This window comes from Streptomyces zagrosensis, assembly GCF_014203645.1.
GTDB lineage: Bacteria > Actinomycetota > Actinomycetes > Streptomycetales > Streptomycetaceae > Streptomyces > Streptomyces zagrosensis.
The window spans coordinates 115,343-173,013 of sequence record NZ_JACHJL010000016.1 but is presented as its reverse complement, the minus strand read 5'-3'; the positions used below and the strand labels follow the sequence as shown (position 1 = coordinate 173,013).

Genomic DNA, 57,671 nt, shown 5'->3' with positions numbered 1-57,671 from the left:
CGGATTCAGGGCTGGGTCGTAGCGACCTTCACACCGAACCCGATCAGCACGAGCCCGGTGACCCGGTCCATCGCCCGGCGTACGGCGGGCCTTGCGAAGAACGCGCCGGCCTTGGCCAACAACAGCACGTAACTACCGAGCCAGCCGACGGTGAGCCCCGCGTGCAGCAGGACCAGCAGCGCCATTCCCCCATGCGGGGACAGGCCGGTTGGCGCGAGCGTCGGCAGGAGACCGGTGTAGAAGACGGCGATCTTCGGGTTGAAGACATTGCTGACCAAGCCGGTCCGCCACGCGTTCCCGGCCGGGGACGGCGCGGCCGATGCCGGGTCCGCAGGCCCGTCGCGCCGACTGTGGATGAGCGCCTGGACACCGAGGAAACCCAAGTAGGCGGCTCCGGCCAGCTTGACCACGGTGTAGGCCGTGGCGGACGCGGCCAGCACGGCTGCCAGCCCCACCACAGCAAGGACACCCCATATCAGCAGCCCTGCCGTAATCCCACCGACGGTCCGCAGACCATCGCGCCAGCCGGACTTCACGGCCCGTTTCGTCACTACGGCCATGTCAGGCCCGGGAACGATGGTCAGCACGGCGAGCACACCGGCCGCCGCGAGGAACTGTACGAACATGGGTTCAGTCTCGCATCCGTACCGAGCGGCTTTGCTCGTGGAGCCCGCAGGCCCAACACCTGTGCGGAGCCTGGAAGTAGAGCGCTGACAGGGAGGCCCGGCGGCGCGGGGGCCGATGAGCGTCAGTCCTGCTGCCGCAGGGCGCGTAGGCCCTGGATGAGCAGGTGCAAGCCGAATTCGAAGTGCGCCGCCAGGTTCGAATCGGTGAGCACGGGCAGCGTGGCCGTCAGGTGCGGATACGTTCCGCCAGCCACGGCTTCGCGTAGTCGCTCGGGGACTGCGGGAGCGTCACCGTCCGAGCCGAGGGCGGCTTGTTCCTCCAAGGTGTGGCCAACGGTGAAGTTGGCCACCGCCAACAGGGCCTGCGCGGCGTCCCTGTCGGCGAAACCGGCCTCGCGCAGTATCCCGATCGTGGTGTCGGCAAAGCCCAAGGTGTTCGCCCCGGTCGCGTGCGTACCGGCGAAGACCCGGGCACCGTCGCGCCGGGCGAGGAGCGCCGTGCGCATCCCTCGGGCGAGTGCGGCAAGTTGGCTGCTCCAGTCCGCGCCCGCTGAGGTCGCTCCCGTAACACCTTGGTCGAAGGCCGAGCCGTGCTCGGGTGCCACGTCGCCGGCAGCCGTCGAGCGTGCGGGTACGGGGAGCGTGGCGAGCATGCGCTCCGCCATGGCCGTCAGCAGGTCCTGTTTGGTGGCGAAGTACCGGTACAGGGCGCCGGCCCGAACGTCCATGGCATCGGCCAGGCGTCGCATGGTCAGGGCGTCAAGACCCACCTCATCGAGCAGGTCGAGAGCTGTTTCGACGGTGCGTACGGGGTCGAGTCGTGCGGGGCGGCCCCGGGCGGGGGTTGACGGGTTGTTCATGGGGCCGACTATAGTGAACAACGTTCACGTGAACATTGTTCACTAAATAGGAGGGTAACAATGGGCACAGACATCCTGGTCGTCGGCGCGGGCCCGACCGGGCTGATGCTCGCCTGCGAACTGGCACTGGCCGGCGTACACACTCGGATCGTGGAGCGCCGCACCGAGCGCCAGCGCGATTCCCGGGCGCTGACTTTGCATCCGCGCAGCATGGAGCTGATGGACATGCGCGGGCTCGCGCCGCGGTTTCGCTCCCTGGGCAGGCCAGTGCCCGGCTGGCACTTTGCGACGCTCCCCACCCGGCTGGACTTCGCGGCCCTTGACACCAGGCACGGCTACACCCTCTTCCTCGCCCAGGCACGCACCGAGGCCCTGTTGGAGCAGCGGGCACAGGAGTTGGGCGTGGAGATCAGCCGCGGATACGAGACCACCGGACTGCGCCAGGATGCCGAAGGCGTCGAGGTCAGCGTGCGCGGGCCGGCCGGCGCTGAAACCCTGCGCGCACGGTACGTGGTGGGCTGCGACGGCGGACGAAGCACGGTGCGACAGGCCGCCGGCATCGCCTTCCCGGGTACCGATGAGACGCTGACCGGCATCCTGGGCGACTTCGCCACCATCGATGCGCCACCCGCCGCGCTGGAGACCGCGCGAGCCCGGGGCGTGCTGGCCGTACCGCTGGAGGGTGGACTCACCCGGTTCGTCTGCATCGATCCTGACCGGATGCGGGTCCCAGCGAGCGAGCCGGTGACCTTGGAGGAGTTCCGGTCCTCGCTGAAGCGAATTTGCGGCTCGGACTGCGGAGTTGCTGACCCCCGCTGGCTCTCCCGCTTCGGCAACTCGACCCGCCTCGCCGATACGTACCGTACCGGCCGCGTCCTGCTCGCCGGTGATGCCGCCCACATCCACTTCCCCGCGGCCGGGCAGGGCTTGAACACCGGCCTTCAGGACGCGATGAACCTCGGCTGGAAGCTTGCCGGCGTCATCCATGGCTGGGCCCCGGCCGGCCTGCTGGACAGCTACGATGCCGAACGCCGACCCGTCGGACAGGCCGTCACCGAGAACACCGAGGTCCAGTCCCTGTTGGTCGAACTCGTCCTCGTGCCGCAGTATCAGCGGCCCGCCGCAGCCCTGCGCACCCTCCTGGACCAACTCCTGGCCCTGGAGAACGTCAACCGAATGCTCGCGGGCCGCATCTCCGCGCTGAGCACCGCCTACTCGTCCGCATCACCCGAAGCTGATCCGCTCGTGGGTCGGCGGATGCCCGACATCGGGCTAACCGCCATTGCATCGAACGCAGAGCGGGTCTACGACCTCCTCACCCAAGGCCGTTTCGTCCTCCTGGACCTCACCGGCAAGGCTCCTCGACGCCCTGCCCCGGGCCTCGACCAGAACGCGCGGTACACCGCCCACGCCCTCGTTCGGCACGACCCGCACGCGGAGTTGGACGGGGTGACCGAGCTTCTCGTCCGACCCGATGGCCACGTCGCCTGGGCCACCCGCGCCACCGACGCCGGCACCCGCGCAGCGCAGCGCGCCGCCGCACTGACCGCCTGGACCGGCGCGGCGTCGGCAGCCGACGTCTGACGCCATGGCGCCTGCCCGCCCAACACTGCGGACCAGCCACTCAACCCGGGCGCATATGGTGCCAAGTCACTGGTACTCAGCCGCCGGCATGCAAGCGCGTAAGCACCCGCTGGCAAGCACCAGTTATGGGGGAGCCGTGCCCAAGGGGCCGCGAGATGCGGGACGCTGCTGGTTCCTGTCACCATGTTCACTAGTACGAGCACGGGCACCAACAGACACAAGCACACATACGAGCACACCGACGAGAGGACAGGTCACGGGTTGCGCGCCGGGCCGGCACGCCACTGGGCATGTCACCGCGGGCCATCGGAGGACAGACAGAGATGACGGGCAACAACACCGAGCGCATCGACCTCGCCAGGGCGCACTCGGCCCGGGTGTACGACTTCATCTTGGGCGGCAAGGACAACTACACGGCCGACCGGGCGGCGGCGGAAGCGGCGCTGACGGCCTGGCCCGGGCTCAAGACCAGCATGCGCATCAACCGCGAGGTGATGCACCGCATGGCCCACTGGCTGGCGACCGAGGCCCAGGTGAAGCAGTTCCTGGACATCGGCACGGGCATCCCGACCGCGCCCAATCTCCACCAAGTGGTACAGGCCGTCACACCCAGCGCCAGCGTCGTCTACGTCGATAACGACCCGATCGTCCTCGCCCACGCACGCGCCCTGCTGACCGGCACGCCCGAAGGCCGTACGGCCTACATCGAGGCCGATATGCGCGAGCCCGACAAGATACTGACCGCGCCCGACCTGCACCAGACGCTCGATCTGAGCCAACCGGTCGGCCTCACCATCATCGCGGTACTGCAATTCGTCGAGGACGCCAGCGGGCTCATCGAAAGGCTGCTGGAGCCCCTCGCACCGGGCAGCTATCTCGCGCTGACCCTCGCGACCGCCGACCTCGCCCCCGAATCCATCGAACTGGCCGCGACCTACACCCGTCGTGGCATTCCGATGTACCTTCGCTCCCGTTCCGAGGTCGAGCAACTTTTCGCCGGATTGGACATGGTGGAGCCCGGCGTCGTGCCCATGCACCACTGGCGGCCCGACCCGCGCGAGGCCGTCAGCGAGGCCACGACGGTGAACATGTACGCGGGCGTCGGGCGCAAGGCGTAAGGCTTCCTTCCTCCTGTGGGCACGGAAGAGTTGGCCGGCGCGAGCTGAGGGGTGAAGTCGGGGCGCTGTTCCCAGCCACGTCGTCGAGGCCGGGACCGGGGCCGGGACAGGCGTGTCAGCGCCGGGGGATCATGGTGGTATGACGGCCAAGGGCGCGCTCTTCGACTTTTCCGGGACCCTCTTTCGCGTTGAACCGGCCGAGGATTGGTTGCGGGCAGCACTGAAGGCCGTGGGCATCGCGCTCGCGCCGGCGGACTTCACGCGTTATCTCAGGGAGTTGGTGGAGGTGGGCGCCCAACCGGGCGGCGCCGCACCTCGTGCCATCCTTCCGCACCTGGCGCAGGGTTGGCGCGAGCGCGATCGCACGGCCGAGCAGCATCACGCGGCCTATCTCGCACAGGCCCGCCAGGTCAGCCTGCCGCACGAGAAGCTGTACGAGGCGTTGTACGCACGACACAAGGAACCCGCCGCTTGGCGCGCCTACCCGGACGCCGCCGAGGTGCTCGCACAACTGCGGCAGGGCGGGGTGCGGATCGCGGTGGTGAGCAACATCGGTTGGGACCTGCGCCCGATCTTTCGCGAGCACGGCCTCGATCAGTTCGTGGACGCCTATCTGCTGTCCTTCGAGCACAGCATACAAAAGCCGGAACCCGCGCTGTTCCGGCTGGCCTGCGCGGCCCTTGGCACCGCCGCCCCCGACACGGTGATGGTCGGCGACAACCGACAGGCGGACGGAGGCGCGGCGGCGATCGGCTGCCGGGTGCATTTCGTGGATCACGTCCCGGTGACCCAGCGCCCCAACGGGCTGCGCCCGGTGCTCGGGCTGATCGGCTGAAGGGCCCCGCGACAGCCCCTGAGCGACCGAACGACCAGGGCATGAACTCATAGCTCATAACTCACAGCTCACAGCCATGCATCGACGCGCTACGCGAGGGTGTCGCTCCCCCGGGCTACGATCCGGCGCGGGCGCTCAGCCAGCGGCATCGTGCCGGGACTCGTGGGCGAGGATGCTGGCTCGCCAGCGGGCAATGACCTCTTCCCGGTCCCCGCCCGCGTCATCGGCCTCGGCGACCAGCGCCTCGGCGGCCATCGCCGCGAGGCGAACGACGACATGACGCAGGTCCCGGGCATCCAGCGGCTCCAGCAAGGCACCCGCGCCGTCGCTGTCGTTAGCGAGCGCGCAGGCGACCACGGCCATCGTCGTACGGTCCCACTCATATGCGTTCACCTGCACAGCCTGCCCGTACGAGGCCGGGCGAGAACTTCTACCGCCCAGTAGCTGTAGGGATCGAGGGGCGCCAGAGTGTCGCGTGACCGCAGGCACTCCCCCGCGCGACGGCGCTCCATGCACCTGCGAGACTCACGAGTAATGAGAGCCTTATCACTCCGGCCCGAGGCCGCATGCTCGCTCTTCCCTGCCCGGCTGTGGCCGCTGACCACGGGCTGCATGCCCCTTAGTCACGACTCGACCGCACCCCGTGGCAACCGCCGATTTCGGACGATCCCCCGCGTCGTCCGAAATCGGCAGTCCTACCGGCGTTCGCCCCGTTCAGAAAGGGCGGACAACCGGAGACCCACTGAGTATATTGGCTACGAGCCAGTCAACGCAGGAGTTACAGCATGTCCCCGCGCAGCGCATCGGTCAATGAGGAGTTGCGCCGACGCTCACGGCAGCGTCTGCTCCAGGCGACAGTCGATCTTGTCGATGAGCACGGTTACGAGGCCACCACGCTCGCGGACATCGCCGACCGCGCGGGCGCCGCACGCGGCCTGGTCTCGTACTACTTCCCTGGAAAGCGGCAGCTTCTCCAGTCCGCCGTCCACCGGCTCATGCACACCCAACTGTCGGCAGCCCTGGCGCGCGCACCCCACCCGACCGGCGAAGACGCGGGCCGCGAGCTGCTCGCCCGGGCCATCGACGCGATCCTCGGGCTCGCCAGGGACCGCCCCCGCCTGATGCGTACGCACATGGCCGGCATCCTCCAGGCCGAGGGCTTCATCCAGTGCCCCGAGCAACAGCAGCTCGCCACCGCGCTGCGGGACACGGTGATCGCCTACGGCTGTGACGATCCCGACACTGACTACCGGCTGCTGCGCGCGCTGCTCATGGGTGCCGTGGTCGCCGTCCTGCTGCCCGGCGCGCCGATGCCAACGACACGGCTGCGCGCGGAATTGTTCCAGCGCTACGGCCTCGACTGGGAGCTAGGCGATCCGCCGCCGCCCGAGGAGGACCGCCAAGAGGACCGCCAAGAGGGCCGCCAGGAGGAGCCCACGGAGAGCCGCGATGAGGGACCTCCGCAAGGTGAGCCGCACGATGCCCTTCGCGGGGACCCGCCAACCGCGCCGCGCCCCACGGACACATCGGCGAAGCCGTCCCACGCCGGCACGCATGAGGCGGCTCCCGCTGCCGACCCCGAGGGGCCGGCGGTGCGGTGTCCGTGAGGCCACGCCCGTAAGGCTTCCGTGGTGCTCTGCCGTCTCAAGCAGCCCAACTGGTGATGAGCGTTCCGTCCCGGAACCTCCCGCTGCGCTCCCGCGGGTGCCATGCTGGAACCCCAGCGGAAAGGAGTTCCGCCGTGCTCCGCATCGCAGTCGTCGGTTCGGGCCCCAGTGGTGTGTATACCGCGCAAGCCCTTCTCCAGCAGCGCCTCGTGCCCGATGTTGCGGTGCACGTCCTCGACCGGCTGCCCTGCCCGTTCGGGCTCGTACGGTACGGCGTCGCCCCCGATCACGAGAAGATCAAGTCGCTACAGGGCAATCTGCGGACCGTGCTCGAAGATCCTCGGGTCACCTTCCTGGGCAATGTGCGCGTCGGTGAATTCGGTCTCACACCCCGCCAGTTGAGCGAGCTGTACCACGCGGTGGTCTACTGCATCGGTGCCGCCGCCGATCGGCCGCTGGGGGTGCCTGGCGAGGAGCTTGCCGGGAGCTGTTCCGCCACCGAATTCGTCTCCTGGTACAGCGCTCACCCGGACGCCGCGGCGGACCCGTTCGCCCTCGCCACCCCGTCGGCCGTGGTGATCGGGGTCGGCAACGTCGCGGTGGATGTCGCCCGGGTGCTGGCCAGGGAAGCGGCCGAACTACGGAGTACCGATGTGCCGGATGCCGCACTCGCGGTACTCGGACGCAGCCGGGTGCGAGACATCCATATGGTGGGCCGACGCGGGCCATCGCAGGCCAAGTTCACCACCAAGGAGCTGCGGGAGTTGGGCGCGCTGCCCGGCGCCGAGGTGCGGGTGCAGCCCGATGAGCTGGCCATCGACCCGGCGTTCGCCGACCCATCGGCCCTGCCCGCCGTCAACCGGCGCAATGTGGAAGTGCTCCGCGGTTGGGCCACGCAGCCTACGCAGGGCCGGCAGCGCCGCATCCACCTGCGGTTCTTCCTACGTCCCGTAGCACTGCTCGGCCCTCCCAGCGGGCCAGGGGCACACGCGACCGCCGAGGACGGAGCAGACCCGGCAGACGCGGCGGGTAGCGCGACCGCAGCGGCAAAGGGCCACGATGGCGCGGGCGTGGCCGGCGTGCGAGCGGTGCGCTTCGAGCGCACGGCGCCCGATGGGCACGGCGGAGTGGTCGGCACAGGGCGCTACGAGGACATCGAGGCCCAGTTGGTGCTGCGCTCGGTCGGCTACCGCGGAGTGCCTCTAGCCGGGCTGCCCTTCGATCCGGACAGGGGCACGGTGCCGCATCTGGCGGGCCGCGTGCTGCGGGATGGGGCACCTTCGGCGGGTGAGTATGTCGCGGGATGGATCAAGCGCGGGCCGACCGGTGTGATTGGCACCAATCGGCCGTGCGCGAAGGAGACCGTTGCCTCACTGCTCGCCGACGCGCCGGACCTGGCCGCACGGGTCGTCGCCACCGATGCGCTGACGGCCTTGCGCGCGCTGGGGCAGGACCCCGTGGAGTGGCCGGGCTGGGTGCGTATCGAGCAGGCGGAGGCGGCGCTGGGCCGCGAGCTGGGCCGTACGAACGTCAAGATCGCGGACTGGGAGAGCCTATTGAGCGCCGCACGCACGGCGCGCTGAGCCGCTACCGTCGCGGCTCGTCACCTCGGCACACGCACAGCCCGCGGAGCCGGGCAGGCCCGAAAACCGACGCCTCGTCAAGTTCGCTTTTCCCAAGGTGAGTTCAGAGCGTCCCAAGTCGCCGCTCTTGGTGTTCCACCGCGGCTAGCACGCTGTCAAGGAGGCCAGGGAAGAGGCGTTCCAGTTCCTCTTTGCGTAGCACGCTCATCTTGGCGGTGCCCCGATACATCTGCTGAATGACACCGCTCTCCCGAAGCACACGGAAATGATGCGTACACGTGGACTTGCTGACCGGCAGCTGGAAGACGGAACACGCCATCTCGCCGCCGTCAGTGGCCAGCGTGCACACGATGCGCAGCCGCATGGGATCGGACAAGGCGTGCAGCACGCTTTCCAGGCGGATCGCATCGGTGTCCGGATGCTGGAGTGCCCGGCCCGCTGACGGGGTGGGGCCCTGCTGAGTGGGCACGGCTGCTCCTGACGCTGTTCCGAACGATCACGGTACGGGAATGTCGCATATCACCACGCCACATACTACGATAGTTATCGTACAACATCGTCGGTGAGCCGCGAGACGCCTTCCGGCACCCCGGGCACGCGCGCCGCGCCCCGCAACCGCGCCGCACCATTCAGGCGAGGAGTGCCCATCGATGAGCGATTCCCTTGGCCTGAAGATCAGCGAAGACGAGGTCACCCCCGATACCGCACTACGCCAGATCGCGAAGCGGACGAGGCGGACCGCGACCTGACGGAGGCCAACGCTCACAGGCTGCTCAGCAGGTCCTCAAGCGGGGCGGGCGTGTGGTCGAGGTCCAGGGCCTCCACGAGTACGCGGCCGTAGCGGATCTTGCGCCCCTTCTTCGTTCCGAGGAAGCGCCGCAACTGTTGCTGTGCGGTGCGGTCTTGTTGTGCGGGTTGGCGCAGGAAGGTCCGTAGGGCGCGTTGGTCGCCCTCTGCCCGGACGAGCTCTGCCACCCGTGTCACGCCCAGCGCACGGATGAGTTCGTCTTCCAGATCGGCCGCGCAGACGAAGAAGCCTTCTTGTGCTGCACCGGCCCGCTCCAAGCTGCGGACGTAATAACGGCGTTCCCCCTCGTCGCACAGGCCCGCCAGACGCAGGCCCAGGCCGGGCGGCCCGAGAAGGTGGACGAAGCGCCCGACGCTCATCGCACCGCCCATCGGCAGGACGCAGACTCCTTCGGCCGCCAGGTTCCGGCCGCGGCTCGCGGCCAGTGCGGTGACCGCTGCGGCGTCGCTCGGTCCTTCGAGCAGGATGGCTGCCTTGACGGGCAGCCGGGCGGCCAGTTCCCGTGCGGCGTCACCGGGGCCACCGGCCGCCCACGCGGTGACCGCGATCCGGAACGACTCCATGTCTGACATGGAAGGAGTCTGCGCCCTTTCCGGCCATTGCGGTAGGGAATTACCGCCAGCGCGTCACGAGGGGCGGATGCACTGAGGAAGCAAGCTCCTACAGCGCGACGATGGATACCGAAGAGCCGGACCGCATGACGTGGTCGATGTGTATCTGGCGCGCGATGAATCGCCCGTTCGAGACATTGGCCGCGATGGCCACCGGGGCAAGCGAGTTCCCGTCCGGGAGCCCCGCGTAGTACAGCCCGGGGATCGACCCGAGGATGCCCTTTTGTTGAATGGGCGCCCCGCGCTCATCGAGCACCCGCTGCGGCAGAATGCGGTAGTCCGGCCCAAATCCCGTGCACCATACGATCGTCGTGATGTTATGGCGTGCCAGGTCGAGACTCTTTCCGAAATCACATATGTGCTCCAGGTTGACGCCGGGTGTCGGCATTTGCTCTGGCACCACAAAACCCCGCTGCCGTATACCGGCATCGATTTTATCAATTATTTGCTGAAATGAACGGGAAGACGCCTCCGCGATGGCGCCGACGTTGTCTGCCAAGCGGAGGGTTCGGTGGTCCGCCGAGCGCGTAGAGCCGACGAGGACGACTCCCTTTTCGGTCAGCGTGCCGAGATTGAGATCGCCGCTTCCATCCTTCACGCCGACCACCGGCAAGCCGGGCAGAATGGGCACGTCCTCACCCCCAGCATTCTGCGTGACAAAATCCTCGTACAGCGAGAAGGCGAACATCCATTCCTGGATGCCACGGCCACGATAGTGGCGCGGCCACGCACGGTGTCGGCCGACCGACAAAAAGACGTCACGCCCAGCGTCCACGAGTTCGTCAGCGATTTGTTGGCCACTGATTCCCGCGCCTACCACCAGGACCGCCCCGTCCGGCAAGGACTCAGGGTTGCGGTAGTAGCGCGAATGTATTTGATGGACGGACGGGTCCACATCGGATGCCATCTCGGGTACTCGAGGGGCCGCGTAACCACCCAATGCTGCGACCAGGTTGCGGGACTCGATGACACCGCCGGTGGACAGCAGGGTCCTGAACCGCACTTCGTCGCGGTCAGCGGCATCCGCCAGGCACTCCACCTCCCGAACGGACGTGTGCTGCATGACCCGGAGATTGCGCTGTTCCACATAGCGGCGCAGCAGCCGGGCCAACTCGCGTCCCGGCATGAGACCTCCGGGATCGTCACCATCGTAATTCCAGCCAGGAAACCGAACTGACAGGTTTCCGCTTCCCACGAGCAGGCTGTCCCAACGCTCATGCGCCCAGGACTGACCAATCTCTCCCCGGTCAAGGACGATCGACTCGTGAGCAAGCTCTTGTAGGGCCGCGGCGACTCCGCACCCCTGCTGGCCAGCGCCAATGATGACGGTCTCCGAATATTCAACATCTGCCATGATCGAACCCTTCTACTGCGGGCATGCAAATGAATGCCTTGTCTCGGCTAGCTGAGCGGGCCGGCGGCGCCATCCATGGTGTGCATTCACCTGGGGAGCCCGGATTCGTGGCGGTGCGGCCGAGGGACAGAACCGCGATGGTGCGCCGTGGGCAGCGGACACCCCGACTAGGCCGCAAGGTTGCTGCGAGCACGGTCCCCGGCGTCGGAGCGCAGCCACAGCAGCTCCCGGCGCGCTTCGTCCCGTGCCGTGGCCAACTCGGCCACTCACCCGACTCCGTTCCCCACCCACCGATCGCGCTGTGCCTGGCAGGACAACGCGCCAACGACCGCAAGAACGACAGCCACTTAGGCTTGCCTTAGTTAAATCTTGCCTTGTGAAGCCAACTTGATGTCAACTGAACTCGTGATGCACCAAGCGGTCTCCATCGGCGAAGCAGCGGCGCTGTACGGCCTCGCGCCGTCCACGGTGCGGTGGTGGGAGGGCCAGGGCGTGCTCAACTCGCCCGCCCGCAACGGCGGCAAGCGGCTCTACCGCGATGCCGACCTCCGCCGGGTCGGTCTCGCCTACTTGTGTTGCGTGGTGGGGCAGCTGCCGCTGGCCCAGGCGGCCGTCGTCACCTCGGGAAACGCCACTCACAGCGCCTGGCAGCGCACCATCGACGAGCAGATCACGCTGCTGGGGCAGCGGATCGGGCAGTTGGAGGCCGCCCGGGACTACCTCGCCCATCTGCTGCGCTGCGAGGACGACGACATCGCGTGCTGCCCCATCCTGGAGGCCGAGCTGTCCGCGCACACCCCACGCGGACGCTTCTTCGGTACCGACCTCGTCGCCGCCGCTCGCGCGGCCCGCAGCGGCGGAAAGCAGCGCGAAAAGACGCCAACGCGTGACGAAAGCGTCGCGCATTCGCCTCTGTGTGACGAAAACGCGGTGCTCTGCCTCAGTTGCCGGGAGCCGGTGCCACGGGCCGCCCGCGGCCGGCCCCGGAAATACTGCTCACGCGCCTGCCAACAACGCGCTTACCGCGCACGTCGCGGCGAGCGGTCATGACCGCGTCTGCCATGGCGAGGGCGGGAGCCGGCTCAACGTGAAGCGGAGAGCGTGCGGTTGGTTCGCGCCGAGAGGGAAGCTCCGAGAGGGAAGCTTCAAGAGGGAAGCGAGGATGCCGCCGCGCCCGTACGACGTCTCTCGTCGGCACCAGCGGGCGTCTCGTCCACCCAGCCTCGGCGGAGCGATGCGGCGGTGCGGCGGTGCGGCGGTGCGGCCGATGCCAATACGCCGAACAGACGGGAACAGACGGGAACAGACGGGATCGAGGCCGGCGGCATACGCGTACGTGAGCCATGCTTACTTAGTTAGCGACGGGGCGAGTTCCCCCCGAGAGCCGGGACGTATTCAGACCCCGACCCCGGTATCGACAGCATTGCACCATTAGCTTAGGCTCACCTAAGTTAACTGGTCCGCTCCCCCAGCGCGCGCACCTTTCGTACCCTCTCCACGCCTGACAGGCGGCTTTCCCGCACGATGGGAGTGACATGGCACAGGTTCTTCCTGACGACGCACCACCGGTCCACGACCTCATTGGCTTCGGCTTCGGCTCCTGCAATGAGGCCCTGGCGATCTCGTTCAGCAAGCGCGCCACACGCGAGCGCAGGGTGCCCAACTGGCCGGGCATTTGCGGTGGATCAAAGGGATAACGTACGCGACATGTGCACGACTGTAGTGGAGCGCCCCGTGCCCCCGGGGATATCGAAGGCTCGTCGGCGGCGGGGGGTGGGGTTGGGCGCGCTGGTGGTGATCCTTGCGATCGCCGCGATGGTGTCGTTGGCCGTTGGTGCCCGCGCGTTGAGTCCCGCCGAGGTCTGGCACGGGCTGTTCGCGGCGCCCGACTCCGATCAGCGGCGCACCGAGATCAGGCTCATCATGGAGACCGTGCGGGTGCCCCGGACGGTGCTCGCGATCGTGGCGGGCATCGCGCTGGGGGTCGGCGGTGCGCTGATCCAGGGGTACACGCGCAACCCCATCGCCGACACGGGGCTGCTGGGCGTGAACTCCGGTGCTTCGTTCGCCGTGGTGACGGTGATCGCCGTGTTTGGGCTTACCGACCCGTTCCAGTACGTCTGGTTCGCGTTTGCGGGGGCCGCGGTCGCCGGCGTCATCGTCTTCGGCCTTGCGAGCATTGGCCGGGGGGCGGGCAACCCGTTGACGCTTGCCCTGGCCGGGCAAGGGATCACGGTGTTTCTCACGGCGATGACCACGGCGGTCGCACTGTCCGACCAGAAGTCGCTGAATGCGCTGCGATTTTGGAACTCGGGGTCCGTGGCCGGTGTCGGATTCGACGTCATCTGGCCGGTGACCGTGTTCATCGCGGTCGGATTGGCGCTGACAGTGATCACCCTGCCCGCCCTGAACCTGCTCAACCTGGGTGACGACGTGGCGCGGGGCCTTGGAGTGAACATCGCGCTGAGCCGGACCATCGGCATCATCGCCATCACCCTGCTGGCGGGCGCGGCCACGGCGGCGTGCGGCCCCATCGCGTTTTTGGGGCTCATGGTCGCTCACGTGGCCCGGTATCTCACCGGCCCTGACTACCGCTGGCTGGTGCCGTACGCGGGGCTGCTCGGCTCCGTCGTGCTGCTGGTCTGCGACATCGTGGGGCGCTTGGTGGTGCGGCCTGGCGAGTTGGACGCGGGGGTCGTGGTGGCCCTACTCGGCGCCCCGTTCTTCGCGATTTTGGTGTGGCGAGGAAAGTTCAAGAGCGCATGAACGGGACAGAAGTGAAGGCATCGGTGGCGCCGGGCGTGCGGCTCGGACCCATGTCGTTCGTTTGGCGGCCCTGGCTCGTCTTGGTCACGCTGCTGCTGACGGCGGCGACCTTTTTGCTGTTCTGCCTCTCCATCAGCATCGGGGACTTCCCCATCAGCCTGTCCCGGGTGATCGCCACGATTCTCGGCCGCGGTGAACAGGTCGATGAGTTCGTGGTCATGGATCTGCGGATGCCGCGCGCCCTGGCCGGTGTCGTGGTGGGGATCGCGTTGGGGGTGTCCGGGGCGATCTTGCAGTCCGTTGCGCGCAACCCTCTGGCCAGCCCGGACATTTTGGGCATCACGGGCGGAGCCAGTGCGGTCGCGGTGTTCTTGGTGACGGTGTCGGGCGGCACCACGGCGGCGGTCGTCAGCACGGTGGGCCTGTCCGCGGCGGCGCTCGCGGGCGGTCTCGGCACGGGGCTGCTGGTGTACTTCCTGGCGTGGCGGCGTGGTGTCGATGGCTTCCGGCTCATTCTCATCGGCATTTCGGTGAGCGCCGTGATGCAGGCGATCACCACCTGGTTGCTGGTCTCGGCCGACATCAAGGACGTGGCCAGGGCACAGGCGTGGTTGGTCGGCTCATTGGACGACCGATCGTGGGACGAGGTTCGGTTGGCGTCCTGGTGCACGCTCGTCCTGTGCGTCGTCGTCGCCGTTGTCGCCTTCCAGTTCAAGCCAATGCACCTCGGCGACGAGGTCGCCGCCGGTCTGGGCGTCCGGTACTCAAGGGTGCGGGCCGTCCTGCTGCTATGCGCGGTCCTGTTGGCCGCTGCTGCGGTGAGCGCGGCGGGCCCGGTGCCGTTTGTCGCCCTGGTCGCGCCGCAGGTGGCGATGCGTGTGGCGAGGTGCCCGACGCCGCCGATGGTGGTCTCCGGCCTGGTCGGAGCGCTACTGCTGATCGGCTCGGATCTGGTCGCGCGTACGGCGCTGCCGATCAGTCTTCCGGTCGGTGTGGTCACCGCAGCGATCGGCGGCCCGTTCCTCGTCTATCTGCTCGTGCGGGCGAACCTCAAATAGATGGTAAGAAAGCAAGGCGAACCTAAGCGAGGGGGGCTTGTGGACGCTCAGTTCATCACCGAGATCGAGTCCGAGGCCACGTCCGAGGCGCAGTCCGAGGCCGGGACCAAAACCGTGACGCAATCAGCGCTCAAGGGCGCCTCACGGCTGGCGGCTCGCGACATTACGGTCGGGTATGGCGGCCAGACGGTCATTGACGGCCTCGACGTGACGATCCCGCCAGGGGTGATCACCACGATCATCGGCCCCAATGGGTGCGGGAAGTCCACCCTGTTGCGCACCTTGACGCGGCTGCTCAAGCCAGCCAAGGGGACGGTCCTGCTGGACGGTGATGACATCGCCAGGCTCAAGACCAGGGACGTGGCCAAGAAGCTCGGCCTGTTGCCGCAGGCGCCGGTCGCGCCGGAGGGGTTGACGGTGGCCGACCTGGTGGCCAGAGGGCGCCATCCGCACCAAAGTTGGCTGCGGCAGTGGTCTTCCGACGACGCCGGCATCGTGGCGGACGCGTTGGCCATGACCGGGGTGTCCGAGTTGGCCCAGCGGCCGGTTGACTCGCTGTCCGGCGGTCAGCGCCAACGCGTCTGGATCTCGATGACCCTGGCCCAGGGCACCGATCTGCTGCTGCTTGACGAGCCGACCACCTATCTCGACCTGGCACACGCCATCGATGTGCTCGATTTGGTGGACGATCTTCACGAGGGGGGGTGCACCGTGGTCATGGTGCTGCACGACCTCAATTTGGCCACCCGCTACAGCGACAACCTCATCGTGATGCGGGCGGGATCTATCCTGGCGCAGGGGAGTCCGCGTGACGTGATCACCGCCGAGTTGTTGCATGAGGCGTTCGGGCTGCAGGCCAAGGTGATCGACGATCCGGTGGGCGATCGGCCACTCATCGTACCGATCGGCCGTACGCACGTACGGCTCGATCTGTAGGCCCATAGGGGGCGCTGGGGTGGGGCTTCCATGGGTGGTTGTCGGCGGTGGGGTAGGTGCGTTTCCCGGTGGCGATGAGGTAGCGGAACGGGTCCAGGGCCCTGGCCCCGGCGGCCTTCAGTCTTCGGTCGCATAGCGCGTCAGGCGGTGTTACGCATGCTCCTGCGGCCGATCACGCCATGGAACGTGCACCGCGGCCTCAGCCATGCAGTGGGCTATCAGGCCGGCGCCGAACAGGCGTAACTTTCCCAACTCCCGTACGCATTAAGGAAGTTCAGCAGTTAGGGTAGGCTGGCCTAACTTTTGCGGGGTAAGGTTTGGCTGCCCCCACACAGGGGTGCAGTGGACAGTGCGAAAGCAAGGGATCTCGGATGCTTCTCCAACGAACGACGCTTAAGAAGCCTTGGCGGCGGCTAGCGGCAGTATTGACCGCCACGACGCTCGGCGTCGGCCTCCTCGCGGGATGCGGTTCCGACTCGACGGACAAGAAGAGCGATGACGCCCCGGCTGCCTCCGGCGGCACCTTCCCGGTCACCGTGGAGCATGCATTCGGGTCCACCAAGATCGCCAAGGCTCCCCGCCGGGTCGTCACGGTGGGCTACACGGACGACCAGGCCGTGCTGGCGCTTGGCGTGAAGCCGGTCGGCATGGTCGATCAGTACCCGAACCCGGCGGGCAAGGAGCCTGACATCAACACCCAGTGGCCCTGGGTGAAGGACAAGTGGGGCGACACCCGCCCCGAGGTCATCATGGAAAACGGCGACTCCGGCCCCAACTACGAGAAGATCGCCTCGCTGCGGCCGGACCTGATCATCGCCGTCTACTCCGAGATCGACAAGGCCGCCTACGACAAGCTCTCCAACATCGCCAAGACGGTGGGCCGTACGAAGGCCGAGAAGGAGCCCTTCAGCGCGCCGTGGCAGGACAACGCGGCGCACATCGCCAAGGCGCTCGGCAAGGAAGACGAGGGCACCAAGCTGGTGCAGGGCATCGAGAGCAAGCTCGCCACAGCCAAGAAGGCGCACCCCGAGTTCGGGGGCCAAACCGCCGTCGTACTGTGCTGGTACAAGAACTCCGTGGCCCCGTTCACCTCAACCGACGTGCGCGGACGGCTGGTAACGGGCACCGGCTTCACGTACCAGACCGAGATCGACAAGATCGCGGGCGGCAGCTTCTCCACCGAGCTCTCCCCCGAGCGCATCGACCTGGTGGACGTCGATCGCATCTTCGTCATCAACGACAAGGCGGACACGCAGGCGCTGAAGAAGTTCAAGCTGTTCGCCAACCTGCCCGCGGTCAAGAAGGGCAACGTGTCGTACCTTCTGGACAGTGAGGGTCCGGCGGTCGGTGCGGCCATGTCCCAGGGCACCTTGCTGTCCCTGCCGTACGCGATTGACGAACTCGTGAAATCGGTCAAGTAGGAGTGCTGACCACGCCCCTCCACCCTCGGCAAGATTTGGTCTTCGTGTGAGTGCCATCGACGCCCGTCCCGCCCCGACAACCCTGCGTACGGCGACCGGAGGTGAGGCCACCAGATGGGTCGCGGCACACTGCCGCCAGATCCCATGGCTGGCAGCCTTCACCGTGCTCACCACGGTGGCCGGGGCGGCGCTCCAGGTGCTTCCGCTACTCCTGCTGGGCCGAGTAGTTGACGGGGTGGTGGCGGGCGACTCCCGCTCGGTGCTGGTCACGGTCGGAGTATTGATGGGGGCTGCCGCGCTGCTCGGCGCGGCGGCCACCGCCGCATCGACGTACCTGATCGGGCGGCTAGGCGCCGATCTGCTCGCCCGGTTGCGAGAAGGCGCCGTCCGCGCGGTGTTGGGAATGCCGAGCGCACGCATCGAGCAGGTGGGGCGGGGCGACGTACTGTCCCGGGTCGGTGACGATGTGGCCGTGATGTCCAAGGGCATCCGGACGGCCGTGCCCACGGTGTTCTCGGCGGGCGTGCTGGTCGTCATCGCCACGGTCGGCATGTTCGGACTTGACTGGCGGCTCGGCCTAGCCGGCGCCGCCGCGCTGCCCGCGTACGCGCTGGCCCTGCGCTGGTATCTGCCCCGGTCCGCACCGCTCTATCGAAAGCAGCGGGTGGCCCAGGCCGATCGTGCGCAAGCGTTGATCAGTGGTCTGAACGGGATCGACACGGTACGGGCGTACCGCCTTGAGGACGCCGTCCGCGAGCAGGTCACCCGCGAGTCATGGCGGGTGCGCAACCTCGGGATCGAGGTGTTCCGATTCTTCGGCCGGTTCGTCGGCAGGGAGAATCGCGCCGAGTTCATCGGTCTGGTCCTGATCTTGGTGGTGGGGTACTTTCTGCTGGAGGCCGACGCCGCCAGCCTGGGCGAGGTGTCGGCAGCTCCGTTGATGTTCCACCGGTTGTTCACCCCGCTGGGCGCCATCATGTTCACGTTCGACGAGGCGCAGAAGTCGGGCGCGAGCCTGACCCGCCTGGTCGGGGTGTTGGGGGAGCCCGCGGAGGACCGGTTGGTGGGCGATGAGTCCGTCGCGCCGGCAGCCACCGCGCCGTACCCGGTGACGGTGGAGGGGCTGACGTTCAGCTATCCCGACACTGAGGAACCGGTACTGCGGGAGGTGAATCTGTCCATCCCGGCGGGCGGTTCGTTGGCTTTGGTGGGGGCGACGGGCGCGGGCAAATCCACACTGGCCGCGCTGATCGCCGGCATCGGGACCCCACAGGCCGGATCGGTACGTATCGGATCGCACGACCTCGCCGAGCTTGACGAGGCAGGGGCGCGGGCCTTGGTGAGCATCCTGACGCAGGAGACACACGTGTTCTCGGGCCCACTCGCCGACGACCTGCGGCTCGCCGCGCCCGAGGCGAGCGATGCCCGCCTCCTTGAGGCGTTGCGCGTGGTCGGAGCCGATGGGTGGGTCGAGCTGTTGCCCGATGGGCTGAACACCATGGTCGGCGAGGGCGGCGAGCGCCTTGATGGCACCAAGGTGGCCCATATCGCCCTGGCCCGGCTGGAGTTGGGCCGCTCGCCGGTGGTGGTGCTCGACGAATCAACCGCCGAGGCGGGCAGCGAGGGCGCAGCCGAGCTGGATCGGGCCGTGCTGGCCGCGTGCGCGGGCCGCACCGCGCTGTTTGTGGCGCATCGGCTGACGCAGGCGATGGCGGCGGACCGGATCGCCGTGCTGGATGCGGGACGCGTGGTGGAGGAAGGAACGCACGCGGATCTGGTGGCTATGGGCGGTCAGTACGCGCGGCTGTGGCGTGCCTGGCGAGAGGGTAGTTAGGTAAGCCTAACTTAGGTTAGGTTTCCTGCATGCCTTGGAAGGATGCTGAGTCTTCAATGGTGGAACCGCTCGCTTCTCGCGTACTGCTTTCTCCCGCTCGCCTGACGGACATACGTCGGCGGGCCGGCGATTACGACGACCGGACCATCGCCGCGGCGTGCGCCATCGGGCTGTCGTACTGGGCAACGGGCCTCAGCCCCAATGGCATAGACCTGTCCCCTGGCACGCAGTTCACCGATGTCCTTGGGTGGGTCGCCAACGGCGCTGCCGGCGATGACGGGTGGGAGGTGGGCGCGGACGGCCTCAACATCACCGTTCCCGATGGCGTAGCACCGGCCGAGGCCCAGCTCGCCCTTGATGACCTGGCCGACTTCCCGGACCGACCCATCGGCACCATCAGCCCGTCCAGCATCGCGGCGAGGATCGAGGTCCTGGCCAAGTGGAACGACACCCAGGCCGACCGGGTCCGCCCGACCATCATGGAGATGTTCCGTGCGCAGGCACGTACCAGGCCCAACGCCGTCGCGATCGTCGATGAGCACCGGTCGCTGACCTACCGTGAGGTGGCCGAAAAATCCAGCCAGCTAGCACATCACCTGATCGAACGCGGCCTCACCGCTGAGCAGGTCGTCGGTATCTCACTGGGCCGCTCCGCCGAGATGGTCATCGGACTCCTCGCCGTGCTCCAGGCGAAGTGCGCGTTCGTTCCGCTCGATCCGCAGTGGCCCGCCGCGCGCCGAGCCGTCGTCATCGAGGACGCCCGGGTGGTGCTGCAACTCAATGAGTCGGGTGAGCGCGCCGCGGGCGAACCGGACGCCGTGGCCGTCGCCCTCGGCAACTGGACATTGGATGCTTACCCCGTCGAGGGGCCCGAGGCAACCGTCCCTGGCCAGGCCCTGGCATATGTGATCTTCACGTCTGGTTCGACCGGGCGGCCCAAGGGCGCCATGATCCGGCACGAGGCGATCAGCGAGCGCCTGCTGTGGCAAGTCGGCGAGATCCTGGGCTTCGGCCCTGACGACGCTTCGCTGTTCAAGGCGCCGCTGTCCTTCGACATCTCCATCAACGAAATCTTCTTGCCGTTGGTGTCCGGCGGCAAGTTGGTGATTTTGCGTCCGGGCGGCGAACGCGATCCGCACCACCTGCTGAGCGTGATAGCCGAGCAGCGCGTCACCTTCACCTACCTGGTGTCGTCCATGCTGGACGTGCTTCTTGAGATAGCGGGCGACTCCGGCCGCCTGGGCAGCCTGCGGCACGTATGGTGCGGCGGTGAGGTACTGACCCCAGAGCTGTACGCGCGGTTCCGCACCCAGCTCGACATTCCCCTCTACCACGGCTACGGCCCGGCCGAGACGACCATCGGCGTCTCCCACGTCATCTACCGGGGCGTGGCCGAGCGCCTTTCGACGTCGATCGGCAAGGCCAACCCCAACACCCAGCTCTATGTACTGGATGACGAACTGCGCCCGGTCCCGGTCGGGGTCGGTGGTGAGTTGTACGTGGGAGGACACCTCCTTGGGCGCGGATACGTCAACGCGCCCGGCCTCACGGCATCCCGGTTCGTGGCCAATCCGTTCGCCGGGGACGGGTCCCGGCTGTACCGGACCGGTGACCTGGCGCGGTACGCCCCGGACGGATCGCTGGACTTCCTCGGGCGCGCCGACAACCAGGTCAAGATCCGCGGCATGCGGCTGGAGATCGAGGACGTCGAGTCGGGCCTCGCGGAACATCCCGGGGTGCGGCACACCTGCGTCGTCGCGAAGAAGAACACGGCGGGCGGCACCTACCTGGTGGGATACGTGATCCCGGCCGCTGGCAGTGCGGATCTGCGGGCGGACGACGTCAAGGCGTGGGCCGCCCAGCACCTGGTGGAGTACATGGTGCCCGCCCACCTCGTCGTCATGAAGGAGTTCCCGCTCACCGCGAACGGCAAGCTCGATCGGGGCGCCCTGCCGGAGCCCTCGATCGACACAGGCTCCGTCGTGGCACCCGCCACCGACAACGAGCGCGTGGTGTGTGCGACCGTCGCGGCGGTGCTGCGACTGGAGAAGACCGGTGTCGACCAGGACTTCTTCCAGCTCGGCGGGGACAGCATGTTGGCGATCTCGCTGCTGAGCGCGCTGCGGGACGCGGGCCTTTACGTCACCGCACGGCAGATCTTCACCCACAGCTCGCTGGGGGCACTGGCCGCGGTGGCGAGCCGTGAAGACGTCTCCACCGTGGATCACGGCGATATCGCGACCGGCCCCGTGGTGGGGTCGCCCATCGTGCAGTGGCTCGGCCAGACCACGGACGCGATCGACGGCTTCGTACAGTCGGTCGTACTGAACACGCCGGCGGACCTGACCGCCGACGCACTCGACGAGATCCTCGCCGCCCTGCTCGGGCGGCACGACATGCTGCGCGCCAAGCTGGTGCGCGGTGAGCGCTGGAGCTTCGACATCCCTCCAGCCGGCCCGGCCGTCGTGGGGTGGCAGGCAAGTGACCGTCCGCTTGCGGAGTGCGTCGCGCTCGCCACCGAAGGGCTCGACCCTGCGGGCGGCGTGCTGCTGCGCGCTGTGTGGCGCCGCGCGGCACAGCAACTGGTCGTGGTTGCCCACCATGTCGTGATCGACGGCGTGTCCTGGCGCATCGTGATGGACGACCTGGCCACGGCCTGGCGCCAGTTCGTCGCCGGTACACCGATCGACCTGCCGCCCGTGGGCACGTCGTTCAGGCGCTGGACGCAGTTGCTGGAGCGTGCGGCATTCGATGCGGACCGTACGCACTTCGAGCAGCCGCTGCCGGGAGCGGACGCGCCGGTGGGCAGGCGTGCGCTGACCGAAGCCGACACCGTCGCCCGAGAGCGGACGCATACGGTCACCGTCGGCTCCAAGGACACGGCCGCGCTCCTCGGCGAGATCCCCGCGAAGTTCCACGCGGGCGTCAACGACGTCTTGTTGACCGCACTTGCCGTCACTCTCGCCCGGTGGCGCCGCGACCGTGGGCAAGATCAGACGTTCGCCCACATCGAACTTGAGGGACACGGCCGCGAGGGGCGTTTCGTGGCGGGCGACGCCGGCTTCGAGCCGGATCTGTCGCGAACCGTGGGCTGGTTCACCACCCTGTTTCCGGTGACCGTGGACCCCGGCGCGGCGGCCGACTTCACCGCGCCCACGTATCTGGCCGCCGCCCTGAAGTCAGTCAAGGAGGACCTCGCCCGGGTGCCAAGCAATGGCGTCTCCTATGGCGCCCTGCGATACCTGACCGACACCGGACTGACCACGCCCGCACCGCAGGTGTTGTTCAACTACCTGGGCCGCTTCGAAGCGGGCGCAGTCGGAGACTGGCAACTCGCGGGCTCCACGGGGCAGTTGGGCGAGAAGCGCGACCTGCGGATGCGCCTGCCCCGCGCCCTGGAGTTCAACGCGATCGCTGAACCCGACGCGAGTGGCGCGTACGAACTGGTCACCACCTTGTCCTGGCCGGATGGGGTGTTCACCGACGAGGACATTGCCAGCATCGGCCGCTACTTCACAGCGACCCTGGCCGCCTTGGCCGCGCTCGAAGAAGGTGGCCACTCCCCCAGTGACTTCCCGCTGGTATCGCTGACTCAGGCCGATATCGATGACGTGGACGGGCCGGCACTGCGCGACATCTTGCCGCTGACCCCGTTGCAGGAGGGCCTGTACTTCCACTCGGTCTTCGACGACGACGCGAGCGGCAGCTACGTCGAGCAGCAACTGCTGACCCTGAACGGCGACGTGGATGCCGATCGACTCGCGGCGGCGGCCACCCGGCTGCTCACGCTGTACCCCAACCTGGGGGCCCGCTTCACGGCCCTCGCCGATGGCCGTGTGGTGTCCATCGTGGAGAGCGGTGTGCAGGCGCCCTTCACGACGCTGGACCGCCCCGCCATCAGCGACGAGGAGATTCGCCACCACGCCGAGCGGGACCGCCGTGCCGGGTTCGACCTGGCCACTGGGCCGCTGATGCGGTACACGCTCATCCGCGCCGGCTCGGGCCGCAACGTCCTGGTGCAGACCGTGCACCACATCATTGCGGACGGCTGGTCGGTGCCGCCGATGCTTCGCGCGCTGCTGGCCGAATACCACGCGCCGGGGACCGTGCACCCGCTCGGTGGCTTCCGCGACTACGTCAGCTGGCTCGCCGCACGCGATCACGACGAGAGCGACCGGGTGTGGCGCGCTGAACTGGCCGAGCTGCCCGGGCCCTCATTGGTCGCCGAAGGGCACACCCCATCCGAACGGTTCGCCGACACCGCCGCTGATGCCGCTGCGGTGGCTGATGCCGCTGAGGCTGCTGAACCAACCGAATTCGCTAAGACCGCTGAGGCCGCGAAGCCAACTGAACCCGCTATCGACATGGACGCCGCGGCCCGGTCGGCCGGTGTGCCCCTGAGCGCGGCCGTGCACAGCGCCTGGGCGCTGACGCTGGGCGGCATCCTGCACGGCAGGGACGTCGTCTTCGGTTCCACGGTGTCCGGGCGCGACGCCGACGTACCCGGCATCGGGGACATGGTCGGGCTGTTCATCAACACGATTCCCGTACGCGCCCGGTGGACCGCCGCCAGCACGGCGCGCGACCTGCTCACCGCGGTGAAGGAACACCAGAGCACGGTGGTGGCGCACCAGCACGTGTCGCTTGCGAGGATCGGTCGCCAAGCTGGCGCCGGCTCCCTGTTCGACACCCTGGTGGTGTTCGACGTTGCGACCGATGTGGAGGCGCTGCGCGGGCCCGATGACGCGCTGGTCATCACCGACATCGTCAACGAGGGCGCCCCGCATTACCCGTTGACCCTGGTGGTGGAGCGCGCGAGCGACGGGCGCCCGCGCTTCAACTTGATCTACGACGGGGAACTGCTGCGCCCACGCAGCGCCAAGACGATCGTGGACACGTTCACCCAGACCCTCACCGGCCTACTCAACCGACCCGATGCCCTCGTTGACGAGCTGGCCCCCAAGGCCGGCCAGCACCTGGCCCAGCTTCCCCCAACGACCCTGGGCGAACTGTTCGACGCCGCCGCGCAGCGCGATCCGGCAGCCACCGCCGTCACCCAATGCGCTCTCGACGGCACTACCAGGTCACTGACCTACGGCGAACTGGCCGCCGCTAAGGGCGAGTTGGCGATGGCCCTGCGTGCGGCCGGCGTCGGGCCCGGCAAGCGGGTCGCCGTCGCCGTTCCGCGCTCCGTTGAACAGGTCGTCGCCCTGGTCGCGGTCGTCACCGCGGGCGGCGCCTACGTACCGCTGGACCTGGCGTACCCGGACGAACGGCTGGAGTACATCCTCGCCGACGCCGCCCCGCAGGTCGTCCTCGTAGCTCGCGAACAGCGCGACCGCTTCACCGGGCTGCTGGCCCGAGCGGGCGTGCGAGCCCGCGTGCTCGTGCAGGGGGATGAACTGCCGCTGGACACCACCGAACCGGTCGTCAACTGGCACGATCCCGCGTACGTGATCTACACGTCCGGCTCCACCGGCCGGCCCAAGGGTGTCGTCGTTCCGCACTCCAGCGTAGTGACCCTCCTTGCGAACACCCAGCCCGACATGCACTTCGGCCCGCACGACGTATGGGTGCAGTTCCACTCCTTCTCCTTCGACTTCGCGGTCTGGGAGCTGTGGGGCGCCCTCGTGCACGGTGGCGAGCTGCTGGTGCCGGAGTACGGGCTGACCCGCTCCCCGGACGACTTCCACCGGTTGATCCGCGAGCGCGCGGTGACCGTGCTGAACCAAACCCCTTCTGCGTTCTACCAGTTCATCGAGGCCGATCGGCGTGCCGACGAACCGGTCACGGCGCTACGCCGGATCATCTTCGGAGGCGAGGCGCTGGACCTCGGGCGGTTGCGCGGCTGGGTGGAGCGACATGGGGCCAGTGCGCCCGAGTTGGTCAATATGTACGGCATCACCGAGACCACCGTCCATGTCACCCATCGCGTGCTCACCGATGAGGACTTCGCCTTCGGGGATGACGTCAGCCCGATCGGCGGTCCCCTTCCTGGCCTGGTCACCTATCTGCTCGACGACCGGCTTCGGCCGGTGCCGCCGGGCCAGGTGGGTGCCATCTACGTCGCCGGCGACCAGCTGGCGCTCGGCTACCTGGGCCGGCCGGGGCTCACCGCGGGCCGGTTTGTGGCGAACCCGTTCGCGGACGACGGCTCCCGCATGTACCACACGGGTGACCTCGCTCGCCGTACGCTCGACGGCGAGTTGGAGTTCGCCGGCCGGGCCGACGACCAGGTCCAGCTCAAGGGTTTTCGCATCGAACTCGGTGAAGTGGAGTCCGCGGTTCGAGAGCTCGCCGGTATCGTCGATGCGGCCGTCACCGTGGCCGACAGCGGCGACCATCTCGTTGCGCACGTCGTGGGCCGGGTGCCTGATGACGTCACCGACCTGCTGTCCGCCAAGCTGCCCGTCCATATGGTGCCCGGCCGGGTGCTGCCGGTCGCCGCCCTGCCGCTGACGGTCAACGGCAAGTTGGACCGCAAGGCCCTGACCGCGCGCGCCGCACAAGCCGCACAGGCCACACAAGCCGAAGCGCCGGTGGCCGCGTTCGACGCCGCGCTCACCGCGCTGATCGACATCTTCGCCCGGGCACTGCCCGGCACCGCTGTCGATGCCGACACCAACTTCTTCCGCGCCGGAGGCGACAGCATCGTCGCCATCACCGTGGTCAACCGGGCCAGGGCGCTCGGCCTGTCGATCGCGCCCCGCGACGTGTTCTCGTTTAAGACCCCGCGCGCCCTCGCCGAGCACCTGAGCCTACGCACCCCGCAGGCAGCGCCGGCCGCGCAGGCTCGCCGCGATGACGGTCCGCTGCCCGCGACGCCGATCATCTTGCGGCAGCGGGAACTGGGCGGCTCCCTCGCCCGGTTCGCCCAGGCCAGGGCGCTGGTGGCAGCCGAGGGCACCAGCCTCGCCGACGTCCAGCACGCTGCGAACGCCGTCGTGGCCGCGCACCCGGCGCTTCGGTTGCGGCTGCGCGTCGAGCACGGCGTATGGGCCCTACGCACCGAACCCGCCCGCGAGATCACCGTCGTCCGTACGGACGCGGCCGATGTGACGGCGGCGGCGGCGGCGGCGAACGAGGCCGCCGGGCGGCTCGACCCCAGCACCGCAGATGTCATCGCGTTCTCCTGGCTTGCGGCGAGCCGCACGCTGGCAATCACCGTGCACCACATCGCCGTGGACGCGGTGTCCTGGCTGGTTCTCCTCGATGACCTGGCCACCGCGCTGAGCGGCACGCCCCTGGCACCGCCGACCACCTCCTACGCCGAGTACGCCGAAGCCCTGACGGTGCAGTCCGCCCAACTGACCAGCGACCTCGGACACTGGCTCAGCACGCTCCAGGCGCCGGCACTGCTGCCCGCGGTCCACCACCTGCGGGAGACCGTGGTCGTGCTCGAACCCGAGGTGAGCGAGCGCGTGACGCGCAGTGCGCCCGCCGCGCTCGGCGTGGGTCTCACCGAGTTGCTGTGCGGCGCGCTGCGTACCGCACTGACGCACATCCAGTCCGCGCCCACCGATCTCGCGATCGAACTGGAGCGGCACGGCCGGGTTCCGGTCGAAGAACACCACGACTACACCCGCACCATCGGCTGGTTCACCTCCATCGCGCCGGTGCGGGTCAGCGCGCACACCGACCCCGTCGCGGCGGCGCGCGAGATCACCCAACGCCAACCGGACGAGCGCGGCCACGTCGCCTACGGCCAACTCAGGTACCTCAACCCGCAGACGGCCCCGCTGCTCAACGCCCGCCCGCAGGTGCTGTTCAACTACCTCGGCCGCGGCAGCGAATCCCAGGCGCTGCACCTGACCGGCGGCGACCAGGGCAGCCCGTACGCTGTCGAGGTCAACGCGTGGATCGACGACGTCACCGGAAGCCTGCACGCGGCCTTCACCCTTGCCGAGGGCATACCCCAGGACATCACCGAGCACTGGCGCACCGCGCTGGAGCACATCGGCAGCGCCGCCGCGACGGCCGAGCGCACGGCGCCGGTCACCCCGCTCCAACGGGGTCTGTTCTTCCAGGCCCAACTGGCGGGCCCAACAGGGCACTACGTCGCACAGAGCTACTTCACATTCGATCGGCGCCTGGACACCGACGCGCTGGCCAAGGCCATGGCGTACGTGATCGCGCGGCACCCCGTCATGGGCGCCGGATTCGGCACCGACGACGACGGAAACCCGGTCCAGGTCCTCAAGGCGGGTCGGCGGGTCGATATCGGCACGGTCGATCTGACGACGGACGCCGACGTTGAGGCCCTGCGCGCGCGGGACCGCGCGTCGGGGTTCGACCTCGATGCGCCGCCGCTGATCCGGGTGACCGTGGTGCGTACGCCCAATGGCCGCGATGGGCTGCTGCTGAGCTATCACCTGCTGCTGTGGGACGGCTGGTCGCGCGAGATCGTGTTGCGGGACCTGTTCGACGCCTATCAGGCCATCGTCGCGGGCGAGCCGCTCGATGCGGCCCCGGCCCTGCCCAGCTTCGAGGACTACGCCCGAGCCCTCGACGCCAAGGACCCGGTGGTGTCGAACCGCTTCTGGGCGGAGCACCTGTCCGGTCTGTCGGGTCCCACGCTGCTCGCCGGGCCGACGCCCGCCCTGCCGGACGATGTGCCGCGTGCTGTGGTGCGCACGCTGTCCGCCGAGCTGTCGGAGTTGCTGCGACAAGCGGCCAGGGCGCACGGTGTCACGCTGAACTCGGTGCTGACCGGCGCGTTCGGCCTCCTCCTCGGCGCCCACACCGGCCGCACTGATGCCGTGTTCGGCGTAACAGTCTCGGGCCGGGAGGGCGAGGGCCACGCCGGCATCGTCGGTGTGCTGCTCAACACGGTGCCCATGTGGACGCGGGCGCGGCCCGCCGACTCGGTCGGCGAATATCTGTCGGACGTCCAGGCGGCCCGGGCCGCGGCGATGGAGCACGAGCACCTGGGGCTAGGCGAGATCCAGCGAGCCAGTGGACACGACACCCTCTTCGACAACCTGTTCGTCCTCCAAAACTTCCTGGACCTGGATGCGTTCGCCGAGATGAACACCCGGCACGGCATCACCTCGGTGCAGGCCGACGACTCCACCCACTACCCGTTCACCTGGGTCGTCACGCCCGGCGAGCAGCTCACGGTCAAACTGGAGCACCGCGGCGATGACCCCGCCACCGCCCACCGTCTCCTCGCCGACTATCTGCGGATACTCGAAGACTTGGCACGATCGACGGGCCAGGTGGGCGCTCTGCGGGGGCTGGAACCCCATCCCGAGCCCGCCGAGCGCACCGACGTCGGCACGGACACCGTCATCGACCGCTTCGACCGTGCGGCGGACCGCAATCCGCGGCGGATCGCGCTCGTCGCCCACGGTTCGGCCCTGACCTTCGCCCAACTCCAAGAGCGCAGCCGCGCGGTGGCGGGCGTGCTCGCCCAGCGGGGCATTGGCCCCGAGATGACCGTGGGTCTGGCGATCCCGCGCTCCCTTGACTCGATCGTGGCGCTGTTCGCGGTGCTCCGCGTCGGCGCCACGTATGTGCCGCTGGAACTGGACCACCCCGACGAGCGGATCGCGGCCATCGTCGCGGACGCCCAACCCGAGGTGATCCTCACCGTAAGTGGCGTATCTCCCCGGTTGAGCGGCGAGCTGATCGAGCTGGATCGCCCCCTGCCGGAAGCTGATCCGTTCGTGACGTTCGCGCCGGACGACCCGAACCGGCTGCGGCACCCCGCGTACACGATCTACACCTCCGGCTCGACCGGTAAGCCCAAGGGCGTGGTCACCGAGTACGCCGGGCTCACCAACATGCTGATCAACCACCAGCGGCGAATCTTCGAGCCGGTCCTCGCCGAGCACGACCACCGGGTCTTCAAGGTGGCGCACACCGTGTCGTTCGCGTTCGACATGTCGTGGGAGGAGCTGCTGTGGCTCGCCGATGGCCACGAGGTCCACATCTGTGACGAGGAGTTGCGCCGCGACGCCCCCCGGCTGGTCGCATACTGCCGCGAGCACGGGATCGACGTCATCAACGTGACCCCGACCTATGCACAGCAACTGGTGGCTGAGGGCCTGCTCGACACCCCGCAGCGGCGGCCGGCGCTGGTGCTGCTCGGCGGCGAGGCCGTCACCCCGACGCTGTGGCGGCGGCTCGCCGAGACCGAGGGGACGGTCGGCTACAACCTGTACGGGCCCACCGAGTACACCATCAACACCCTGGGCGTTGGCACCTTCGAATGCCAGGACCCGGTGGTGGGCGTGGCGATCGACAACACCGAGGCGTACGTACTGGACCCGTGGCTACGGCCCCTGCCTGACGGCGTTCCCGGGGAGTTGTACGTGGCGGGCATCGGCATCGCACGCGGCTACCTAGGGCAAAGCGCCCAGACCGCACACCGCTTCGTGGCGTGCCCGTTCGGCAAACCCGGCGAGCGCATGTACCGCACCGGGGACCTGGTGGCCCGCCGGCCTGACGGGAACCTGATGTACCTGGGTCGCACCGACCAGCAGGTGAAGATTCGCGGGCATCGGGTCGAACTCGGTGAGGTCGAGGCCGTGTTCGCGGCGCATCCGGCGGTGCGCTTCGCCGCCGCGGTCGCGCAACCCGACCCGCAGGTGGACGGCGCCTACCGGCTGGCCGCCTATCTCGTGCTGGACGGCGGCGACGTGGCGCAGGTCGCCGGCGAGGTGGGCACCAAGCTGCCGGACTTCCTACGCCCGACGCACTACGCCCAGGTCGACAGCATCCCGCTCACCGTGAACGGAAAGGTTGACACCAAGGCATTGCCAGCAGCCAAGCCGCTCGGCACGCTGACCACGGCGGGAGAACGCGCCCCACAAACCGAGACCGAGACCGCGGTATGCGAGTTCTTCGCCGAGGCACTGGACCTGGACGATGACGAGGTGAGCGCGGTGAGCGACTTCGTGTCCCTTGGCGGGCACTCCATGCTGGCGGTGCGGCTGATCGGGCTGCTCCGCCGGGAGTACGGTCCTGTGATCACGATCCGTGATCTGTTCACCCTGCGAACCCCGGAAGCGATTGCCCGCCACCTTGATGAAAACTCCTAACACGCAGCGACCCCGACCGGGGTCGGACATCCTATGGACCGCACTGCGTCGCAACGTCGGCGCCATGGCCGGGGGCACCGCCCTCATGGGCCTGTACCAGGCGGGGGAGACCGCGTTTCCCATCGCGCTGGGCCTCATCGTCGAGCACACGATGCAGGACCGCAGCCTGACCGCGCTCGGCCTGTCGGTCGGCGCCCTTGCGGTGATCATCACGACGGTGTCGCTGTCGTGGCGATTCGGGATGCGCATCCTGCAAAAGGCCAACACGACCGAGGCGCACCGCTGGCGGGTGCAGGTCGCCGCCTGCGGGCTCCAGCCGGTGGCCAGGGACGTTGACCTCAAGTCCGGCGAAGTGCTGACCATCGCCACCGAGGACGCCGATCAGACCGCGGACATCATCGAGGTGGTGCCGCTGCTGGTCAGCTCACTGGTTGCGGTGGTGGTCGCGGCGGTCGCCCTGGGCCTTGCCGACCTGCGACTCGGTCTGCTGGTGATCGTGGGGACCGTCGCTATTTTGTCGATCCTCGCCGTGATGTCCAAGCGGATCGGCGCCAGTACCCGTGAACAGCAGGCCCGGGTGGCGCGGGCAGGCGCCAAGGTCGCCGACCTGATCATTGGCCTGCGCCCGCTGCACGGCTTCGGCGGCAACCATGCGGCGTTCGCGTCCTACCGCAAGGTCAGCACGGACGCGAAGCAGCAGGCCATCACCGTCGCCAGGGTGAACGGCACGTACGCGGGTACCGCCCTGGCCCTGAGCGCGGTCCTTGCCGCCGCCGTGTCCCTGACGGCGGGCTGGCTGGCGTTCGGCGGCCACATCACCATCGGGGAACTGGTCATGGCCGTGGGCCTTGCGCAGTTCATCATGGAGCCGCTCAAGTTGTTCTCGGAGATGCCCAAGTACGTGATGATCGCGCGCGCGTCGGCCGAGCGAATGTCGCTGGTGCTCTCCGCGCCGCCGGCGAGCACCCCGGGGCCCAAGCGCCCGACCGCGGGCGGCGGGCTCGATGTGGACTGCGTGCGCTACGGGGCCCTACGCAAGCTGAAGTTCGAGGTCTCCCCCGGCGAGTTCGTGGCAATCGCCGTCTACCAGCCGCGCGCCGCGGCCGACCTCGCGGCAATCCTGTCGGTAAACGCCGCGCCCCCTGCGTACGAGGGAGTAGTGCGGGTCAGCGGGCAACCGATCGCGGAACTGTCGATCGAGGCCGTCCGCGAGCACATGCTGGTGAACCCGTACGACGGGGAGATCTTCGCCGGCACCCTCCGCACGAACATCGACCCATCGGGCACCAGCTCCATGATTCCCGAGGCCGTCGAGGCGTCCATGCTGACCGACGTCGTCTCCCTGCACCGCGACGGCCTCGACTACGCGGTCCGCGACCGCGGGGCGAACCTTTCCGGGGGCCAGCGACAACGACTATCCCTGGCCCGCGCGCTGGCCGCCGACAGTGACGTGCTGGTGCTGCACGACCCGACAACGGCCGTTGACGCGGTCACCGAACAACTCATCGCGCGTAACGTGGCGCGATTGCGCCGCGGTCGCACCACAGTCGTGATCACCAGCAGCCCGGCCCTCCTGGACGCCGCCGACCGTGTTCTCGTCCTGGACGACGGCGTCATCACCGCCGATGACACCCACCGCAACCTACTCGCCAGCGACGAGGCTTACTGTCTGGCCGTCGCCCGGTGAAACGCCGGTCGGTTGCGGGGGCTTGCCGCTCGCGCTGAGCAACCGTGCCGCTACGCACAGCGGTACTGTGGCGTCCAACGGGATTCCCATCCGCGTCACATGCAGGGGTGGTCATGGCTGAGCGAGTGCCCAACACGTCGTTGGAGCAACTGTTTCGAGAAACCGAATGGACGCTCCGGCAGTTCGCCCAGCAGGTGAACAAGCTGTGTACCGAACGCGGCACGCCCAAGGCGTACAGCCCACAGGCCGCGTGGGCATGGCTGAACGGCACCGTTCCGCCGCTCCCCATCCGGCGGCTCATCGTGGAAGCGCTGGCGCGCCGCCTTGGGCGCGCGCTCACCCTGGAAGACGCCGGCTTTCCACGGCCAGAGGGTAGTGCGAACGCGCGACCGGGTAGTGATGTGGTGGACGATCTCGTTGACCTGGGGAGGGCATACGTGAGTGCGTCACGCCGTCATGTAGTGGGCGCGGGTCTGTTCTCCGTGGCGCTCGCCGTCCCCGGATGGCAGGACGTGGTGGGGCGTGCGTACGCGGTGCAAAGCAACCCCCACGCGGCTATCGGCCAAGCCGAAGTCGATTCAGTGGAGGCGATGATTGATCGTCTACAGGAGATCGACGGGGCGTTCGGCGGGCAGTACGCCCGACCCATGGCTAGCGCGTTCCTCGTCAGCACGGTGGCGCCGTATCTCAGGGCCTCCGCCCCTGATCACATTCGCAAGGCGATGTTGTCGTCCGCCGCGATGGTTTGCTACTTCACCGGTTGGATGGCGATGGATGAAGGGCTTCACCGGCTGGCGCAGCGGTACTACATCAAGGGTTTGGAATTAGCTGGCGCCGCTGACGACCACATGACGTATTGCCACGTCCTTCGGGGCATCAGCGTCCAGGCGGCGAACCTGGGCCACGGTGCTCATGCTGCTCGGTACGCGAACGCCGCCGCTGACGCCGCTCCCTCGTCAACTCCCTACATGCGCGCGTTCATGGCCGGTCAGCAGGCGCACGGGTATGCCATGACGGGCGCCAAGACGAACGCACTGCACAGCCTGTGCGAGACGGAGCGCGCTATCGACCAGGCGAACAGTTCCACCGGCGCTGCCACGGGTGGGTATAGCGTCTCGACGCTCGCCTATCACACAGCCCAAGTGCGGTATGAGCTCGGCGACGTGAAGGGAAGCGTGCAGTCGCTTCAGGATCACTTCCGGCTCCGCGGCGAGAAGGACAGCCACCGATCAGGGCTCATCTTCGGCGGCTTGCTGGCTGAGCGGCAGCTAGAGGTAGGCCACCTGGACGCCGCCTGCGCCACGTGGTCCGGCGTGTTGGACTCCTACCCCGCCATGCACTCGGGTCGGGTAGACGACCGCGTACGGTCCGTTGTGACGTGCCTGGCTCCCTACCGGAAGAACGCCACTGCACGCCACACCCACGAGCGAGCGCGCGCACTCCTGCGGCAAAAGAGCGCTTGATCTCTGGACGGCGCTGCAAACCCGCCCAGGCTGTACGCCGTAGGGCTCCGTCCGCCAGTCAGTCAGGCGCCGCCCGGCCGTGCCACCGCGACCGCCACCGCTCAAGCGAGAGCCCACGCGACATCCCTGAGCAGGGCGTGCCGCCAGCCGGCCCGGTCGTGGTCCGCGGGCGAGCGCGAAACCCGCACCGTTGCACCTGCCTGTTCGGTCAGGGTCTCGGCCAGTTCGCAGTGGGGCAGCATGCCCGTCTCGTGCTCCCCCACGTCGAACGCGCACCGCAGCGCGGACAGGTCGGGGCCCTGGCGCAGGCGCGCGGCGATGGCGCCGCCGACTGGGCCGCTCATGGGGTCCGCCAGGTCCATGGCGTCGGGTGTCCACCACAGGGACGCCGACTGGCAGGCGACGCGGGTGACCAGGTCCGGGAACTCCAACGCCGCGTATATCGCGCTCAGCCCGCCCAGGCTCTGCCCGGCGACCACCAGCCGGTCCAGGTCGGCCCGTACGCCGGATTCCGCCACCAGCGGCAGCAGTTCGTCCCGGACCGCCTCCCACAGCTCGCGCCTGCACCCGAACTCGGCCTGCCGGTCCTTGGCCGGTAGGAAGACGAGGGTGACGGGGAGCATCTCACCGCTGGCGACGGCCGCGTCGAACGCGGTCATGGCCGGGTGCAGGTGCAGCCAATCGTCGCCGTCCAGCAGCAGGACCACCGGTCCGCCGCCGCCCGCCGGGTGGATGCGCACGGTGCGCCGTCCACCGAGCCGTTCACTGGGCCAGCGCAACCGGGTGCGGGGAAGGGGCAGGACATCGTCCGCGCCGATGGCGGGCCAGTGCGGCTGGGCCGGGGCGTCAGGGGTCGCGGCGATGGAGCGGTCAGCGCCCGCGCCGACCGGGTTGAACGGGTCGGCGTACGCTGCGTCGTCGGTGAGGAGTTGATACGTCACGCGCAGCCGCTCGGGCATGCGCACTTCGGCGTACCAGCAGTCCGTATCGGCCCATCTGCGGAGCGCGATGGGCGGTGACCAGCTTTCGAAGCCGACGCTGGCCGCAGACCCGCGCCACAGGAACAGCGTCAGCCAACCACCGTCGGCGGCGGGGATTGACACGGGCGTGCGCGCCGCCGCCCAGAACTCGTCGGTGCCCGGTGTGCCGGGCAGCCCGAATGCGGCGAAGGCGGTGTCGTTGTCGGCTGCGAGGCCGGCGTGGGGATCGGTCATGGCCTGCTGGTGGGGCGGCTGACCATGGTCGGGAAGAGTCCGCGGGGAGGCGTGTTCGTGCCGTCTTGGGTGCTGACCCGTTCGATCGCCAGGCGCATGAACTTCTCCTTGCGAGAGGGAAGGGGAGAGGTTGGGCCCATCGTGCATTAGGTGAGCCTAACCTAATGCCCTGTCGGCTTCGGTGGGCCATCGTCGGGCAGCGATCGGCGCGGGGCCCGGAAGCCGGTAGCTTCCGGCCTTGGCGGCGCCGGCCGCTGCTTCGGCGCACGGCGGAAACGGGGCTGCTCGGCCGCACAGCGGCCACGGGTTCACCCTTAGGACCGGGCTGAGGGGCCCGGGGTCCTCTGCCGGACTGGGGGGCCTGGGCTGTCGTAAAAAAGGGACGCGGAACAGACCGAAGATCTGTTCCGCGCCCCTTGGTGCGTTCGTCCGCCGAAAGCGTCCGTGTCTCATCTCGCGCTACGAAGGCCCCAGAGCGAGCTCATCGCCCCGACAACCCTTCGTTTACGTTTTCCCGAAGCACCCAGCACGCATGAGGGATTCACCGCGCGGTGCCCATAGCGCCCGCGTGGCTTTCAGATCGCCCTGTGGTACTGGATCGGCCCGGCTACTTCGCCACCGAGTTCACGGGCAGCATGACGGGCAAATGACGGGTTACGCAGCAATTCGCGGCCGATGAGAACGGCGTCCGCCTGTTGGTTCTCGACGATCTTCTCGGCCTGCCGCGCTTCGGTTATCTCTCCGACAGCCCCCACGGCAAGACCGGTTTCGGCCCTGACCCGCTCGGCGAACGGCACCTGATAACCGGGCCCGGCAACAATTCGTGCCTTCGGCGCGTTACCACCGGTGGAGACATCCAGCAGGTCAATCCCGTGCGCCTGCAAGTCAGCGGCGAACCGTACGGTGTCGTCGGCCGTCCACCCCTCGCGCTCGTCTTCCGGGTTTTCCGTCAGCCAGTCGGTTGCGGAAATGCGAAAGAAGACGGGCAACTCCTCGGGCCAGACCGCTCGCACCGCGTCCACGACCTGCAACGCGAAACGCGTCCGGTTCTCATAGGAACCGCCGTACGCATCGGTGCGGTGGTTGGTGTGCGGGGAGAGGAACTCGCCGATGAGGTAGCCGTGGGCGCCGTGGATTTCCACTACGTCGAATCCGGCTTCCCGAGCCCGCCGAGCCGCGGCGGCGAAGTCCTCAACCACCTGCTGAATTCCCTCGACCGTCAGCTCGGCGGGGACAGGGTGCCCCTCGTCGAAGGGCAGCGGGCTCGGCGCGACCGGTTGCCAGCCATGCGCTGCGGAGTCCACAGGCGCGCCGCCGCGCCACGGTGCGTCTGTCGATGCCTTGCGGCCGGCATGGGCCAGCTGGACACCCGGCACCGCGCCCTGCTCCTTGACGAAGGAGGTGATCCGCCGGAACGCCGCCGTTTGCCTGTCGTTCCAGATCCCCAGGTCCCCGGGGCTGATCCGGCCTTCCGCGGAGACAGCGGTGGCCTCGACCATGATCAATCCAGTGCCACCGGCAGCCCGTGCACCATAGTGCGCAAAGTGCCAGTCTCCCGGAGCGCCCACGTCCGGACCCGTCGCGTCAGCGCTGTATTGGCACATCGGGGACATCCAGACCCTGTTGGGGATGGTCAACGACCGTAGCCGAAGGGGCTCGAAGAGGGCACTCACAAGAACTCCGTTCACCTGGGCAGCCGACCCGGCTGCGCTTAGTACGATCACTACCGTACTACGAAACACTTCGAATTACGCTACCCCCATGTCCACCGGCGACGACGGCTCCGGCCCAGGCACCCGCACCAGCCCTGGCCACCAGCTGCCGTTTACGGCCCGGGGGACGCCCAGGGCCGGCCTCCGGGGCACGGCGGTGGGGACGATCACCGAGCCAGGCCGGGGGCGCGGCGGGACGAGGAGGTCCACACCCGTGCGTAACCGAGGCAGCCGGGCCACACCCAGCGGCTACTCGCCCGGCACCTACCGGGGCGGGCTTGCGCGAAGGGGCCGCGGCGGTCGGGTGAGGAGTGACGGTGCGGGCCAGTAGAGTGACGGCCGTGGCTGGACGACCGTTGAAGGAAATCGTAGAACCCGGCTGGGCCAACGCACTTGAGCCCGTTGCCGACCGCATCACGGCGATGGGGGCCTTCCTCCGCACCGAGATCGCGGCGGGGCGGACCTATCTGCCGGCGGGACCGCATGTGCTGCGCGCTTTTCAGCAGCCGTTCGATGAGGTGCGCGTGCTCATCGTCGGGCAGGACCCGTATCCCACGCCCGGACACGCGGTAGGGCTCAGCTTCTCCGTGGCGCCCGAAGTGCGCCCGCTGCCCGGGAGTTTGGAGAACATCTTTCGCGAGATGAACACCGACCTCGGCCATCCCCGCCCGTCCACCGGTGACTTGACGCCCTGGACCGAACAGGGCGTGCTGCTGCTCAACAGGGCGCTCACTACCGCCCCGCGCAAGCCAGCAGCGCACCGGGGCAAGGGCTGGGAAGAGGTCACCGAGCAGGCCATCAAGGCGCTGGTCGCGCGAGGCAAGCCGCTGGTGTCGATTCTGTGGGGGCGGGACGCGCGCAATGTGCGACCGCTCCTTGGCCAGCTGCCCGCGGTCGAGTCCGCGCATCCCTCGCCGATGTCGGCCGATCGGGGTTTCTTCGGCTCGCGCCCGTTCAGCCGCGCGAATGACCTGCTGATGCGGCAGGGGGCCCAGCCGGTCGAGTGGCGCCTGCCCTGACTCGGAAGGGCCGCGCGTCATCGACTCGGGAGGGCCGCGCGTCATCGACTTGGCATGGCCGCGCCCACCACGCACCGGCCGTAATCAGATGAGCGGGCGATAGTGTCGGGACATGACGACTCACCCCAACACACCCGCGGGCTGGTACGCCGACCCGCAGGGCACTCCGAATCTCCTGCGCTGGTGGGACGGCGCTCAGTGGAGCGAGCACACCCATCCCGGGCAGCCCGGGCAGGCTGTGCAGCAGCAGGCCGCAGTCCCCCAGCCCGAGAAGATCCAGCGGCAGGTCCAGCAACAGGCGGGCCTGGCTCCCGCTGCGGGCCAGGGCGGTGGCACGCTGTTCACCGAGCCGGTGCTGGTGGTGAACCAAAAGGCCAAGCTCATCGAGTTGACCAATGAATACAGCGTCTTCGACCAGCATGGTCAGACCATCGGCTCAGTGGTCCAGGTCGGGCAGAGCACGCTGAAGAAGGTGGCCCGGTTCGTCGCCAGCTTCGATCAGTTCATGACGCACCGGCTGGAGATTCGCGACGCCTACGGGCAGCCGCAGCTCGTGATGACCCGGCCGGCGAAGTTCATGAAGTCCAAGGTCCTGGTCGCCCGCCCGGACGGGCAGCCGGTCGGCGAGATCTTGCAGCAGAACGTCATCGGCAAGATCAATTTTGCCATTATGGCCAATGGTCAGCAGTTGGGCGCCATCAAGGCGGAGAACTGGCGCGCCTGGAACTTCGCCATCGTTGACCATACTGACCGCGAGATCGCCCGGATCACCAAGACCTGGGAGGGCCTCGCCAAGACCATGTTCACCACCGCGGACAACTACGTGCTGCAAATCCACCACCAGCTGCCCGAACCGCTGTTGAGCCTGGTCGTCGCGACGGCGTTGACCGTGGACACGGCACTGAAGCAGGATGCCCGCGGGTTCGGCTGAGCCGATGTCCGCCTTCGAGCCCCGGCCCGGTCCCGCGGCGAGCGCCGCGGGCCGCGCAGCCGACCCCGAACCGTACGACAGTGCTCGCCCGTACGTGCTGGGCATTGACTCCGGAGGCTCGGGCGTACGCATCGCCCTTGGCCCCGTCGAGCCGCTGGGCCGCCCCGCGGCGCAGCCGCTGACCTGGCACTCCCCCACCCCGGTCAGCGTCGGGGAGCGCGGCATCGACGCCGGCGGGCTGCTCGCGCGGGTGCTGCCGGCCGTCGAACAGTTGCTGCGCGATGTCGGTGCCACCACGGTGCACGCCGGCTGCGTGGGCGCGGCGGGCATGGCCACCTTGGGAAGTGATCTGCGCGCTCGGCTACCCGCGGCGCTGGCGGACGCTTTCGGCCTTCGCCATCTCGCGCTCGCGGCCGATGGCGTCACGGCGTACGCGGGGGCCCTCGGCCAGCGCCCCGGTGTTGTGGTGGCCGCCGGCACCGGCATGATCGCCCTCGGTAGCAGTCTCAGCGACGGCCCACACGGCGGTTGGCAGCGCGCGGATGGCTGGGGCCATCTGCTGGGCGACTGTGGTGGCGGCGCGTGGATCGGCCGCGCCGGGCTTGAGGCGGCGATGCGCGCGTACGACGGGCGCGCCGGCGGTTCGACGCCGCTGCTCCAGCGGCTTGAGGCGGTGTTCGGGCCGCCCGCAGCGCTGCCTGGGCTGCTGTACCCGCGCCCAGACCGCCCCGCCGTGCTGGCTTCCTTCGCCCCCGAGGTCGGCCGCTGCGCGGCCACCGATCCGGTGGCCGCCGCCATCTTGCGCGAGGCCGCGGACCACATCGCACGCGCCGCGCAGGCCGTCTGCCCCGGTGCGGGCCGCGCACGGGACGGCAGGGACGCGACAGCTACCCACTGGGGCGCCTCCAGGGAAGGCCCGAACGGCGAGCCGACCGCAGGCGGCGAGCAGGCGGGCGGGCAAGCGCGCGAGCCAGCCGCAGGCGGCGAGTCCAAGGACGCCGATGGGCGCCGTACGGTCGCGCTCACCGGCGGCCTTTTTCAGCTGGGCGCGCCGCTGCTGAAGCCGGTACGAGATGAGCTGGCTCGACGGCTGCCCGGGGTCCCGGTCGTGGAGGCGGCCGGAAGCCCGCTGGCCGGGGCGCTGCGGATCGCATCGGCGCTGGCGACGGATGAGTTGCGGCTGCCCGTGGACGGGGTGCTGCTCCAGGTGTTGTAGCCGCCTCGTAGGAGCCGCTCGCACAGTGGTTTTGACCCGTTCCTGAGCGCTGTCTGTGCTGGCTGTGCTGGCTGTGCTGTTCTGCACTGGCTGCACTGGCTGCACTGTTCACGGTCACCGCGTCGATAGCGGTCAGCGCCCCACACACGGCCCAAAACGCCGGATAAACCGGGATGAATTTGGCCTAGTTATACCCACCCGAACAGCACAACCCAACAAGCGACTAACATGCGGCGCCATGAGTTCCCCGACAGGGCCGGCGTCCGGCCTGCCTGTACGAATGCCACGACCTCGCCAGTCCGGACGGCACCGGCGACCGGAGCCCGCCGCGGCTCCCGTGGGCGCGCCGCCGCTGGTGCTCGCCGTGCCCGGAACTCCCGACTCCGCGACGCGCAGCCTGGTCGATGAGGTGCTGAGCATCGCGCGTTCCGAGCTGCCCGGTCTCGACGCCAGGATCGGCTACGTGGGGGGAAGCGACGAGGAGTTCCCGCCACTGGGCGCCGTGCTGACGCGGGCCGCCCATGAGCGTGCGGCCCTGCTCAGCGCCGCTACACAGGCGGCCACGGGAGCCGCGGATGACGGCCAGGCGGCGTTCGGTGACCCGGCGGACGCGTCGGCTGAGGCCCTGGCAGCGGCGGCGGAGGTGGCGCGGGCCGCGCAGCAGCAGATCGCGGCCAGTGCCGAGGGGCCGGCTGCCGTCGTGGTGCCGCTGCTGGCCGGCCCGGACAGCGAACTGATGGCCCGCATCCGGCAGGCCGTTGGCGACAGCGGTTGCGCCACCCAGCTCACCGACCCGCTGGGCCCGCACCCCCTGCTCGCCGAGGCTTTGCATGTGCGTCTCTCGGAGGCGGGGCTGGCCCGCGCGGACCGCGCTCGGCTGTTCACGGTCGCGACCGCGGCCGACGGCATCGTCCTGGCCACGGTCGGCGGCCCGGAGGCGGTGCAGGCGGCCGGCATCACCGGCATGCTGCTCTCCGCCCGCCTCGCCGTGCCGGTGCTGGCCGCCGCGCTCGATGAGAAGGGCGCCGTCGCCCGCACCGCGGAACAGTTGCTGGGCGCGGGTGCTCAGCGGTTGGCCCTGGCCCCGTACCTCATCGGACCCGAGGTATCGGCCGAGTGGATCGAGACCGCGGCCACGGAGGCGGGCTGCGCGGCAGCCGAGCCGCTGGGCGCCTATCCGGCGGTCGGCCGCCTGGTGCTGTCGGCGTACGCCGCGGCGCTGGGCATCACGCTGCCGGGCGCGCCGAGCCGCTAGCCCACGGGACCGGCGTGCGGGACCCCCCGCACGCCGGCGCCTCCCGCCCCTCCCCCTTGCGGCTCCCGCGAGCAAGGCCGGGACCGCTTCGTCACCGACCGAGACCGGGCCCACATGGTCACTGGCCGGCCGCGACGCGGCCCTCCCGCGTCCCCCTCAGCGAGCTGCGCGGTAGAGGCCAGGAGAGGCAGCACAGGGCCTGCGGCGGCGCCGTGGCCAGCCCGCCCCCACCGAGGCCGCCATCCGCCGCGTAGCGGGCCTCCAGCCGCCCGCAGAAGGAACGCGGCGGGGCGGCGGTGGGCCGTGGTCGTTGGGAGGCGTTGCGAAGGTGCTGTTCCGACCGACCTTGAGGTCCGATAGCCGCCAGCATGCCGGCGCGGAACCGAACACGCTGATCGGCATGACGATCCCCCGTACGCCCAGTTCCATAGCCACCCTCACCGCCATGTACGCCGCCGAGGCCGCCTACCTCGCTGCCGGGACAGCCGGGACAGCCGAGAAATCTAGGCCAGCCGACGGGGCGGCCCTGGCCGCGCCCGATGCGTCGGCCCCGTTCCGTGCGTTCCTGGCGTTCTTTTCCCCAGATGTCGTGCTGCACCAGGCTGACGCCTTGCCCTACGGCGGCACTTGGCGGGGGCACCAAGGGATTGCGGGCAACATGCGCGCGATGGCCAAGGCGTGGGAGCGGTTCGACTTTGTTGAGCAGGAGTTCCTCGCCACGGGCGAGACGGCAGTGGTGCGCACCCAGGTCCGTGCGCGGGCCCGGGCCACCGGGCGCGAGTTGGCCTTCCCGATATTGCAGACCGTCACCGTCCACGACGGGAGGATCACCGAGGTCCGTCCCTTCTACTGGGACACCCAGGCCATCGCCGACGCCTGCACCCCGGTGCCTACCCGGGTCGGCCAGCCGCGGCCATGAGCCGTCCGGGCCCGCGGCATCGATCGCGGCCAGCGCTGCTGCACCGCGCCCGCGCGCAACGCAGCCGGCGCGAACTGCCGTCTACCGCCCGGCAGCGAACGGCCCGGCTCGATGCCGTGCTTTCTTACGGCTCAAGCCGGGCCCTAGGCCATGCGTCGGTTCCGGCGGGAGGGCAGCACGTTCGGAGTATGTGCTGCCGGCCCGCTCAGTTCGCTTCCGCAAGGGGGTTTGAGTGGTCGGGCCCGCTCAGGCGAACACCACACACGATGCCGCCGGAGCGTCCACGGAGCCCGCCCAGGCCGGGACGCCAGTTGGCGCGTCGATGTCGAACCACGCCACGTCGCCGGAGCGCTCATTGGCCACGTACAGCCGCTCGCCGGTCGGGGCGAGCGTGAGGTGACGGGGCCAGTGGCCGCCGCAGTCCACCGTGGTGCTCAGGGTCAACTGGTCGCCCGCCGCACTCACGTTCAGGACCGCGAGGCTGTCGTGGCCCCGGTTGGCCACCCAGGCGTACCGCCCGTCCGCAGCGATGACCAACTCCGATGGGTAGTTCGACCGCTGTGGGCTGCCGGCGTCCGCTGGTAGCACGCTGATCGTGTCGGTGGGCGTGAGCTCGCCTGTGGTGGCGTTCCAGCGGCAGATGGTGACCGTCGAGTCCAACTCGTTGGTGACGTACGCCCATTCGCCACCCGGGTGGAAGGCGAGTTGGCGCGGCCCGGCACCCGCCGTGAGCCGTGCAGCGCCGTGCGGTCGCAAGGTGCCCTTCTCGTCGTCCAGCTCATAGCTGTAGACCGTGTCCGTGCCCAGGTCCACGGCGAGCACCCAACGGCCCGATGGGTCCGGCAGCACGGTGTGCGCGTGCGGGCCCTGCTGTCGCTGCGGATCGGGGCCCGAGCCCTCGTGGCGCCGTACGTCGGTGGGCTGGGCGAGACCGCAGGGCGCGATGTGCTGCTCAGGATCGAGGAGGTACGGGAGCACGCTGACGCTGCCCGACGAGTAGTTGGCGGTCAGCAGATGGCCCGCCGTCAACGACAGATGCGTCGGATCGTCGCCCCCGACCAGCGCGGGCACTCCGAGCGGGGTGGGCTGGTCCGGGTCGTTCAGGGAGAACGCTGCGGCGTAGCCATCGGCCGTCTCACTCACCGCGTACAACACGTCCCTACCTGGCGCGAGCGCCAGGTAGGAGGGGTTTTCCACGATGTCCGTCGAGTGCTTGATCGTCAGCGCGCCGCTCGTCGGATCGACCGCCGCGACGCTGACGCCCCAGCCGCCCGCGGAGGTGAATGAGCCGATGTACGCCCGCTGACCGTTGGGCGCCGCTCCGTCGCCGGCCTTGCTCGCATCGCTGTCATCGCCCGTGCCGCTCACCATGTCGCCCCTTCCCAGGCTGATATGTGGGGACCGACCGTAGCAGTAGGTCTAGACCATGATGCCCGGTTCGCTCACTTGGCTCTAGATGCGTGCGACGGGTACGGGCGTCAGATAGGACGGAGGGGCCCCGCGGACAGAAAGAAGACTCCCACGAAGGTGTTCCGCGGGAGCCCAAGGAGACGTGAATGATCCGATACATGGTGCAGTTGTTCGGCAGCGGTACGCGGTGGGACGAGGAGATCGCCGAGTATTCCCCTGAGCAGTTCCGGGCCATGGTGGCGCACATGGGGCGCATCAACAAAGATCTGGCCGCCGCCGGCGAACTCGTGGAAGCTCGCGGGCTTGCCGGCCCCGCCAAGGTGCTCAGCGTACGGGCCAGGGACGGCGAGCCGCCGCTGGTCACCGAGGGCACGCACGACGGGCGTGAGACGCTGCTGGCCGGCTACTGGGTGGTGGACGTCGCCAGCGCCCAGCGCGCGATCGAGATCGCCGCCCGGGTGTCAGCGGCCCCTGGGCCCGGCGATTCCCACAACTTCCCCGTGGAACTGCACGAGGTTCCCGCGCAGCCGCCGCACTAAGCCGCTGTGTCTCACACGGGTATCACGCGGGCATCACGCGGGCATCACGCGTCCAGGGGCGCGCGCGGGGAACTGCGCAGTGGGGCGGCGAGTTCGGCCAGCGCCCGTTCCAGGCCGTGCAGATGGACCAGCGCGGGTTCCGCCGCCGGCGGTTGCGGCGCGGCGATGGCGGCCATCTGCGGCGCCTGGCCCGGGGTGGTCAGCGCTTCGACGGCGGCCTCCACGCGCTGGCAGGCGGCAATGAGGCGGGCGTCGTGCGAGGCCTGCGGGTCGGCGGCGATGGAAGCGAGACCGCGGACCTGTCGGGCGCAGTCGTCAAGCAGCGCAAGCACCTGACGGGCGCGTGCTCGGCGGGCGCGCAGCGGGCTCAGCGGGTGCACCAGCGGCGCGAGGGACATGCGAACCCGGCCAAGGAGCACTTCCAACTGGGCGACGCGCGGGGCGGGGTCGGCGGCTTCCGAGCCCGCCAGGCGCGAGGCCGCCTCGGCGGTGCAGGCGTGCACACACCGCAGGGCCCGCTGTATCCAGGCGTCGGTGGTGGCGTGGGTCGTGACGGGCAAGACGAGCAGCACGGCCAGTGCGGCGCCCACGGCACCCACGCCGGTCTCCGTCACCCGCAGGGCGAGCAGCGCCGGGTCCAACACCCCCAGCAGCCCGTACAGCAATCCGGCCATCAAGGTCACCGCAAGCATCATCCAGGTGTACGAGACGGCAGCCGTGTAGAAGATGCCGAACACACAGACCGCGACGAGAACCGCAGTGGGGATGGCGGCTCCGTGAAGCGGGACGGCGATCACCAGCCCGAGCGCCACGCCGATGACGGTGCCCAGGGCCCGGCGGAAGCTTCGTACCAGCGTCTCGCCCCGTGAGGCCGTGTTGACGAAGACCCACCAGGTGGCCCCGACGGCCCAGTACCACCGCTCGTGCGACAGCACCTGGCCCACCGCGAGCGCGAAGGCGCCGCCCGCAACGGCCTGGATCGCCTGCCGGGTGGTCGTACGGGCCAGCCGGCTGCCGCCGGGCGGGGCGGGGGCGATGGCCACGGGGAGCCGCCGCTCGTAGCACCACAGGCCGAACCGTACGGTCGAGGAGCAGAGCACGGACAGGGCGACGGCCGCGTACAGCTCGGGCAGTTGCCCGGGCACCGTGTGCAGGAATTGCGTCGCGAAGAACATCATGAACGCGAAGACGCCCAGGGCATGGCCGCGCGGGCCCCAGCGACGTGCGTACACCCCGGTGCCCACGACGGCGAGGAAGGCCGCGTCCCGGGCCAACGGGTAGTCGTGCAGCCCGGCGGCGACGGCGAGCACGGGGAAGCCGATCGCGGGCAGCAACGCGGTGGTGCGGGCTTGGTCGCGGACGGTGGCGTCGGTGACCGTGAACAGGGCGAGCAGGGCGGCGAGCCCGCCGGTGATGGCCGCCGCGAGGGAATGACCAACGAGGCCGCAGACGGCCACCGCCAACCCGATGCCGAGGACGGAGCGGGTGGCGCTGCGCAACCGCAGCCGGCCCGGGTCCGGAGCCACGAACACCCTCTTCAGCACAGCTTTCCCCGCCCCTTCTGTCGTGCAGCCTGAACAAAAATCAGCATGAAAAAAGACGCCGCGGGGTTCCGCAGCGCCAGCGCGACACCATCACAGCACTGTCACCCCCGGTGGCTCAACACAGACAGAAATGGCTGGGCCAATGGCACAGCGTTACGCTGCCGCACCGTGCCAGCCGCGGGCCAACGGACCACCGCGGCGGACCAGCCGGCAAGCCGGTCACCACACCGGCCGCAGGGGCGGCAGGGCGTCGCCGCTCAGGGAGCGGATGAGGCGGGCGAGGTCGGTGCGCAGCTCCGCCAGGTCCTCGTGGCCCATTCGCCCGGCCACCTTGCACGTCATCACCCCGTCACCGCAATACGTCACCACCACGCCCGCCGCCGTCATGACGGGACTGGCCGCACCGAGCCGGGGCAGCGCCGAGCTGAGCACCTGGCAGGTCCGCATGGCGCCCGCCAGCACCGGGCCCGAGCATGCGATCGACCGGGAGCAGGTGTGGATGCTGACCAGCGGTTCGATCGAGGTCACCAGCGGCGGCCGGACCCAGACCGTGTCAGCGGGGCAGGCCGTCGTCTTGCCCGCACACGCGCTGCGCCAGATCCGTACGGGCGAGGAGCCGGCCGAGGCCCTGGTGGCCATGCCCGCCGGAGACCGGGCCCACGCGCCAGGGAGCGCCGCGGACCGGCCGCTGCCGTGGGCCTGCTGACCTACCCGGCCGGGCGGCGAATCGCTGCGGGTCCCGGGGCATCTCGACCCCCATCGCGCCGGCAGGTCGCCCCTACCGGTGGCGGTTCCTGGAGGAGCCTTCATCCGAGGTGAGCGGCTTGAGCGGGTCGTGCCCCAGGGTCATCAGCCGGTGGCGCCAGGACGCCTCGCCCGCGGTGGGTTCCAGGTCAGTGCCCCGTTCGGAGGTGACCGTGTCGATGACCTTGCGCATGATGCGTAGGTCATCCTCCGCGAGGTCCACCCGGCGCTTGCCGAGGATCTCCAGTACGCGGCGCCCGTCGTCCGTGCCCGCCTGGTCCGGGAGCGCTTCGGCGTCCTGCCCCGCGGACTGGGTCATGAGCCAATCGCTCAGCTCACGCGAGTTCATGTTCACCACCGCATGGAACTCGTTCCACAGCTCCTCAAGCTCCTGCGCCGACACATCGGCCATGACTCTCTCCCTTTGGCTGCTGGCATCCGGATGTTCCGGGTAGCCCATGACAGCGGGACAAAACGAACCGCGGGGCGTACGGCCCATAAGGACGACGCATAGGCCCTGCTCAGCCCTTGAGAACAAAGGCCAGCGGGCCGACAAGGGGGGCCGAGGGTAGGAGTATCGCGGCCACCCTCGGCTCTCGTGCGCCCCCGGCCCCGCGCCTAGCCTCAAGGGCATGGACATCGACAGGGAGAACCTGCTCGGGCAGTTTCTGCGGGCCCGCCGTGAACTGCTCCGGCCCGAGGACATCGGCATCCCGGCCGGGCCCCGCCGTCGCGTGGTGGGCCTTCGCCGCGAGGAGGTCGCCCAGCTCACCGGCGTCAGCACCGACTACTACATACGGCTGGAGCAGGGCCGCGAGCGCCACCCCTCGGCCCAGGTCGTCGATGCACTGGCGCGCGCCCTTGAGCTGACAGCCGAGGCGGCCGGACACCTGCACCGGCTTGCCCGACCGCCCGCCAGCAGGCGACGCCCGCCCGCTCAGCGCGAACACGTCAGCCCCCACCTGCTGCGACTGATGGCGGCCTGGCCACACACTCCCGCCGTGGTCGTGGATCGCTGCCTGGCGGTACTGGCCACCAACGCCCTCGGCGCGGCTCTGTTCGACGGCCACACCTACCGCGAAGACCTGGTTCGGCTGGTGTTTCTCGACCCGAACGCGCGCACCTTCTACCCCGACTGGGACCGGGTAGCAGCGAGCACCGTCGGCGCACTGCACGCGACGGTGGGGGCCGACCACAATGACCATCAACTCATGGAGCTTATCGGGGAGTTGTCGGTGAAAAGCGCAAGTTTTCGCCGCCTGTGGGCCCGCCACGACATTCGCGGTAAAAGCCACGGGACCAAGCGCTTTCATCACCCGCTGGCCGGTGAGCTGACGCTGCACTACGAGTCGTTGACCGTGAACAGCGCCCCCACCCAACAGCTCGTCGTCTACCAGGCCGACCCGGGCAGCCCGTCCGATGAGGCGCTGTCCCTGCTCGGCAGCCTCACCGCCGACGCCACCACCCATCGCCCGACCCCGCACCCCCGGCCCGGGGCCGCCCCACAGGCGTCGGCAGGCCACCCGACACCGCCCCACCCGCGCAAGCCCTAACCCCCCGCTCCACCACGCGCCGGCCGCCGGCGCGCCATGTCGCCGTGCCCGCATCGCCGTGCCCGCACTGCCGTGCCCACGGAATCACCTACGCGACAGCACGCCGGGTCGCCTGCCAACTTACGGAGATCGCATGACCACGCCCCAAAGCACCGTGACCACCCCCGCCAAGGTCATCTTGATCACCGGCGCCAGCAGCGGCATCGGCCAGGCCACCGCGGTACAGCTGGCCCGGGAGGGCCATCAGGTGGTTATCGGCGCTCGTCGCACGGACCGGCTGACCACGATTGCGCACGACATCGAGGCCGCAGGCGGCAAGGTCGATGTGTGCCACATCGACGTGTGCGACCGCGAAGGCGTCGCCGCGTTCACGGACGCCGCAGCCGAGCGGCACGGCCGGATCGACGTGATCGTCAACAACGCCGGTGTGATGCCACTGTCGCGGCTAGACGCCCTGTTGACCGCCGAGTGGGACCGGATGATCGACGTCAATATACGTGGCCTCCTGCACGGGATCGCCGCCGCCCTGCCGCACTTCCAACAGCAGGGCAGCGGTCACTTCGTCACCGTCGCCTCGATCGGCGCCCATCAGGTGGCGCCGACAGCGGCGGTCTACTGCGCTACGAAGTACGCCGCCTGGGCCATCACCGAGGGACTACGACTAGAGCTCGACCCGAGCATCCGCGTCACCACGGTCTCCCCCGGAGTCGTCGAATCCGAGCTGGCCGACTCGATCACCGACACGGTCGCGCGGGAGGCGATGCGCACGTACCGAGCGGACTCCATCGCGCCTGGCAGCATCGCCGACGCCATCTCCTACGCGATCGGCCAGCCGCCCGGTGTGGACGTCAACGAGCTCGTCATCCGGCCAGCCCGACAGCGCTGAACGGCACCGCACTGGTGGCTGCCTATCACGTATCACGTATCGCACACGGGCATCCCCTCGCCCGGCCAGCGAGCCGCATCCACCGCATCCCTCTCGTTCACCGCATCCGCCACGTCCACGAGGTTTGCCTCTTTTTTGCGCCGGCCCGCCCATCCGGCAGTCCGTCCGCCCAGGAGCCACAAAGGGAAAACTCCCGACTTATCCCGTTCAACCAGTTGTGTCACCGGCGCGTACGGGTACCCGCGCGGTACGGAGGGAGCACGCCCATGGCGACGACAGCGACCACAACCCAGACAGCCATCGTCGATGCCGGCGACGTCACGCTGACAGGAGATCTGACGCTGCCCGATGGGGCCCGCGGCATGGTGGTGTTCGCCCACGGCAGCGGCAGCTCACGGCATAGCCCGCGCAACCGGGCAGTGGCCGACACGCTCCACACGGCCGCACTCGGCACGGTGCTCATCGACCTCCTCAGCCCGGCAGAGGAACGCGTGGACCAGGTCACAGCGGAGCTGCGGTTCGACATCGCGATGCTGGCGCGGCGCGTCACGGCGGTGATCGACTGGCTCGTGCGCCGGCCGGGCACCGAGGGGCTTCCCGTGGGTTTGTTCGGGGCGAGTACGGGCGCCGCCGCGGCGCTCATCGCGGCTGCCGAGCGCGCCGACCAAGTAGCAGCCGTGGTCTCCCGCGGTGGGCGCCCGGATCTGGCGGGTGCGGCGCTCGCCGAGGTACGGGCTCCGGTGCTGCTCGTGGTCGGCGGTGCGGACCACGAGGTGCTGCGGCTGAACGAACAGGCGGCGCAGCAACTGAGCGCCCCGTACACCCTGCGCGTCATACCGGGAGCCACCCACCTCTTTACGGAGCCGGGCACCCTACGAGAGGCCGCGGACGCCGCTCGGGACTGGTTCCTTGGCATGCGCCAGGAGGCCGACCGGTGAGCTACCGCGAGCGGGGGAACGACCTTGCGGAGCTGGGGGGCGGCGGGGCGGCGGGTGCTGCACGCGGTGCGGTGCGGGCGCTCTTGCACCACGAGCCCCTTGCACCACAGGTCCCTTGCACCACGGGCCCCCAGCATCGCGGGCCCGGCCGGGCTCGGCCTTGGCGAGGCCATTGGTACAGTCATCGGGCCGCATAGGGGACCAGCTGGGACTCTACGGACGAGCAGGACGAGCATGAACGCAAAGGAGTCGGTGGCGCGTGGCCGTGGATGCCCTCGACGCGAAGATCCTGCGGCTGCTGCTTGAGCAGCCGCGCACCAGCGTGCGGGAGTACGCGCGACTGCTCGGCGTAGCGCGGGGCACCCTTCAGGCGCGGCTCGACCGGTTGGAGCGCGACGGCGTGATCACCGGCACGGGCCCCCGGCTGTCCCCCGCCGCGCTCGGGCATCCGGTGCTGGCCTTTGTGCAGATCGAGGTGACCCAGGGGCATTTGGATGACGTGGGGGACGCGCTGGCCGAGGTGCCCGAGATCATCGAGGCGTTCTCGATCACCGGTGGCGGGGACCTGCTGACCCGGGTGGTGGCGCGGGATGCGGGCCACCTGGAGGACGTCGTCCAACGTTTAATCCAACTGCCCGGGGTGGTGCGTACCCGTACCGAAATCGCCCTACGGCAGCACGTGCCCTACCGGATGCTCCCGTTGGTGGACGCGGTGGGCGCGCAGGCGGGCCACCAGCGCTGACCGCCGGCGCGTCCACCGCTGCGAGCGCTGACCGATGAGCTGCCCGAAACCCGCGCGGACGCCATGATCGCGGCTTGGCATGCTGGTCTGCATGAGCACTTCCCGCACCATCTCGGTCATCTTCGACCTCGACGGCACCCTCGTGGACAGCGAGCCCTACTACTTCGAGGCCGGACGCCGCACCCTGGCCGCCTACGGGGTGACCGACTTCGAGTGGGAGGACCACACCCGGTTCATCGGCATCGGCACCCGCGAGACGATGACCATGCTGCGATCCGAGTACGGGATCGACGCGTCCGTGGACGAACTGCTGGCCAGCAAGAACCGGCATTATCTGGAGCTGGCCAGTGGTTCGACCGAGGCATTCCCCGCGATGCGGAAGTTCGTGGAGGAGTTGTACGCACAGGGGCATCCGATCGCCGTGGCGTCCGGGTCATCGCGCCTGGCGATCGAGACCGTACTGGCCGCCACCGGGCTCGATGCCCAGCTCACGACGTTCGTCTCAGCCGAGGAGGTGGGCCGGGGCAAGCCGGAGCCGGACGTGTTCCTTGAGGCGGCTCGGAGGCTGGCCGTTGAGCCCGCCGACTGTGTGGTGGTCGAGGACGCCCCGCCGGGTGCGGAGGCGGCCCACCGGGCCGGAATGCGGTGTATCGCCGTGCCGTATGTGCCAGCGACCGTGCACGACCCGTGGTTCGCGTCGGTCGGGCTGTGTTTCCCGGGCGGACAGGGCGACTTCGACGCACGACGCGCCTACGCCTGGGTGTCCGGCCTGCATTGACCCCCACCCAACTGTCGGAAATGACCTAATGAGAGCATTCGCTCGCACAATCAACGCACAAGATGAAGTGGAGCGCATATGGAACGACGTGGGGGCCGCGCGATGTACCGGTGGGGAGCGACGGTAATCGCCTCTACAGCGGCGTTGGCCATCGTGGTACCGACGAGCAGCGCTCAGGCGGCTACCGGGCCTTCGGGCATCACTGCCAAGGGCGCGTACCTGCTCGACAGCGGCGCCAACAAGCAGCTGTGGGCCAAGGGCGCTGACACCAAGCTTCAGATGGCGAGCACCACCAAGATCATGACCGCGGTCGTGGTGCTCGACACGAAGAAGGTGGACCTCAACAAGAAGGTCACCGTCAAGAAGTCCTACCGCGACTACGTCGCCAGGGAAAAGGCGAGCACCGCCGACCTGAAGACGGGCGACAAGGTGACGGTGCGCCAGCTGCTGTACGGGCTGATGCTGCCGTCGGGTTGCGATGCCGCGTACGCACTGGCTGACACGTTCGGCTCGGGTAGCACCGAGGCAGCCCGGACGAAGTCGTTCATCTCCAAGATGAACGCGAAGGCCAAGTCGCTGAGCCTGAAGAACACCAAGTACGACTCGTTCGACGGCATCTCGGCCAAGGGCGCCAACTACACGACGCCGCGCGAGATGGCCAAGCTCACCCGGCACGCCATCAAGAACGGCACGTTCAAGGCGGTCGTGAAGTCGCAGAGCACCAAGCAGAAGGCGACCAACGGCCGCACGTACACCTGGTACAACACGAACAAGCTGCTCGGTTCGTACCAGGGCACCTTCGGTGTCAAGACCGGAACGGGCACGGCCGCAGGGCCTTGCCTGGTCTTCGCGACGACGAAGGGCAACCGCACCGTCGTTGGCGTCCTCCTCAACGACTCCAACCGGTACGTGGACGCGAAGAAGATGCTCGACTGGTCCTTCAAGACCAAGACGAAGGTCGCCTGGCGTGCGCTCCCGAAGAGTGCACAGCAGGACTAAGCCCCGCAGATAGGCTCCACCACCGCGGTCGGTGCCGGCGCACTGGAACAGGTGCGCCGCACCCGGTAGTCGGGCCGATTCGCTCGGGGCCGCCCGGCATGGCGGCCGATGCCCCGGCCGGAGTTCTTCCGGCCGGGGCATCGCCATGCGCGGCCAGTTTCATCTGGTCCAGACCTCTTGACGACAGGTCTGGACCAACTTACCGTGTGGCGCACCACACATCCATGCCCCCCGTTGGCCTGCCCGGTTGAGGAGGTACGCGTGCCCCCCATTGCGTTTCCTCACCTGTCATGTCCACATCTAACGCCGCCGACCTGCACCTCCGCGGCCGGCTGCCCCACCAACTCCCCCCGAAGACGCACCCCCATGGACGTCGCGCCTACCCGGTCGTGGCGTCCGTGGCCAGAAGGGAGCACATCATGATCGGTCGGACGTTACGCCTGCTGGGAGTCGGCCTGGCGTTGGCCTTCGCCGCGCAAGTGCCGGTCGCCGCGGCGTCGGACGCACCCCGCACAGCACCCGACACACCGCGTGCCGACACCTGCCCGGTCAAATCGAAGCCCACGGGCAAGGTGCTCCAGGGGTACTGGGAGAACTGGGACGGGGCAGCCAACGGCGTGCACCCGCCGTTCGGTTGGGTCCCCATCAACGACAAGCGCATCCGCGATCACGGCTACAACGTGATCAATGCGGCATTCCCGGTCATCCGCTCGGACGGCACCGTCCTGTGGGAGAACGGAATGGACGCCACCGTAAAGGTCTCCACGCCGGCCGAGATGTGCGACGCCAAGGCATCCGGCGCCACGCTGCTGATGTCCATCGGCGGGGCCGCGGCCGGCATCGACCTCAGTTCCAGCAAGGTCGCGGACCGCTTCGTGGAGACAGTGGTACCGATCCTCCAGAAGTACAACTTCGACGGCATCGACATCGACATCGAGACCGGCCTGGTCGGCAACGGCAACATCAACCAGCTTTCGCCCTCACAGTCCAACCTCATCCGCATCATCGACGGCGTACTCGCCAAGATGCCTTCCAACTTCGGCCTGACGATGGCGCCCGAGACGGCATACGTCACCGGCGGCAGCGTGGTGTACGGCTCGATCTGGGGCGCGTACCTGCCGATCGTGAAGAAGTACGCGGACAACGGCCGACTGTGGTGGCTGAACATGCAGTACTACAACGGCAGCATGTACGGCTGCTCCGGCGACTCCTACTCGGCCGGTACGGTGGCGGGCTTCACAGCCCAAACCGACTGCCTCAACAAGGGCTTGGTCATCCAGGGAACCACCATCAAGGTGCCCTATGACAAGCAGGTACCGGGGCTGCCCGCGCAACCGGGCGCCGGAGGCGGCTACATGTCGCCGGGCCTGGTGAGCCAGGCGTGGAACAAGTACAACAACGCCCTCAAGGGCCTGATGACCTGGTCCATCAACTGGGACGGGTCCCGATCGTGGTCCTTCGGCAACAACGTCAAGTCCCTCCAGGGCCGCTGACCCGAACCGACCCCGTATCCGCGCTGTCCCGCCCCACCCGCACAGCGCCACCCTGTCCCCACGGGAACGAGCCGACCCGCGCCCCCCAGTCCCAGCGCGGGTCGGCTCTCGCGTCCGCACCTCGCGGCGCCGTCGCCTCCTCCCCCACCGACGCCGTCACCTCCTCCCCCACCAGCGCCGTCACCTCCTCCCCCACCAGCGCCGTCACCTCCTCCCCCACCAGCCCGCCCAAGCCTTCCAGCGCCGCTTCGCCCCCACCGCGCCGGTCACTGTCAGTGCGGGTGCGTAACCTCGTTCTCATGCGCATGGAGGAATCGCCGCAAGAGCCGTCACCGCAAGCCGACCGCGACCAAGCGTGGCAACGGCTGACGGCCTACAGCTACCTCAGCACGCCTGAGCGGCTTGACTACGTGGCGATCATGCGGGTGTTCTGCGGGACGCTGCTGGCGGACCTCTCGGTACCCGACGTGCTGGCGCAGCTCACCGACTCCGACAGCTCGGCAGCCCAACTCAGCGCCGAAACGCTGACGGACCGGCTGGAGCGGTTGGTGAACTGGGGCAATCTGCTGCGCAGCAGCCATACCGTGAAGGCGTCGAGCATCACGGAGTACCAGCGGGCCCGGTCGCGCTACCAGCTCACCAAGCTGGGTGAGCGCATCCAACGGGACGCGGATGAGGTCCTGCTCGGCGCGGACGCAGCACGCGAGGTCAGTAGCGAGTTGCTGGCACTTGTGGAGCGCGGGCTTCGCGAACTTGCGCACCTGGTCCAGGGCCCGGGCGAGATGGCGCCGCAAGACGCCTTGGAGCGAGTCAGCACGCTCTTCGTGCAGTTCGCCGAGTTCGCCGATTCCGTTCGGGACTTCTACGCATACCTGGGCCAGGTGCTGGCGCGGTACGACCTGGACAGCGCCGAGTACCAGGGCTTCAAGGAACTACTCCTGGACTATGTCGAGGCCATCACGGAGGAGGTGACCTTTCGCGCGCCCCGCATCGCCGCGGTGCTCAGCAGCCTGTGGCCACAGCTGCCTGACCTGTTGGCCCGTCTCGATGCGCACGCCCGCGGACTTGCGGGAACATCACTCGCGCTGGCCGGACAGCCGGAGGTGCGGGTGCAGCGCAGCCGAGGCCGTGAAATGGCCGACTGGGAGGGGCTGCGCGGCTGGTTCACCGACGTCGATGGGCAGGGAAGCCAGGTCGATCAGCTACGCGACGCCACGTTGCGCGCGCTTCAGTCACTGCTCGCGAACGCCAAGCGGATGTTGCGGTCGGCCTCGGGGGAGATGTCGCGGCGCAAGGATCTCCTGCGCCTCGCCCGCTGGTTCGACGAGGCGGCCCCCGATGACGCGCATGACATCGCGGTGGCGGCCTTCGGCCTCTACAGCGCCCGCCATCTGGGTGTTCCACCGGCAACGGATGAGCTAGTGCCCGCGTACACAAGCTGGTGGACCGGGCCCGTGGTCGAGGTCCCGGTGGCGCTGCGCGAACGGGGCAGTCGGGCCCAGCGCGGCCGAGCATCGGCCGTAGAGGATCACTCACAGCAAAAGCAACGGCTCCAGCAGGCCGCGCGCGACCGGGCTGCGGCCAGGCGAGCCGCAGCGGACGAACTGCGCAGCGCCTCCGGGCGCTTCGCACAGGTCAAGCTCACCTCTGCTGCCCTCGCCCTGTTACTGGAACTGCTGGCAACCGCCTTGGGCAATGCCCAACTTCGGCGCATCGCTGACCCCGAAACGGGCCAGACCGATGCCTTCACCGTGGACGCCGCGTACAGCGAGGACGCGGAGTTGGGCATCGGGCTCACGGTCCGGCACCTGGCCGGTGCCCAGACGGCCCTGCACTCCGTAGATGGGGAGCTGTTGCTCGACGAACTGGAGCTGTCCGTCGAGACCCTTGCCACTACAGATGGCGCTGCAAAGGGCGCTGCTGACAGCAGGAGCGGTGGCGCTGCTGACAGCACGGGCGGCGGCGCTACGGAAGGTGCCACGGAAGCGAGCATGAGGAAGGTGAGCGCGTCGTGACACTCCCATCGGCGCACGATGTCGCCCTCGCGGCGGAGCGCCGCAGCGCCGGCCGGCTGCTGCTCGCGCATCCCTTGGTGACGGCCAACGGCCCACACGCGGAGCTCTTCCCCTTGATTCGACGGCATGCCGAATGGCTGGGGAAGCACTTCCAGCAGGTGCTCGGCTACCGGCTGCTGGTGGACACCTCCTACGCTCGGCTGTTCAAGGCCGGCCTTGGCCCAGGGTCGGGACACCGGCTGGAGCGTTCCACCGGCACGCCGTTCACCCCGCGCACCTACGCGTGCCTCGCCTTGGCGCTCTCGGTCCTGGTGACCGCCCCCGAGCAGGTACTCCTGTCGCGGCTGGTCGCCGACATCAGGGCCGCGGCGGCCGATGCCGGTGTCGAGTTGGAGGGCACGGGTCGAGCAGCGGAGAAGCGGACGCTGGCCGCGGCGCTGCGCCAGTTGGTCGAGTGGGGGGTGCTCACCGAGACCGAGGGCAGCGTGGCCACGGTGACGCAGGAGGACGGTGGGGAGGCGTTGATCACGGTGGACCGCGAGGTCGCCCGTGTCGTGGTAGCCGGGCCGTTGGCCCAGAGCCGGGACGGCGCCGACCTCGTGCGGCGATCGGCAGACCCCGGCTTCGGCGGCCCCCGCACCTATGTGCGCCGCATGCTCGTGGAGACACCTGCCGTCTATCTCGATGAGCTGACCGACGCCGAGCGTGATTGGCTGCGTACCCGGCAGCGTCGCGAGTCCCAGGCGTTCTCCGAGCTCCTGGGCCTTGAGGCGGAGATTCGGGCCGAGGGCGTGGTGCTCGTGGACCCGGATGAGGAAGTGACCGACCTCCACCTGCCCGGTACGGGAACCGTCGCGCAGGCCGCGCTGCTCCTGCTGGAACGGCTGGTGGAGCGGCTGCGGCCGGTGAACCCTGGGCACCCCGCGACCGGTGGCCGGCTGCTGATCGGGGTGGCCGTGCCGGAGGGTGTGGTGGCGGCGGTGCTGGCCGAATTGGTCACGGAGTACGGCCGGCGCAGCAACTGGCAGCGGGGGTACCTGGAGGACCCGGAAGCGCTGCGCGATGCGGTGCTCGACCTTCTGGTCCGCATGCGGCTCGTGGCCCGCGCCGGCCCACTGCGCTCAGCTGGGCACGGCGTGCCCATCGGATACGACGAGGAGGTCACCGACGGCCGCCCCGTCACCGATGTCACCGGGGCACGCGCCCAGGACAGCGGTCTGGTGCTGCTCGCCGCCGCTGCCCGCTACGCGACCCGCCTCACCGTCCACCAGGCCCCCGGGGCACGACCCGAGGCCGCAGCACAGCAGGAGTTGCCGCTATGAGCCCGGATACGCCCGTGGCCGTTCCCCTGCCGCGTTCGGCCCCGCCTTCCGGTCACCGCTTCCGGTTGCACCGCGCGGGCATGCACAACGTCTGGCAGTACGACGAGCAGGAATTCGCGTTCGGCGACGGCCGGTTGCTGCTGCGCGGGAAGAACGGTGCGGGCAAGTCCAAGGCGCTGGAGATGCTGCTGCCCTATCTGCTGGACGGCGACTCCCGGGCACTGGATGCCACGGGTACGGGCCGCACCACGCTCCTGTGGCTGATGCTGGACGGCTTCGAGCAGACCAACCGCCTGGGGTACCTCTGGGTCGAGTTCCGCAAAACGGCGGCCGATGGCACGGAACACTTCCTGACCCTGGGCGCGGCGATCCGGGCATCGAAAACGTCCAAGAGGGCCGTTCCGTCCTTCTTCATCACCCCGCTTCGGATCGGCGCGGATGTGCACCTGGTGGAGGGGGGAAGGCCGCTGCCCGTGGACAAGCTCAAGGAGCGAATCGGCGCGGACAACGTCACCGAACGGCCCGCTCAGCACCGGACCCAGGTCGCGCGCAAGTTGTTCGGCATCACGGACGCCACTCGCTACCGCAACCTCACTCAGCTTTTGCACCGGCTGCGGCGCCCCACGGTCGGCGATCGCATCGAGTCGGGCGGGCTCATTTCCCTGCTCAGCGAGACGCTGCCGGGACTGGACGAAGAGACCGTAGAAAAGGTGTCGCGCAGCCTGCACGATCTGGACGCCGTCCGGGAGGAACTTGGCCGGCTGGAGCGGACCGACACCGCGCTGCGCACCTTCCTCACCACCTACCGTGGCTACCTGGTAGGCGTCTTGCGGAGGGCATCAGATGGCGTGAGCGGGCAGTTGGACACCCTCGCCCAGCGGCGCCGGGAGGCCGGCGACGCCGCCAAGCACACCAGCGATCTACGGACCGGCGAGAGGGAGGCCGACGAAAGGCTGCGGGCCTTTCAGGAGGAGCGCGACGCCGCCCAGACCGAGCAAGAAGCGCTCCGCGCCAGCGAGGGGTATCGCAGCCTCGCCGAGTTGTCCGAGCGCCGCGCCACCGTGGCCGCCCTGCACACCGCGGCGGACACGGCCTTCTCCTCCGTGCTGAGCGCCCACCGGGCCGAGGAGAGCGCCGCGGACCGGCTGGCCGAAGGCACCGAGCGACTGGGGCAGCGGCTTGGTGAGCTCTCCACGGTGCACCGGGAACTGCTGTCAGATGCCGAGCGGGCAGGGTTGCCCACGGG

The 57,671-nt window shown here is 69.1% G+C and carries 43 protein-coding genes (1 of these 43 cut by a window edge); 31 read left to right on the top strand and 12 right to left on the bottom strand.

The genetic code is table 11. The features are described 5' to 3' along the window. Positions 1 to 5 precede the first annotated feature (5 nt). Together FHS42_RS26695 and FHS42_RS26690 are read right to left on the bottom strand one after the other, a co-directional pair. Entirely contained in the window at positions 6 to 626 is a 621-nt protein-coding gene (locus tag FHS42_RS26695) for a LysE family translocator (RefSeq protein ID WP_184576280.1), read from the bottom strand. A gap of 122 nt (positions 627 to 748) precedes the next feature. After that, a complete protein-coding gene (locus FHS42_RS26690) occupies positions 749 to 1,486 on the bottom strand; it encodes a TetR/AcrR family transcriptional regulator (RefSeq protein ID WP_184576278.1) in 738 nt (245 codons plus the stop codon). Between the two features lie 60 nt (positions 1,487 to 1,546). Here FHS42_RS26690 and FHS42_RS26685 point away from each other — a divergent pair, with 60 nt between their 5' ends. The 3 genes from FHS42_RS26685 (at position 1,547) to FHS42_RS26675 (ending at position 5,023) form a co-directional block, all read left to right on the top strand. Beyond that, complete coding sequence (locus FHS42_RS26685; protein WP_184576276.1) at positions 1,547 to 3,070, top strand: monooxygenase; 1,524 nt, start codon at positions 1,547 to 1,549, stop codon at positions 3,068 to 3,070. Between the two features lie 323 nt (positions 3,071 to 3,393). Beyond that, entirely contained in the window at positions 3,394 to 4,188 is a 795-nt protein-coding gene (locus FHS42_RS26680) for an SAM-dependent methyltransferase (protein WP_184576274.1), read from the top strand. 139 nt (positions 4,189 to 4,327) lie between these two features. Further along, the gene (locus FHS42_RS26675; protein WP_184576272.1) at positions 4,328 to 5,023 is read left to right on the top strand and encodes an HAD family hydrolase; all 696 of its coding nucleotides are present in this window, start codon (positions 4,328 to 4,330) and stop codon (positions 5,021 to 5,023) included. 135 nt (positions 5,024 to 5,158) lie between these two features. On the opposite strand, the gene FHS42_RS26670 is transcribed toward FHS42_RS26675, so the two are convergent. Continuing rightward, a complete protein-coding gene (locus FHS42_RS26670; protein WP_184576270.1) occupies positions 5,159 to 5,416 on the bottom strand; it encodes a hypothetical protein in 258 nt (85 codons plus the stop codon). A 392-nt stretch (positions 5,417 to 5,808) separates the two neighbouring features. Here FHS42_RS26670 and FHS42_RS26665 point away from each other — a divergent pair, with 392 nt between their 5' ends. Both FHS42_RS26665 and FHS42_RS26660 read left to right on the top strand, forming a co-directional pair. Further along, complete coding sequence (locus FHS42_RS26665) at positions 5,809 to 6,630, top strand: TetR/AcrR family transcriptional regulator (protein WP_184576268.1); 822 nt, start codon at positions 5,809 to 5,811, stop codon at positions 6,628 to 6,630. Between the two features lie 134 nt (positions 6,631 to 6,764). After that, on the top strand, positions 6,765 to 8,213 hold the full coding sequence (locus tag FHS42_RS26660; RefSeq protein WP_312867046.1) for an FAD-dependent oxidoreductase: 1,449 nt from the start codon (positions 6,765 to 6,767) through the stop codon (positions 8,211 to 8,213). Between the two features lie 103 nt (positions 8,214 to 8,316). Here the strand turns inward: FHS42_RS26660 and FHS42_RS26655 are convergent, their stop codons facing one another. The 3 genes from FHS42_RS26655 to FHS42_RS26645 all read right to left on the bottom strand — a co-directional run bounded on the left by FHS42_RS26655 (position 8,317) and on the right by FHS42_RS26645 (position 10,986). Beyond that, positions 8,317 to 8,682: an ArsR/SmtB family transcription factor gene (locus tag FHS42_RS26655; RefSeq protein WP_184576264.1), complete on the bottom strand. Its 366-nt coding sequence runs from the start codon at positions 8,680 to 8,682 to the stop codon at positions 8,317 to 8,319. Between the two features lie 293 nt (positions 8,683 to 8,975). Continuing rightward, positions 8,976 to 9,593, bottom strand: coding sequence for a TOPRIM nucleotidyl transferase/hydrolase domain-containing protein (locus tag FHS42_RS26650; protein ID WP_184576262.1), 618 nt, complete (start codon positions 9,591 to 9,593; stop codon positions 8,976 to 8,978). An 88-nt stretch (positions 9,594 to 9,681) separates the two neighbouring features. Then, the gene (locus tag FHS42_RS26645; protein WP_184576260.1) at positions 9,682 to 10,986 is read right to left on the bottom strand and encodes a flavin-containing monooxygenase; all 1,305 of its coding nucleotides are present in this window, start codon (positions 10,984 to 10,986) and stop codon (positions 9,682 to 9,684) included. Positions 10,987 to 11,376: 390 nt separating this feature from the next. Between FHS42_RS26645 and FHS42_RS26640 the strand changes: the two genes are divergently transcribed. The 9 genes from FHS42_RS26640 (at position 11,377) to FHS42_RS26600 (ending at position 33,196) form a co-directional block, all read left to right on the top strand. Then, a complete protein-coding gene (locus FHS42_RS26640) occupies positions 11,377 to 12,036 on the top strand; it encodes a helix-turn-helix domain-containing protein (protein WP_221476896.1) in 660 nt (219 codons plus the stop codon). A 657-nt stretch (positions 12,037 to 12,693) separates the two neighbouring features. Next, entirely contained in the window at positions 12,694 to 13,752 is a 1,059-nt protein-coding gene (locus tag FHS42_RS26635; RefSeq protein ID WP_184576258.1) for a FecCD family ABC transporter permease, read from the top strand. Further along, positions 13,749 to 14,810, top strand: a complete 1,062-nt coding sequence (locus FHS42_RS26630) for a FecCD family ABC transporter permease (RefSeq protein ID WP_184576256.1) — start codon at positions 13,749 to 13,751, stop codon at positions 14,808 to 14,810. The genes FHS42_RS26635 and FHS42_RS26630 overlap by 4 nt, the downstream gene beginning before the upstream one ends. A gap of 114 nt (positions 14,811 to 14,924) precedes the next feature. Continuing rightward, positions 14,925 to 15,746 carry an ABC transporter ATP-binding protein gene (locus FHS42_RS26625; RefSeq protein WP_184576324.1) on the top strand — a complete coding sequence of 274 codons (822 nt, stop codon included), beginning with the start codon at positions 14,925 to 14,927 and terminating at the stop codon, positions 15,744 to 15,746. 371 nt (positions 15,747 to 16,117) lie between these two features. Next, positions 16,118 to 17,167 carry an iron-siderophore ABC transporter substrate-binding protein gene (locus FHS42_RS26620; RefSeq protein ID WP_184576254.1) on the top strand — a complete coding sequence of 350 codons (1,050 nt, stop codon included), beginning with the start codon at positions 16,118 to 16,120 and terminating at the stop codon, positions 17,165 to 17,167. A gap of 46 nt (positions 17,168 to 17,213) precedes the next feature. Further along, positions 17,214 to 19,001, top strand: a complete 1,788-nt coding sequence (locus FHS42_RS26615) for an ABC transporter ATP-binding protein (RefSeq protein ID WP_184576252.1) — start codon at positions 17,214 to 17,216, stop codon at positions 18,999 to 19,001. A 56-nt stretch (positions 19,002 to 19,057) separates the two neighbouring features. After that, complete coding sequence (locus tag FHS42_RS26610; RefSeq protein ID WP_184576250.1) at positions 19,058 to 30,046, top strand: non-ribosomal peptide synthetase; 10,989 nt, start codon at positions 19,058 to 19,060, stop codon at positions 30,044 to 30,046. After that, positions 30,033 to 31,733: an ABC transporter ATP-binding protein gene (locus tag FHS42_RS26605; protein ID WP_184576248.1), complete on the top strand. Its 1,701-nt coding sequence runs from the start codon at positions 30,033 to 30,035 to the stop codon at positions 31,731 to 31,733. Before FHS42_RS26610 ends, FHS42_RS26605 begins: the two co-directional genes overlap by 14 nt. Positions 31,734 to 31,846: 113 nt before the next feature. Continuing rightward, complete coding sequence (locus tag FHS42_RS26600; protein ID WP_184576246.1) at positions 31,847 to 33,196, top strand: NsdA family TPR-like regulatory protein; 1,350 nt, start codon at positions 31,847 to 31,849, stop codon at positions 33,194 to 33,196. A gap of 101 nt (positions 33,197 to 33,297) precedes the next feature. On the opposite strand, the gene FHS42_RS26595 is transcribed toward FHS42_RS26600, so the two are convergent. Both FHS42_RS26595 and FHS42_RS26590 read right to left on the bottom strand, forming a co-directional pair. After that, a complete protein-coding gene (locus FHS42_RS26595) occupies positions 33,298 to 34,410 on the bottom strand; it encodes an alpha/beta hydrolase-fold protein (protein WP_184576244.1) in 1,113 nt (370 codons plus the stop codon). Positions 34,411 to 34,985: 575 nt separating this feature from the next. Then, entirely contained in the window at positions 34,986 to 36,083 is a 1,098-nt protein-coding gene (locus tag FHS42_RS26590; protein ID WP_184576242.1) for an NADH:flavin oxidoreductase/NADH oxidase, read from the bottom strand. A gap of 380 nt (positions 36,084 to 36,463) precedes the next feature. Here FHS42_RS26590 and FHS42_RS26585 point away from each other — a divergent pair, with 380 nt between their 5' ends. From FHS42_RS26585 to FHS42_RS26565, 5 genes are all read left to right on the top strand, one after another. After that, positions 36,464 to 37,141, top strand: coding sequence for a uracil-DNA glycosylase (locus tag FHS42_RS26585; RefSeq protein ID WP_184576240.1), 678 nt, complete (start codon positions 36,464 to 36,466; stop codon positions 37,139 to 37,141). A 112-nt stretch (positions 37,142 to 37,253) separates the two neighbouring features. After that, the gene (locus tag FHS42_RS26580) at positions 37,254 to 38,072 is read left to right on the top strand and encodes an LURP-one-related family protein (RefSeq protein ID WP_184576238.1); all 819 of its coding nucleotides are present in this window, start codon (positions 37,254 to 37,256) and stop codon (positions 38,070 to 38,072) included. Positions 38,073 to 38,166: 94 nt separating this feature from the next. After that, on the top strand, positions 38,167 to 39,288 hold the full coding sequence (locus tag FHS42_RS26575) for an N-acetylglucosamine kinase (protein WP_312867049.1): 1,122 nt from the start codon (positions 38,167 to 38,169) through the stop codon (positions 39,286 to 39,288). Positions 39,289 to 39,526: 238 nt separating this feature from the next. Continuing rightward, positions 39,527 to 40,543: a sirohydrochlorin chelatase gene (locus FHS42_RS26570; protein WP_184576234.1), complete on the top strand. Its 1,017-nt coding sequence runs from the start codon at positions 39,527 to 39,529 to the stop codon at positions 40,541 to 40,543. A 400-nt stretch (positions 40,544 to 40,943) separates the two neighbouring features. Next, positions 40,944 to 41,462 (top strand): nuclear transport factor 2 family protein, encoded by a 519-nt coding sequence (locus FHS42_RS26565; protein ID WP_184576232.1) that lies wholly within the window; start codon positions 40,944 to 40,946, stop codon positions 41,460 to 41,462. 246 nt (positions 41,463 to 41,708) lie between these two features. Here the strand turns inward: FHS42_RS26565 and FHS42_RS26560 are convergent, their stop codons facing one another. Beyond that, positions 41,709 to 42,833 carry a lactonase family protein gene (locus FHS42_RS26560; RefSeq protein ID WP_184576230.1) on the bottom strand — a complete coding sequence of 375 codons (1,125 nt, stop codon included), beginning with the start codon at positions 42,831 to 42,833 and terminating at the stop codon, positions 41,709 to 41,711. 185 nt (positions 42,834 to 43,018) lie between these two features. Between FHS42_RS26560 and FHS42_RS26555 the strand changes: the two genes are divergently transcribed. Beyond that, positions 43,019 to 43,411, top strand: a complete 393-nt coding sequence (locus FHS42_RS26555; protein ID WP_246495434.1) for a YciI family protein — start codon at positions 43,019 to 43,021, stop codon at positions 43,409 to 43,411. 44 nt (positions 43,412 to 43,455) lie between these two features. On the opposite strand, the gene FHS42_RS26550 is transcribed toward FHS42_RS26555, so the two are convergent. Beyond that, positions 43,456 to 44,955: an FUSC family protein gene (locus FHS42_RS26550; protein ID WP_184576228.1), complete on the bottom strand. Its 1,500-nt coding sequence runs from the start codon at positions 44,953 to 44,955 to the stop codon at positions 43,456 to 43,458. A gap of 331 nt (positions 44,956 to 45,286) precedes the next feature. Here FHS42_RS26550 and FHS42_RS26540 point away from each other — a divergent pair, with 331 nt between their 5' ends. Then, entirely contained in the window at positions 45,287 to 45,661 is a 375-nt protein-coding gene (locus tag FHS42_RS26540) for a cupin domain-containing protein (RefSeq protein WP_184576226.1), read from the top strand. Positions 45,662 to 45,733: 72 nt separating this feature from the next. On the opposite strand, the gene FHS42_RS26535 is transcribed toward FHS42_RS26540, so the two are convergent. Beyond that, entirely contained in the window at positions 45,734 to 46,111 is a 378-nt protein-coding gene (locus tag FHS42_RS26535; protein WP_184576224.1) for a DUF3140 domain-containing protein, read from the bottom strand. Between the two features lie 220 nt (positions 46,112 to 46,331). Here FHS42_RS26535 and FHS42_RS26530 point away from each other — a divergent pair, with 220 nt between their 5' ends. From FHS42_RS26530 to FHS42_RS26500, 7 genes are all read left to right on the top strand, one after another. Further along, complete coding sequence (locus tag FHS42_RS26530; RefSeq protein ID WP_184576222.1) at positions 46,332 to 47,252, top strand: helix-turn-helix domain-containing protein; 921 nt, start codon at positions 46,332 to 46,334, stop codon at positions 47,250 to 47,252. Between the two features lie 133 nt (positions 47,253 to 47,385). Beyond that, a complete protein-coding gene (locus FHS42_RS26525) occupies positions 47,386 to 48,138 on the top strand; it encodes an SDR family oxidoreductase (protein WP_184576220.1) in 753 nt (250 codons plus the stop codon). Positions 48,139 to 48,404: 266 nt separating this feature from the next. Continuing rightward, positions 48,405 to 49,076, top strand: a complete 672-nt coding sequence (locus FHS42_RS26520) for a dienelactone hydrolase family protein (protein WP_184576218.1) — start codon at positions 48,405 to 48,407, stop codon at positions 49,074 to 49,076. Between the two features lie 259 nt (positions 49,077 to 49,335). Next, complete coding sequence (locus tag FHS42_RS26515) at positions 49,336 to 49,818, top strand: Lrp/AsnC family transcriptional regulator (RefSeq protein WP_184576216.1); 483 nt, start codon at positions 49,336 to 49,338, stop codon at positions 49,816 to 49,818. Between the two features lie 91 nt (positions 49,819 to 49,909). Beyond that, positions 49,910 to 50,596 carry an HAD family hydrolase gene (locus tag FHS42_RS26510; protein WP_184576214.1) on the top strand — a complete coding sequence of 229 codons (687 nt, stop codon included), beginning with the start codon at positions 49,910 to 49,912 and terminating at the stop codon, positions 50,594 to 50,596. Between the two features lie 78 nt (positions 50,597 to 50,674). Then, complete coding sequence (locus tag FHS42_RS26505) at positions 50,675 to 51,595, top strand: D-alanyl-D-alanine carboxypeptidase family protein (RefSeq protein WP_184576212.1); 921 nt, start codon at positions 50,675 to 50,677, stop codon at positions 51,593 to 51,595. 419 nt (positions 51,596 to 52,014) lie between these two features. Then, positions 52,015 to 53,088: a chitinase gene (locus FHS42_RS26500; protein WP_184576320.1), complete on the top strand. Its 1,074-nt coding sequence runs from the start codon at positions 52,015 to 52,017 to the stop codon at positions 53,086 to 53,088. On the opposite strand, the gene FHS42_RS26495 is transcribed toward FHS42_RS26500, so the two are convergent. Then, on the bottom strand, positions 53,066 to 53,395 hold the full coding sequence (locus tag FHS42_RS26495; RefSeq protein WP_184576210.1) for a hypothetical protein: 330 nt from the start codon (positions 53,393 to 53,395) through the stop codon (positions 53,066 to 53,068). The two genes, FHS42_RS26500 and FHS42_RS26495, sit on opposite strands and share 23 nt — an antisense overlap. Here FHS42_RS26495 and FHS42_RS26490 point away from each other — a divergent pair. The 3 genes in view from FHS42_RS26490 to FHS42_RS26480 are tightly spaced (each overlapping or abutting the next) and all read left to right on the top strand, a layout consistent with a single transcriptional unit that may run on beyond the window. Continuing rightward, positions 53,388 to 55,103 (top strand): TIGR02677 family protein, encoded by a 1,716-nt coding sequence (locus FHS42_RS26490; protein ID WP_246495433.1) that lies wholly within the window; start codon positions 53,388 to 53,390, stop codon positions 55,101 to 55,103. The two genes, FHS42_RS26495 and FHS42_RS26490, sit on opposite strands and share 8 nt — an antisense overlap. Then, positions 55,100 to 56,425 (top strand): TIGR02678 family protein, encoded by a 1,326-nt coding sequence (locus tag FHS42_RS26485; protein ID WP_184576208.1) that lies wholly within the window; start codon positions 55,100 to 55,102, stop codon positions 56,423 to 56,425. Before FHS42_RS26490 ends, FHS42_RS26485 begins: the two co-directional genes overlap by 4 nt. Then, on the top strand, positions 56,422 to 57,671 hold the start of the coding sequence (locus FHS42_RS26480; protein ID WP_184576206.1) for a TIGR02680 family protein. 2,995 nt of this gene lie beyond the right edge of the window; 1,250 of the gene's 4,245 nt are visible here — the first part of the coding sequence; the start codon lies at positions 56,422 to 56,424; its stop codon lies beyond the right edge, outside the window. The genes FHS42_RS26485 and FHS42_RS26480 overlap by 4 nt, the downstream gene beginning before the upstream one ends.

Bases quoted from the DNA above. Each gene is read 5' to 3' on its own strand.
- FHS42_RS26695 (WP_184576280.1), bottom strand. From the start codon at position 626: ATGTTCGTACAGTTCCTCGCGGCGGCCGGTGTGCTCGCCGTGCTGACC.
- FHS42_RS26690 (WP_184576278.1), bottom strand. From the start codon at position 1,486: ATGAACAACCCGTCAACCCCCGCCCGGGGCCGCCCCGCACGACTCGAC.
- FHS42_RS26685 (WP_184576276.1), top strand. From the start codon at position 1,547: ATGGGCACAGACATCCTGGTCGTCGGCGCGGGCCCGACCGGGCTGATG.
- FHS42_RS26680 (WP_184576274.1), top strand. From the start codon at position 3,394: ATGACGGGCAACAACACCGAGCGCATCGACCTCGCCAGGGCGCACTCG.
- FHS42_RS26675 (WP_184576272.1), top strand. From the start codon at position 4,328: ATGACGGCCAAGGGCGCGCTCTTCGACTTTTCCGGGACCCTCTTTCGC.
- FHS42_RS26665 (WP_184576268.1), top strand. From the start codon at position 5,809: ATGTCCCCGCGCAGCGCATCGGTCAATGAGGAGTTGCGCCGACGCTCA.
- FHS42_RS26650 (WP_184576262.1), bottom strand. From the start codon at position 9,593: ATGTCAGACATGGAGTCGTTCCGGATCGCGGTCACCGCGTGGGCGGCC.
- FHS42_RS26645 (WP_184576260.1), bottom strand. From the start codon at position 10,986: ATGGCAGATGTTGAATATTCGGAGACCGTCATCATTGGCGCTGGCCAG.
- FHS42_RS26640 (WP_221476896.1), top strand. From the start codon at position 11,377: ATGTCAACTGAACTCGTGATGCACCAAGCGGTCTCCATCGGCGAAGCA.
- FHS42_RS26635 (WP_184576258.1), top strand. From the start codon at position 12,694: ATGTGCACGACTGTAGTGGAGCGCCCCGTGCCCCCGGGGATATCGAAG.
- FHS42_RS26630 (WP_184576256.1), top strand. From the start codon at position 13,749: ATGAACGGGACAGAAGTGAAGGCATCGGTGGCGCCGGGCGTGCGGCTC.
- FHS42_RS26620 (WP_184576254.1), top strand. From the start codon at position 16,118: ATGCTTCTCCAACGAACGACGCTTAAGAAGCCTTGGCGGCGGCTAGCG.
- FHS42_RS26610 (WP_184576250.1), top strand. From the start codon at position 19,058: ATGGTGGAACCGCTCGCTTCTCGCGTACTGCTTTCTCCCGCTCGCCTG.
- FHS42_RS26605 (WP_184576248.1), top strand. From the start codon at position 30,033: ATGAAAACTCCTAACACGCAGCGACCCCGACCGGGGTCGGACATCCTA.
- FHS42_RS26600 (WP_184576246.1), top strand. From the start codon at position 31,847: ATGGCTGAGCGAGTGCCCAACACGTCGTTGGAGCAACTGTTTCGAGAA.
- FHS42_RS26595 (WP_184576244.1), bottom strand. From the start codon at position 34,410: ATGACCGATCCCCACGCCGGCCTCGCAGCCGACAACGACACCGCCTTC.
- FHS42_RS26580 (WP_184576238.1), top strand. From the start codon at position 37,254: ATGACGACTCACCCCAACACACCCGCGGGCTGGTACGCCGACCCGCAG.
- FHS42_RS26570 (WP_184576234.1), top strand. From the start codon at position 39,527: ATGAGTTCCCCGACAGGGCCGGCGTCCGGCCTGCCTGTACGAATGCCA.
- FHS42_RS26565 (WP_184576232.1), top strand. From the start codon at position 40,944: ATGACGATCCCCCGTACGCCCAGTTCCATAGCCACCCTCACCGCCATG.
- FHS42_RS26560 (WP_184576230.1), bottom strand. From the start codon at position 42,833: ATGGTGAGCGGCACGGGCGATGACAGCGATGCGAGCAAGGCCGGCGAC.
- FHS42_RS26555 (WP_246495434.1), top strand. From the start codon at position 43,019: ATGATCCGATACATGGTGCAGTTGTTCGGCAGCGGTACGCGGTGGGAC.
- FHS42_RS26535 (WP_184576224.1), bottom strand. From the start codon at position 46,111: ATGGCCGATGTGTCGGCGCAGGAGCTTGAGGAGCTGTGGAACGAGTTC.
- FHS42_RS26530 (WP_184576222.1), top strand. From the start codon at position 46,332: ATGGACATCGACAGGGAGAACCTGCTCGGGCAGTTTCTGCGGGCCCGC.
- FHS42_RS26525 (WP_184576220.1), top strand. From the start codon at position 47,386: ATGACCACGCCCCAAAGCACCGTGACCACCCCCGCCAAGGTCATCTTG.
- FHS42_RS26520 (WP_184576218.1), top strand. From the start codon at position 48,405: ATGGCGACGACAGCGACCACAACCCAGACAGCCATCGTCGATGCCGGC.
- FHS42_RS26510 (WP_184576214.1), top strand. From the start codon at position 49,910: ATGAGCACTTCCCGCACCATCTCGGTCATCTTCGACCTCGACGGCACC.
- FHS42_RS26505 (WP_184576212.1), top strand. From the start codon at position 50,675: ATGGAACGACGTGGGGGCCGCGCGATGTACCGGTGGGGAGCGACGGTA.
- FHS42_RS26500 (WP_184576320.1), top strand. From the start codon at position 52,015: ATGATCGGTCGGACGTTACGCCTGCTGGGAGTCGGCCTGGCGTTGGCC.
- FHS42_RS26490 (WP_246495433.1), top strand. From the start codon at position 53,388: ATGCGCATGGAGGAATCGCCGCAAGAGCCGTCACCGCAAGCCGACCGC.
- FHS42_RS26495 (WP_184576210.1), bottom strand. From the start codon at position 53,395: ATGCGCATGAGAACGAGGTTACGCACCCGCACTGACAGTGACCGGCGC.